Below are 56,728 nucleotides of genomic sequence, written 5' to 3' on the forward strand. Positions count from 1 at the left end.
CGCGCGAGCAGGGGCGCTATGCCGCCGAATTCTACACAACCGTCAAGACGGCATATACATTGACGTGAGGGGAATTCACTTACGCTAGGTCAATTGATTGACGTTTGGTGTGTAGCGGCCTGGCGTCAGCCCAGGAAGTGGACGGCCACCGGGATCGAGCGGTTGGCGCTGGCTCGTCCTAGCCAGGACGTCGAGCTCCTTTCGTACACCGTGCCTACAGGCGCAACCTCCAGCCATTTCGCCGCGCACAAGCCGGGAACCCGCGAGATATTTCATGTCTTTGCTGGTCAGCTGGAGGTCTGCACAGCGCAGGAAACGGTTATCTTGAGCGCCGGCGATACAGCCACGCTGCGCGTGGACATGGAACATTGGTTCACCAGCACCGGAAAGGAATCGGCACGGCTCTTTCTCACGGTTCTCGGACCCTGAGGTCCTTTTGGTGTGGAGGACGGCAGTTTCGACAGGGTGAGCGGCAGCCATCTGCGTTGCGCGGTCTAAGGCGCTCCCCCTCGCCTTCCTGAGCTCAAGGTCACGAATGGACAAGCTGGCGCATTCCGGCACAAGGCCGATGCCAAGGCCGGATGGGGGAGTGATGGCGTGCCTCAATTCGGGGGCAAGCTGAGCGGACAGTCAATCGATAGACGGTGGGTTGCGCAAATGGTGAGTTGACCGTTTTCGATGGCGAGGCGACACTTGCAACCGAAAGCAAGGCAGGAGGAAAAATGATGGCCGAGCCGGACCCCTGGCGCCACATGGCAAGCGCGCCGAAAAACGGCAGTCGGATCCTCGTCACGATCCGCCCGTCCGAACAGGGGGCGGCTGAAGTTGATCTCGCCTATTGGTCGAATGGCGACCAGTTCGGTGCAGAAGGATGGCGCGCCTCTGATTCCTCGCCTGGCCGCATCGTCGAATACGCCGAGCCCGAATTGAAGTGCTGGATGCCGATGCCTTCGGCCAATCTCAATCGCACCTCGATGCCCTCGCCCTGGGAAGGCGACGACGAGCGAGAGCTCGACGGGTCCGGAATTTAAGAACGCGCGCAAAGCCGATCAGCTGAATTGAACGTAGCGAATTCAACCCGTCTGTTGTCCTCCTTGATCGTCTGGCAGCGGCACTCAACATGGATGTTGCAGAATTTTTCGCAGTGCTCCTGCCGTCAGAAACACCGCCAACGCCCATAGAAGACGGCCGCAAACCAAAACAGCAGCTACAGTCGACTCCGCGTTTGCCGACGGACCGAGTGTTGGATGGTCGCGTGCAAGTACGAACCGGCCACCTATGTGCAGCAGAAGGGAACGACGTGACGCCCGATCATGACGCGCAAGAGATCGGCTTGCTGATCATTGCAAGCTTTCGCCAGGTGACAGGTCGCAGCCTGATTGATCCAGCGGCGGACAGCCAATGGCTCTATGCGTCCGCTCCCTTTGCCGTGCTCGCACACGATCGATCCGATGATCCGCGCTTCATCTACGCAAACAAAACCGCCCAAGATTGTTTCGGCTATGGTTGGGACGAGTTTATCGGAATGCCGTCGCACCTTTCTGCACAGGCCCCTGAGCGTGAAGAAAGGCAGCGCTTTCTAGACAGCGTTTCTGCCCAGGGTTTCGTTGACAACTATCGCGGCCTTCGCATCGCGAAATCCGGGCGGCGGTTCTGGATCGAACACGCCACCGTCTGGCAGCTTGCGCGCGCAGACGGCGAGTATCTCGGTCAGGCCGCCGTCTTTCATAGCTGGAAAGATCTCTAATCCGCCATCCACCAATTCTCGGCGACCTGCCAAACGCCTCAGGCGGTTCGCACGATGCTCACCGAATCTCTGTTTGCGCCCCATTGGTGTGCGCGGGGCGGTCAAAAATTATCCTTCACCCGTGTCTGCCTATTATTTTGTGGCCGCCTTTAGCACGCCTTCCTGCAAGTCCGCCGCATCGGCGAGAATGGCGGCGGTCTCGTTCAGCAGGACGTCTTTCGCATTCTTGCGGGCGTTTTCGAGGGCAATATCCGCACTCAGGCTGCGCTCGTTGGCATAGAGACCATCATCTTCACCGGTGTTTTCGCCATCACCGGCCTGCGCTCGAGATTTGAGCCGATTTTCTCTATCAGCCAACTCTCTGCGACGCTCGGCCTCGTTGAGGGAGATGACCCCTTTCTCGCGCTGCGCCTTCAGGTCTGCAATGTCCTTCAGCAGGCGTTGGAAATCCGGATTGCCCTCAATCCGTGCATCGTGGCGGCCTTGTAGTGTCGGCAGCACCGTCGTGACAGTGTCGGCGGGCTGATACTTCGCGGGCTTGATCTGCGCCCACGGCAGGGCATTGTCATAACTGGTCTCGCCAAAGGTCGTCGGATCGGAGAGCCCCGGCAAGCTGATATCCGGTGTCACGCCGCGTAGCTGCGTCGTGCCGCCGTTGATCCGGAAAAACTGCGCAATCGTCACTTTCAGCTCACCGAATTCCGGCTTGTTGTTGCGAGCCATATCGTCGAGATTGACGACAGTTTGAACGGTGCCCTTGCCGAAACTGGGTTCGCCAACGATCACGCCTCGACCGTAATCCTGGATTGCCGCGGCAAAGATCTCCGATGCCGATGCCGACCCGCGATTGATCAGCACGCCCACAGGGCCGGTCCAGACAGGTGCTGGAAAGTCAGCGCTTCTTATCGCGACCTTACCGTCGCTATCGCGTTGCTGAACGACAGGTCCCGTGCCGATGAACAGGCCGGTCAAGTTAATCGCCTCTTCCAGGGAGCCGCCGCCATTGTTGCGCAGGTCAATGAGAACGCTGTCGACTTTCTCCTGCTTCAGTTCGTCGAGGAGCTTTCTGACATCGCGGCTGGCACTTCTATAATCCTTGTCTCCTTTGCGCCGGGCCTCAAAATCCTCATAGAACGCCGGCAGAGTGATCACCCCGACTTTGCGCGTAGCATCGCCCACTTTCACAGACAACACGGCCTTCTGGGCAGCCTGCTTTTCAAGGCTGATCTTGTCGCGCACCAGGCTGACAACCCGATGCGGGGCATCTGTTCCGGCATCCGCCGGCAAGATGTCCAAGCGCACGACGGACCCCTTCTTTCCTCGAATCAGTTGTACGACTTCATCAAGGCGCGTACCGACCACTTCCTTTATCGCCCCATCCTTGCCTTGGCCGACGCCGGTAATGCGGTCTCCGACCGCGAGCTTGCCAGACAACTGGGCAGGCCCGCCAGGCACGAGTTCACGGATCGTCGTGTAATCGTCGCGCTCCTGCAGCACGGCACCGATACCAACCAGCGAGAGTTTCATCGCGATATCGAAAGCGGCAGACGCGTTCGCGCCAAAATAGTCCGTGTGCGGATCAACCGACGTTGTGTAGGCGTTCATGAACGACTGGAAAACGTCGTCGCTCTTAAACTTGTAGGCGCGCTCGAGAGCGTTGGCATATCGCTTGTCGAGCGTTTCGCGAATAGCCGCGTCGCTCTTGCCGCCCAGTTTCAACCGCAACCAGTCGCTTTTGACGCGTTTGCGCCAAAGCTCGTTGCTCTCGGCCTCCGACTGCGGCCAAGGCGCTTTGTCACGCAGCACGGCGTAGTTTTCCTGCTGGCGGAAATCGAAGCCCTGCTTAAGCAATTGGCGTGCATAGTCCATGCGGTCGACAACGCGCTTGCCATAGACGTTGAAGATGTCGAACGGAATCTTCAAGTCTTTCCGCTCGATGGCGTCGTCGATCTCGCTGCGGTCCGCCATGAAACTGTCGACGTCCGCTTGCAGGAAGAGCGCACGGTCGGGATCAAGGGACTCGATGAACCGATCCATGATCCTGGCCGACAAGGAGTCATCGAGTGGAACGGGCTTGTAGCTGAAGCGCGTGAGAAATTTTGCGCTCAACTGAGCGGCTTTTGCCTGCTGCTTGACCGGCTCCAATACAGGCGGTGAAGCGACGTCAGCATATGCGGGCTGCACGACGGCAAGAAAAGCGCCAAGGAAGACGTATGAAATGCGCATTCAGCGTTGATCCAATTCTTAATGCCGAGTGTCGATGTGCAATCTAGGTGGCGCAATTATGGTTTTTTGGCAACCGTGTGGATCATGCGGCACATCTAACCGCCCTTCGACTCCTGGCGATTGAGTGTCGGGCCGCATGTCGGCGAAGCCGTCGTTTCCAAAATCTGACTGCGGAGGTTAGGCCGGATCTCCCGAAGATTCTCTCTCGCGCCTACCTGTTTTGTCCGGCTTGGATAACATAAAATCCCTCCGGGAGTTCACGCATTGAAATGAACGGTCACGTAAAATGACTTCCTATTCCCGGTCAGTGCGGTCATGTGATGATTGAAGTTCGTCTGAGTCATTGCTCGACGACCAACTGACCTAAAGAGCTGACAGCATGGAAAACCCGATCGCATTGAATCGCATCGCCGAAAACAACGTCTTCCGTAAGGGTGATGTTTTTGTCCTGTTCGGCGAACTGTTCGGTCGCGGATATGCGACTGGCCTGCTCGATGAAGCCCGGCGGGCTGGAATGGAGATCGTTGGCATCACGGTTGGACGGCGCGACGAGAATAACGCGTTGCGGCCTCTGGACGCCGAGGAACTCTCGGCCGCCGAGGACCGATTGGGCGGACGGATTATCAACATACCTCTCATGGCTGGCTTCGATCTCGACGCGCCGGCCGGAGGCCCCACTCCCACGGACCTTCTGGCGAGCATGACGCTCGAGAGCTGGGAACAGGATACGCTCGACTGGGATTACATCGCACAGTGCCGGGAGATCGCCACCGCCCGATTTACGAATTCGCTTGCGCAGGTCATGGCCGTTCTCGATGGAATGATTGCCGATGGCCGCAATGTCTTCTTCGCCCATACGATGGCCGGAGGTATCCCGAAGGCGAAGGTGTTCCTGGTCGTCGCCAATCGAATCTACAAGGGGCGTGGTTCCCGCCACATGTCGTCGCAAGCCCTGCTCGACAGCGATATGGGCAAGCTGATCCTGCAGAACTTCGACGAAGTCTCGGCAATCACATTTCGACATCTCATCGACTTCAGCGCGGCGATCCGCGAGCGCGTGGAGGCATCGGGTGCTCAGGTCCGGTATACGGCCTACGGTTATCACGGAACAGCAGTCCTGATCGACGGGAGCTATCGTTGGCAGACCTACACCAACTACACCCAGGGCTATGCCAAGATGCGGCTCGAAGGCATCGCGCAGGACGCCTGGGCAGCGGGTATAAAGGCAACCGTCTATAACTGCCCCGAAATCAGAACCAATTCATCCGACGTCTTCACGGGCATCGAGCTTCCCCTGATCCCGCTGCTGCTAGCCTTGAAGAAAGAGAACGGCGGCCAATGGGCAGAGGACCAGTGGCAGGCATGCCAGCAGCTTCTGGCAGACGGCTTCACGATGAACGATGTGATTCGGAAAATCACTGAGATGCAGGCCAACGAGGTCATGCGACCTTTCTACGACTTCTCGGCATGGCCCATGGCAAACAGCCAGGCGCAGTCCGATCTGACCATCGGCACGTCCAATGAGATCACGCAGATGCATCGGGACGGCAAGGCGATGATCAGCGACCTCCTGAGTGCGCTCGTCGTAGAGGCGACCGGCAAGCTCATTTTTGGCGAATCCTCAAACCCCGCCGGTCCCGTCCAGTGGCTCAACCACGATATCGTGGCGCGGCGACTGAACGCTTCCCACTTGAAAAGTGAGCCTGCCGGACACACCATCGCGCCAGGGACAACAGGCTCTCACCTTGAGGTCGCCTGACGGCTTCCCAATCTGGAGCATCCCGCCTTCAAGCGGGATCACTGAAGGTCCCGTCGATACCATTTACGAGCAGTAAGGGCGTTCCCGTCAATCCCGGAGCCGCTGTGGCGCCAGCGCCATCGTTTGCGCATAGGCGAGCGGCGACCGGTTGCCTGGCAGGTTTTCGTCCAGTACCAACGTTTTCAGATCGTCAGCGCGAATGTCGAGAGATATGGCCCGCTCGAGTTTGTCGATCGACCAGACCGCGTAGCCGAATGCCGGGTCAAATCCACAATCGCAGCCGCAATCGCCTTTGGCGATCTTCGACGGTCTTTCTGATAGGCACATGATCTGCGGTTTTGGTAGCTTGTAGCAATGCCCCTCATACGCATAACCATAAATCACGCCAATGCTATTAATGTAATTCTTCGGAACGTTCATGCTGACAGGAAGGAAGCTATAATACTCCCCATCGAAAACGGCGATTGTTACGCCGTCGCCGACAACTCCTGAGCTCTTCATTATATAGTCAATAATCTCTCCGATTCTTTTGCGGATCTCTTCAGCAATATCATTATTTCCAATGCGTTTTAGTTTTTCCTCGAGGTCAGCTATAGCTTCCCTGATAGCATCATCCTTATTCTTTCTTTCATAGAATTGAGCTGGTCGTCCATATAGTCTAACATCGCCTGGTCGATAATATCGATAGTCAATGATATCTTTTAGATTTTGCACGGTTCCAACAACGGGATTAACATAGCAACCACTCATCTTTCCCTCCTTTGGCTTACTTTGACGCGATGATTTCGCGCCAGGCAAAATTCTCTTCGAGCAGCTCGGCCGCCGCCCCTTGCGCTGCGGCAGTGACGGCATCTGCCGCCTGCTCAAGACGCAGTACGTTCGGATCAAGTGTTTTCAATGCGGTAGCAAGTGCAGCGCCCACCGCATCGCGTGCAGCGGTCAGTGCCAGCTTGAAATACAATGGCTTGGTGCTGAACGCCTCCGCCGTCGCCTGACGGAACGTATCGAATTCGTCCTGCCCCAGTTCCCGCAGGTCGACATCCAGAAGCCGTCTGTCGGCGCAACCATTCGCGACCAGATCGCGATGATAGAGCGCGACGATACTGTCGAAGATGGCACCAACGAACGGCAGCGCGCGGTCGTGCACCTCGCGGGTAACCGCGGACATTTTCCGGAAATTGGTCGCCAGGCGGATCTGCGTCTCGGGGCTCGTCTCCGCAAAGCGGTTCAATTCGTTGTAGAGCAGCAGATTGCCTCTCGTTCGCCGCAAGAGCCGGTCAATTGCGGAATCGAAGTGCAGGAACGAGATCAGTGAAACACAGTCCGAAAAAGCTTCGGAGAACGAAAAGAAGTCGCCGTCAGGCGATATCACGGTTGGTATGCCCGTCTCCGAGAGCATGACCAGATGCCCGACCTCGTGCGCGATCGTATCGAAGTTCAACGCGTAGGGCCTCAGTATGCCATCGACGTCGGAACGGCCCAGTTCCAGAAAGCCGTAGCCCGCTTGAGCATTGTCCCAATCGACAAATGGAACGATTTCAAGCCTTGGAAAGGTCTGATCGAAGAACCAGTGGACCCGCCGCCCCAAATAGCTCTGCCAGATATCGAGAACGAAACGCACGCAGGCGTAGGCGTGAACAGCAAGAAATGGACGCGAGGTTGGATCGATGTTGTCGAAGTGCCGGTCAGGCCCCGGCCTCACCGGCGCGCGCCTTGCTCCGTCGAATGGCGGCAAGTTCGCGAAGCCGTAGGGCTGCTTGTCATAGAGCGGATCCGCGACATACATGGAGAGGTCGCTAGGCCCCTCGCCTATTTCGTCGCGCGGTATCGACAACCACACGCGATCGGGCTGTTCGTATCCGGGAATAAAGGGTGGTTGAGGATAGATCCAGAAGCGTGTGCCAATACGCGCATTTCCGGAGTCGAGGGCATCGTCTCGAATCAGACGCATCGCACAATTGCCCCCAACGATGGAAAATCCGGCAATTAAGATTTCAATTTATAAGTGTTTACTAAATTTGAGTCAATGCCGCTCGCCTCGAGATCCCGGACAAAGGTGTTCGTTGCGACCCACGCATCGCGCACTCGATGCCCTGCATTTCCCTGAAGCAGGAGGGTTCGCGCGCTTCGCAGCGCCAGGAGAGCATCCTGCTTCTTTTGTCCCACGATGTCCTTCCGAAGATCCTTGAGCCCCTCCTCCCGCCACCCGGCATCCCGCAAAATCGCTTCGAACCGGCGCTCTCGAAAGTTCATGTTTCGCGCCATTGTTGTGAGCAAGTCGCGTTCAGCGGCGGTTAGGAAATTCCGGCGTTGCAGGTTTGCGAACATCCGCTGGAGATCGACCAGCGCGTCTGTCAAAGGAAGAAAGCCAAGCTCCGGCGGTCCCGAAAGAACAGCGACAGCATCATCGGGAGCAAGCCGCCAGCGACGATACCATCTGTAAATCACGCCGACGCCGATCATGCCGAATTCATTGAGTTCCGCCGCCCTGAGCGCGCCCATGCTTGCTGCTCCGATCACGACGATTCCTTGTGCCATCGCCCAGAGGATTTCCTTGTGTCGTACAGCCGGTCTGTCCTCGAATTGACCGTCGATCAGGATCATCGCCTGCGGACGGAATGCGTGGGCGGCAAGCAGAATGTCGCCTTGCGCGGCGGGCTGCAGGTAGATGGCGTCGAGAACCGGCGCCGCCTCGGCCAACCGAAGCGTCGGACCAAGAAACACCAGGATCGGACCTTTTTCACTCGCATCGGCCATGTGAACACTCACCGCAGGATCGAAAAGGGACTGGCGCCGGGAAGGATGGTTCTCACGCACTCCACGCCTGTTTCGGCGTCCGTTCCCACCGACACAGCCAATATGGGCCCCATGCCGGCGGAAAGGACTCTGTTCATGAGCGAGCCGAGATCCGAAACGGTGTCCGCCTCAGTTGCCCGCCGAGGCAATCCGGATGTGTCGACAAGAATGAGCTGGCGGGCCTTGGCGACGATCCGGTCGGTGCTGCGCCTGTAGTGCTCCCGAGTTTGATCGTCTCGCGCGCCTGATATCGCCCCGGCCCGCGCGGACAAGGCTTCGAGCATCGCGCTTTCAGCCGCCGCAGCGATGCTTGGTCCCGCCGCATAGCCTTCGGTCGGAAGGGCAAGGATCGGTTCGCCGGGACCCGTCTCGATCGTCTGGCACCAGACCACCGGAACATTTGCCTGCGAAGGGGCAAGCCAAAGACCGAAGGAAATGTGATGCTCGCCCGCAAGGGACAATATGTGATCAACGCCGTCACCCAGCCCGAGCGGGGACATGCGCATTCGATCGAAGAAGCCGTGGGTGGCGAAGGCACGAGCGATGGCGTCGCGCTCGATACATTCGAACAGTCCGTGCAGGAACGCGCCGAAGACGGTCCTGTGACAGGCGAGGCCGGTGGTCGTGCGCAAGAACAGGCCGTCATGAGGGGGGGGGGATCCGTGTAGCAGGTGTGAACCAGCTCCAGGGGGACCGGTTGCGGGACGCCAGCCGCAACATCGATGCCGGTGATCCAGGGTATCGTCCTCTGACGCCAGCTCCCCTGGAGATCGGGTGCCAGCAGATTTTCAAACAGGTCGCCAGCAATCTCGAGTTCATCCGCCGTCGTGGAAAATACCCGCTCCGGCGGAATGGCTTCGGCGTAGAACCGCTCGAGCGATTCCATGAGCGCGCCCACTGCCGCTTCCGCGAGGGTAAGGCCTCGCCCGAGAGACGTGACTTCGGAGAGTGCGGCGGGTCGAACGGCTTGAACCACCGGCAGGCCGATCCGGTCAAGTCCGGTCAGATCACCGAGCCGGGTTATGAGAGCACGATGGCAAAGCGGGAGTATTGCACGCAGGCACTGCTCAGCATCGTGCGGACCTACTGGACGCGAAAGGGGAGTGCACAGCCCGGAAACCACGGAGTGGTGAAAGGTTGCGAGCCTGCCGTCAAGACTTGACGGATCGTTCGATGCCGGGCCCGCTGGTTCAACGCTGAACGGCAACGCCAAGCTCCTGGATTGAATGCCTGGCCCGCTTTAGAAGCGCCTTTGCTCCTTGGCTCTCGGCAATTTCCACGGCTGAGGTCAGGTCGGCGACGATCGAATCCGTGATGGCGTTGCCCCGCGCGTTGAGAACGGCGCGGCGACGGTAAAGCTCGGCGAGCCAGTAGGCATGGCCGGTTTCCCTGGACTTTTCGATCGCGTCGTTCGTAACCTCAACCGCCGATTCATATTTTTCCGCATGCCCGAGCAACGTGGCGTGCATGGAGAGATAGATCGGGAGATCCGCGACAGTGCCGAGGCTCCTCAAGAGAGACAGCCCGTCGAGAAACATCGCATGCCCGCTCGTGAGACTTTCGCCATGCGCGCGAGCCCATCCGGCGAAGAGCAACGACAGGCCGGACAGCGACTGCATCTCATGCAACTTCGCGAAGTCTGCCATTCTGCCGGAAATTTCGGCGAGACGCGCATAATCGTCCCGGTAAAACGCTGACACCGCTTCCGTATCAAGCGAATGCGCCTTGCTCGGCGCGTGTGATATTCGGTCAACGAAGGCGACCATCTTCGAAAGCGCCGCATCCGATGCTTTCGATTGTCCTGTCAGCCATAGCGAAAGGGCCAGTTGCCCTAGACCACACACCTTGGCGTCATGGCCGCCAAATAACGTTCGGTTGGTTTTCGCCGATTGCTCGTCATAAAGCGCAAGTCCCGCCTTGATCGCATCCTGGGTTTCTCGATGGTGGCCGAGGTTAAAATAAATGGCCCAGATGCAATGATTGACCTGGAGCTTGATCTCAGGATCTTCCGCCCCGGCGAGCATCGCACGCACTTGCAGAGCGCGATCATGCATAATGCGAAAATCCGTTCCCGTGAGCCACCACCCCCAATAGATCGGAAACCACCTGGATTGATCTGCCATCGGCTGCCGACGGGCGATGGCCACGCCATCTTCATAGAGCTTGCGTGCCGGAGGTGAGTTCAGTCCGACAAGTCCGGTCAGGATTGGACCAAGTGAAGTCAGGGCAGACAGCTGTAGTGGCTCGATCGCATGTCCCTCGCCCAATTGGTCGCAAATCGCCAAGGCGTGCTCCAGATAGTTGCGCGCCTCTACCATCGCCGATCGGCTCGAACTTTCCTTGCCCGCCGCAGTGTACAGTTCGATCGCGCTTTCGATGTGTCCTGCGCTTTCCGCATGTTCGGCAAGCCTTCCGGTGTCGATCCAGGCGGCCAATTGGCGGTTCTGACTGACAGCCAGGAACAGCCGCCGGTGCAATGCCTGCCGCTGCCTGCGCAAGAGCGCGTTGTAGATCGTTTCCTGAATCAAAGCGTGCCGGAAACCGTAGGTGGTATGTCCCCGCGCCCTGATCCGCACCAGGAACCCCGAATCGCTCAGGGTCTCTGCGGCCTTGGCCAAGGACGTCTTGCTAAGCCCTGGCAGCAGTGCACGAAGCAATGACAGCGTGAACCGAGTGCCCGCAACCGCTCCCGCACGCGCCACGTCTTTGGCTGTGCCCAAATGGTTGAGCCGGGCATCCAATATTTCCTCGAATGCGGACACATGGCTGGGCTTAACGTTGTCGGATAGGTTCGTAGTGTCTGTGGCGACGTCCTCCGAGATCCATTGGCAGATCTGCTCGATGAAAAGCGGAACGCCGCCGGATATCCTCTCCATGACGTCGTAGAGGCCGGGGAGCATTGCGCGCCTCTGCTCCGGCCAACTTGCCTCTATCGCCTGTCGTGTTTCGTAACGATCGAGCGGGGCTAGGGTCAGACGGGTGGCGTTTGCCGCATCCAGCCAGTCCGCCGCAAAGCCGGGACGTGCGGTCGCGACGAGAAGAATCGGGAGCTGCCGCGCAACCCGAGCGGCCTCCGCCAGCAAATCCTGGGAGGTTGGATCGATCCAGTGGATGTCTTCGACTGCCAGTACGATCGGGCCATTCGCGCACAACGCCGCCAGTGCGCGAAACACAGCGCGAAAAGCTCTTTCCCGGATGGCTTTCGGGGCGTTGTCGGCGAGCTGTTGATTTCGCCCCAACGCACCCAGCAAATACGCGAATGTTTCAATCGTTTCTGCGTCGCGAATGCCATTTCGCTCAAAGCGGGTTGCCACAGCGTGTGCTGACAGGCCCAGTTGATCGTCTTGTCCGGACGCTGCGCCCACTATGCTGTTCAACAGGGGATGCAGCGTCGAGCGATGCCCCCCGGGCAAACACTGAAAGAAGAAAAGCCCAGATCGACGGTCACGCGTCATCTTGCGGACTTCCCGCAGGAGCCGCGACTTTCCGATGCCCGCGTCTCCCTCCAGCAAGAGTATCTCGCCACCGGTCGCGGCGACCCTTTCCCAGCAGGCGGCGATCGTCCGCAACTCGCTTTCGCGGCCAATGAAGCGGCCGCCAAGGCTACCGAACGCGTAGAACCTGTCGACCTCGATCTTGTGCCCGAGGGCACGCCACACCTTTTCCGGTACAGTGAAGCCCTTGAGCGTCTTCACGCCTTCGAACACGAAAGCGTGCGACCTGCCGGCCAGGTCGCGGGTGTCGCCTGAAACAAAAACGGTGTCTGGCGCGGCGATCTCTTCCAGACGGGTGGCTATGGCAAGTGCAGCCGCCGCAACCGGTTCCCCTTTCTCATCCTGCGTCTCTTGAATGAGCGCGACGGATGTCGCGATACCGACGCGGACGTGCAGGTCGTCGCGCCCGGCCTCTCGGCCGACGCGCGCGCAGCCTTCGACGATCCCGAGGCCCGCGCGAATGGCGAGCGATGCCGCATCCTTCGCACCGATCTCGACGTTGAAGAGCGCCACGCCACCGTCACCGGCCTCATGCTGTATAACGCCGGAATGGGCAATTATCGACTGTTTCGCGGCATTCTGAAACGCAACGATCAGGTCCTGATAGTCTTCTATGTCGAGCAGATGGAGAAGTCTCGTCGATCCGACGAGATCATAACAAAGGGCGGTGACGATCCGCCGCTCGCCTCCATATTCGGAGAGGCGTCCCTTGCGCCCCGAAGGTTTCGTCGGTTTTCGTGGTTTGTTGCCCCGACTTTCGAGCATCCGTCGCCCCTACCGCTCGCGTGTATGCTGGCTCCAAAATTCCCCTAGAATATATAACATAGGCGATCGACAGTCGCTTGTCGGCGGCGCAATTCAATTTGCAGACCTTGTCGCCAACTGCGCGGCCGCTCGATTTCCGACGCAAGCCGTCTTCAAAGGCGCGCAGGAACACCAATCGGCATTGCGGCAGGTCCCTTGAAGGGGGCACAAAGAAGCGTCTTCCCGCAACCGCAAGATCTTCCGCCGCGAGGATGACGCGACGGTTTGTGATGCAAGCGCCAAGCGTGCCGCGGAACCATATGAGCAGTTCGGACCAGTGCGATCGCAACTCGATACATGAGCCAGCGTGCGCCGCGATGAGATTATTCACCCGAGCATGGGTGCCGACCCCGATTGACTCCCGCAAGCAGCCTAGTTGCCACTTTCAACCTGGTGCGAGACAATCTCCTTAGCCGACAGACTGAGGAGCGGATGATGGACTTCGAGAAGGTCGGGCGAAGCCGAATGATGATGCGGCTGCCACGGCATCGGAAGCAAATTTCCGACGCAAATTTCCTTGCGATCAACGCTTTGCTGGGAGCTTACGGTCAAGCTGCCGTCAAGCGCGATGAGTTGCGCGAGCAACGGACGCCGGACCCCACGATCATGGCGGAATATGAAGATCTCTGTCAGAAACTGGAGGACGATATTATCAGGATACTGGCGAGCGTAAGCCCGCGAATGGTTCGCTGATAGGCGGAGCCTTAGCCCAGATTTCTCGGCCGCCGCGGCCGTTCATACTCCACGCGACCCCGATCAGGACGTCGACGCCCACCTTCCTGATCTCGAAATTGTGCTCGGGCAGGTCCAGTATCTATTCCGGCACAAAGCCTTCGCCAAGACAGGTTGCGACCAGCGAGAAGGTATCGTCGCAGGGTAAGGCGACGCCCTTCGAAAGATCGTGCTCCTCGAACGACGCTACCACCCCGGCCTCCCGCCCTCTGTGCCTTGCCATCGATGGCTGAGGCATGCCATTAAAGCCTGCGAGGCGAAGCGGCCGCGATGAACCTCTTTGCAGCACAAGCAGACATTGCAAGGTGCGCAACGGGTGGCCTGTTGCGGTTGCCTCCCCGTCAGGCACTTCCACACACTTCAGGAGAACTCATGTTCGACCACGTCAAATTCGGCGTTAGCGACTATGCCGCGAGCAAAGCGTTCTTCCTCAAGGCACTCGAACCGCTCGGCGTAGCTGTTGTCGCCGAGGGGCCGCCAACGTACGGTGTCGAGCTTAGCCCAAAAGGTAAGGCTTCGTTGTGCCTGTACCAAACCGCGGAACAGCCGGCGCATCTTCACCTGGCGTTCACGGCCGACAATCGTCAGCAAGTCGAAGCTTTCTATCGCGCGGCTCTGGAGGCGGGGGCCAAAGACAACGGTGCGCCCGGTCTGCGCCCGCACTACCATGCAAACTACTATGCAGCTTTCGTCATTGGTCCGGACGGTCACAACATCGAAGTGGTCTGCCACGAACCCGAGGCCTAACCCTTCCATCGAGGGGACGTCCACAAACGGGCTTTGGCCACTTGCGGCGCCCTTGCCTGGGATTCGACTTGAGCCGCCTACGCTGCCGGTCGGCGATACCGGATCGACTTTGCCTTTTGCAAGGCGTTCACTGTACCTTCGACGTTGAGGAGGGCAGCATTCTCAATAGAATCAACCTCGTCGATCTTCATCGCCCCCTATTCGCGGCGATGCAGACTTCCTCCATATCCCATCAGCTGGCGTGTGTACTCTTCGGCGGGTGCAAACGATATCTGTTCGGTTGAGCCGGCTTCGACAACTCGACCGCTGCGCATAACGACGAGCGTATCGGAAACATGCCGGACGACCTTGAGATTGTGCGTGACGAACAACATCGACAGCCCCAGCTCCCGCTTAAGATCAGCCAGAAGGTTGAGGATCTGGGCCTGAACGGAAATATCGAGTGCCGAAGTGGGCTCGTCGAGAATGAGCAGCTTGGGCTCAAGGATCAACGCTCGCGCGATGGCGACGCGCTGTGCCTGCCCGCCCGAAAGCTCCCGCGCCCGGCGGGTGAGAAAAGTGCCCGGCAGCCCACAACGCTCGAGCATCTCGCCAGCACGCTCACGCAGCTCCTGGGCAGGGATGCGGCCTTGTGCCGTCATGGGTTCTGCCAGAATTTCCGCGATGGTCAGCCGGGGACTGAGGGAGAGGAAGGGGTTTTGCGCAACGACGCCGATCGCGCGGCGTCGGGCGCGCAGGACCTGTTCCGGCAAACCCAACCAGTCGTCGCCGTCGAGACGGATGGTGCCGCTTTCGACTGGAACAAGCCGCAGGATCGCGCGCAACAGACTGCTCTTGCCCGAGCCCGATTCACCGACGAGGCCGAGCGTGCTGCCGGTCGCCAGTTTCAGGCTGATCGAGTTCACCGCCGGAGGCGGTGGCGCGGAGAAAAGACCCGTCCGACGGTAACGAACCACGAGATCGCGGATCTGCAGCAACGGCTCATCCATGGTGCGGCTCCAGGTGACATGTCCAGCCATGGTTCCGATCATCCCGCTCTGGCGGCTTGGCCTCGCGACAGACCGCCAAGGCGCTCGCACAACGCGACGCGAAAGGACAGCCCTCGATCACGGCAAAGGGCGATGGAATGTGGCCTTCGATCGACGCCAGCCTCTCGCCCCTGGGCACAGCATCAGGCAGAGCGGCGAGCAGCGCCTGTGTGTAAGGGTGGCGTGGCGCGGCCAGGAGTTCCTCGGTACGCCCCGCCTCCACCGTGTGGCCGGCATAAAGCACGGTCGCGCTGTCGCAGCATTCGGCCACCACGTCCATGTCGTGCGTGATCATCAGCACCGTCAGGGCACGCTCTTGGACAAGGCGTTTCAGCAATGCCAGCACCTGTGCGCCGACCGTCACGTCGAGCGCCGTCGTCGGCTCGTCGGCAATGATGAAGTCGGCGCCGGTTGCGAGTGCCTGTGCGATGACCACGCGCTGTTGCATGCCGCCCGAAAGCTGATGAGGGTAGCTCTTCAGCACCCGGCGTGGATCCGCAAGACCGGTTGCAGCCAGCAGTTCCTCGGCGGCGGCGCGCCGCTGGAAGCGCGGCAGGCCGCTATGACTTTTGAGCACGTCGTCCATTTGCCGGCCGATCCGCAGCACCGGATTGAGGGCTGCAGCCGGGTCCTGCGATATCATGGCAATGCGCCGGCCGCGCAAGCTTTTTGCCACGTCGAGAAGGTTCAGGCCGTCGAAGCGAAAGGCATCAGCCGAGACACGCGCGCTTTGCGGCAACAGGCCGAGCAGCGCCATGCCGGAAATGGTCTTGCCGCAGCCCGATTCCCCGATCAGACCATGGATCGTTCCGCGTTCGATCGACAGGTCGACGTGACGAACGGCATGGATGGGGTTGTGGAGGCTGCCGAAGCGGATGGACAGCCCCTTGATTTCAACGAGCGACATCGCCCTGCCCTCCATCGTCGCCGCGCAACGCATCTCCCAACACCGAAAAGGCCAGCGCCAGCACAAAAATGGTGACGCCCGGGGCGGCGGCATACCACCAGCGCAGCGGAAAGAAGGCGCGACCGGCATTGACCATCTGTCCCCAGTCGGCCGTCGGCGGCAGGATGCCAAGGCCCAAGAACGACAATGCCGATGCCGTCAGCAGCGCCGGGCCGAAATCGAGCGCAGCCTGGACGGCGAGTGGCCGGCTGGTGCTCGGCAGGATGTGCCTGAGGATGATGGTGCCGTGCGAGACCCCCATAACCCTTGCCGCTTCGACGTAGGGCTGGCCGCGCAGGACAAGGACCTCGGCGCGCGCCAGCCGCGCATACCACGGCCACCAGGTGACGGCGACGGCCACGGTGGCGTTGACCATGCCCGACCCCATTGCCGCCGCCATCAACACCGCCAACAGAAGCGCCGGGAACGCAAGGAAGACATCGGTGACGCGCATCAGCGCATCGTCGACCCATCCACCGAAATAGCCCGCCACCAACCCAACCGGCAGTCCGATCACGAGCGAAAGGGCGACGATCAACAGGCCCGTGGTTAAGGAAACTCGCGCGCCGTAGATAACGCGGCTGACCATGTCGCGGCCGAGATGATCGGTCCCCAGCCAATACTCCGCTGACGGCGGAGCAAGCTTGTCGGCGATGTTGGGAGCACCCAACCCTTGCGCCGGGAAAGGCGCAACCACAGGCGCGAAGATCGCCAGCAGCGCAACGAAGATGATGACCAAGAGGCTGATGGAGCCGGCCCAGCCGAGCCGCTTGAGCATATCGTGCATCACAGGGTCACCCTCGGATCAAAGATCGCCTGCGCAAGGTCGATCAGGAGGTTCATCGCGACATAGCAGAGCGTCACCACCAGCGTCGTCGCTGCAATCACCGGAAAGTCCTTGGACAGGATCGCCTCGGAGACGTAGCGGCCGAGACCAGGCCAGGCGAAAATGATCTCGACCAGCACGGCGCCGGTCAGCGCATAGGCAAAGCTCAGCCCGACCACCGTGAGCGCGGGGCCGATGGCATTCGGCAGTGCATGTCCGAAGAGGATGCGCGAGCCCGAAAGGCCGAGCGCGCGGGCGGCAACGATGTGCCGACGCTGGAGGATCTCGATCATGGCCGATCGCGTGAGCCGCATGGCGACACCCGCGGGATAGCTGGCGAGTGTCAGAGCCGGCAAGACCAGATGCGAGAGGGTATCGAAGAAGGCAGCAGGACGCCCGGCCAGGAGCGAATCCACCAGATTGAAACCAGTGACGGAGGGCAAGGGCGCAAGCACCGCGAATTCCTTGGAGAGCCTGCCCGAAAGCGGCAGGCTGCCGAGCCACTGGGCAAAAAAAGCCTGCAGCAGCATGGCGAGGAAAAAGGTCGGCATCGCCACGGCGGCAATCGAGCCCAGGCCGCCCAACCGATCGAGCAGCCCACCCCGCCCGGCTGCGGTCAGCACCCCGGCAGGCACGCCGATCAGTAATGCCAGCACGGTGGAAAAGACCGCGAGTTCCAGCGTCGCTGGCAGAAAGACAGACAGGTCGTCGGCGATCAAACGCCGCGTCTTGTAGGAAACGCCGAATTCTCCAGTCGCCATTCTGGCAGCGAAGGAGAAGAAGCGTTCATGCAGCGGCGCATCGAGCGCCAGAACCTTGCGCGCTGCCTCGATCTGTTCAGCCGTCGGACGAGGCCCGGCATAAAGTGCGGCCGGATCGGATGGCACCACCTGTGCCACCACGAAGACCAGCAGCGTGACGCCCAGCACGACAAAGACCGAAAGAACCAGGCGTCGTAACAAATAGCGCATCAGGTGCATGACGCTTCGCTCCCTGCCCTAGCGGCTCAGTTCGTGGACGAAGGTCACATGGCCATAGGCGGGGTTGTCGGCGTAGTTCTTGATATCGGCGCGGATAATGTGGACGTTTGGCTTGTCGACGACAAACACCGCCGCCGCCTCGTCGATCAGGATGCGCTGCGCCTTCTTGAACGACACCTCCGCAGCATGCCTGTCGGTTGCCGACAGCGTGTTCGCCTCGTCAATCAGCTTGTCGAAATCCGGATTGGCGTAATAGCCGAGGTTGAAATTCGGCGCGGTTTCGGAATGGAAGAGATTGAACAGGTAATCGTAAGGCGTAACGAAGGTCGGCCACCAGTACATCAGGAAGATATCCTGACCTGCGGCGGGATCGGCCTTGGCCAGTTGCCACTGCGCCTCCCAGGCCATCGGCTGCAGTGTCAGCGTAATGCCCAACTGCTCGAGGTTGGCTTTCCAGAGTTCGCCGGCCAGCGCCTCAAGCGCGTCGCCCGTCGCGTAGGTGAGCGTCAGTTCCAGCCCGCCTTCGGCAATGCCCGCCTCGGCCAGCAGCGCCCGTGCCTTGTCGAGGTCCGTTGCAGGGATCGGGGCCTCCGCATCGTGTCCCCAGATGCCTGGCGGAATGATACCCCTGGCGCGCGCACCAAGGCCGGCCGTTCCGGCAGAGATGACATCGTCATAGGGAAAGGCGATCGAGAGTGCCTGGCGTACCTTGGCGTTGTCGAGCGGCGCACGGCGCGTGTTGTACATGCCGACAAGCGTTTCGAAGGACGGGTTTGATACAACCTTCAGTTCCGGATGTTCTTTCAGGCTTTCGAGATTGTCGTAGGGGATGCCGAAGGTCCAGTCGGCCTCGCCGCTTTCGAGCTTGCTCTGCGCCAGCACCACGTCTTCGATGATCTCGAAGACCACCTTGTCGAAGGCACCCTCGGACCAACCGCCCCAATAGCTCTCGCTCCGGGTGAGGATCGCGCGCTGGCCGGGCTCGTAGGATTCGATCCTGTAGGGGCCGGTGCCGGCGCTGTTACCGGCATTGAACCAGGCATTGTCCTTGTCGGTTGAGGCGGGGCTGTAGATCCACGCGGCAAATCCGGCAGCCGCGGTTATGTCCATCGGCTGCGCCGTCTTGAGGCGCATGATCACGGTGGCTGCATCCGGCGTCTCGATCGTCTCGACGGGCGCCCAGATGAAGGAAGCGCCGCCGCCGATCTTCTTGGTCCGTTCGATCGAGGCTTTTACCGCCTGAGACGTCAGATCCGCACCGTCGTGAAACTTGACGCCTGGACGCAGGCGGAAGGTCCATGTCAGGCCATCCGGCGAGGCCTGCCAGCTTTCGGCCAGCAACGGCTCCACCTTGGCCTCAGCACCGTCGCGCGCCGGAATGTAGCGCGTCAGCGTCTCATAGGTGTTGGCAAGCACAGCACCGTCGTTTGAAAACGAGGTGGCAGGATCGAGATCGGGAAACCCCGCGGGATAGGCGAGCGTGAAGATGGACGTGCCGTCGGCGGCGATCGCCGGGCGTCCGCGCAAGACGGGCATTCCGGCACCCAGGGCAAGGGCAGCAAAACCGGCAGTTTTCAGCAGATCGCGACGCTTCATCACAGTGCTCCCACAGGAGCCGAAAGGATTTCGCGCTCCATCTGTTTGTCGTTGACATAGGCATGCACGGGCTCAGCCGCGTTCGGCTCACCCAACGGCTCGAAATCGAACCCGTAGCCGAAGGCGCGTGGCCCAACGGATGCAAGCGCCCGCTCGGTCCGCAACAGGGCCGGCGACGGGATCGCGATGACGCTGACCCGCAAGCCGTAACGCTGCTCCTCCGTGGCGATCGGCCGCCCCGTTTCGCTGTCGACCATACAGATCAGGTCGGGGACCATTGCCAAGGTGCGGCCGTCTTCGCGCGCAACCAGATATTCGTTCTGGATATCGACTTCGACCGAGCGGCCCGAGAACGCGCCGAGCCCGGCGATCGTCATCCGCCCGCGTACGAAGCCCCCCTCGATCTTGCGACCGATATCGATGACCTTGCCCTGCAGCAGCAGCGTTCCGCCCTCCAGCTTCAGCACCGCAGCCACCGGATCCGTCTTGGCGGCACGTGCGGCAAGCACAGCGTCACCAAGCCGCCAGGCCTGGCTTACCGTGTGGGGAACGCCGAACCGGCGCACGAAATCGCCGCTCATCGGCGCCGTGCACATATGCGCCGTGCACCCCATCGCAATCGTTCCGGCGCGCATCAGCTTTTCCAGCATTTCCGGGCTGGTCGCCTGCGTGACGACAAGCACATTTCCGGACGCATCGGCCAGCGCAGAAGGTGCGGAGGGATGACCGTTGATGAAGAACGTGGTCATCTGCACTTCGGGAAAGGCGCGCCCCATGCCATCGGCATCGACGACCGGAATATCGAGTTTTGCCGCTGTCATCATCGGCGAGATGCCATTGGCGCCGCCGATCTCATCGGCGATGACGGCGTCGATCCGGCGTCCGATCAAGGCTTCGACCGAGCGCAGCACCCGCATGCCTTCGTCGCCCTCGTCCATCTTTTCGATGCCGACGGTCGGCGCACCGATACCGCCGAGCGCCAGGACCATGGAATCCGGCGCCAGATCGACGGGGCGGATCACCCTGATCCGGCGTCCCTGCCGAAGCTGTTCCTTGGCCATCAGCGCGCCGAGATAGGGGCTGCCGCCGCCGCCTGTTCCGAGGATGCCGGCGCCAAGCGCGATCCGGTCGATATCGGTTTCCTGCAAGTTCCAGAACTTCATGGGTTGAGATCCCCCACCACCTTGGCCGCGATCCGCATGGCATTGCCGGGCAGATAGGAGAGCGGCGTTTCGTCGATTTCGGCGAGCGTCACTGTGTGTTCGGCCGCCCCCGCCTCGACCGCGCGTCGGCGCGCCTCGGCGATAACGCCATCGAGCGCCGCCTGTCGCGACTGGCCGTCGAGCGATACGATGTTGTCGACTTCCCCGGAGACCTGGGCGATCGCGGCACCGATGGCGTTGGCCGAACCGAAGTGGTCAGGCCGCAGCGAGACGCTCGTTCCCTCCAGGAGGCCGTCGATCAGCACCGAGCCGCCGCCGACAAGGATTGCCGGGATCGGCTCCGGCCCCGGCTTCATCTGATCGACCACGGCCTCGACATCGCTTTTCATCTTGGCGAGCGCAGCGGTCACCATCGCATCGTCGAGATGCTTCAGCCGCGTCCTGTCGCCGAGGTCGACAAGGCCAGCGGAAACGGCAATATCGGTCGCCGTCAATGTATCGCCGCCGTAACAGAGCGCCTTTTCCGGCAGGCGGAAGCCTACAGATTCCGGCCCGATACGGACCCCGTCGCGAACGATGCTGCCGCCGCCAAGGCCGAACGAAAACACGTCTGGCACCCGGAAATTCGTGGGCACGCCGGCAATCGAAGCGCCTTCGCCGCGGCTGCGCGGGAACCCGCCGATCAGCATGCCGATGTCTGTCGTCGTGCCGCCGATGTCGATGACGACCGCGTCCTTCAAACCGGTGAGAAAGGCCGCACCGCGCATGGAATTGGTCGGCCCGGACGCAATGGTGAAGACCGGAAAGCGTTCGGCATAGTCTGCCGACATCAACGTCCCATCGTTCTGGGTCAGGTAAAGCGGGCAGGAGAGGCCGAGTTCGCCAAAGGCGCTGCGGAATGCCGCAATGGTCTCGTGCCCGATGCGGTGGAGGCTGGCATTGAGGATGGTCGCGCTCTCGCGCTGCAAGAGTCCGGTTCGGCCAATGCGATGCGACAGGCTGATCGATGCCCCCGGAAGTTCCTCCGCAACGATCGCGGCCGCCTGCTGCTCCATGCGGGGATCGACCAGTGCAAACACAGAGCAAATGGCAATTGCGCTGATGCCGCGGTTTCGCCAGTCGCCGCAGGCCTGCCGGATCGCATCCGCGTCGAGCGACGCGATCGCTGAGCCGTCATAGTTTACACCGCCCCCGACAAGTGCTGCGCCGCCGTCGACGACGCGCTTGAGATCTTCAGGCCAGTCGATCATTGGCGGCAGCGCTCGCGTCGAAGATCCACAGAGCCTCAGCACGCCGGTGCGCTGCAGGCGGCGGCGCTCGACCAGGGCGTTGAGAAAATGCGTCGTACCGATCATCACGGCACCAACCTTATCGCCGTCGATGCCGGCGGCATTAAGCACCGAGCGGATCGCGCCCGAGACGCCATCCGTGACGTTCTCGGTCGTTGCCGTCTTGATTGTCGCGAGAACGTCGTTACCTCGCAGCAACGCCGCGTCTGTGTTCGTTCCGCCGACGTCTACGCCGATACGCAACCGCTCGATCATTTCGTCCTCCTGGCGCGGCGCGCCCCGCCATTCGGCTGCGGCTCACGCTGGCTGAGTGCCGTCGTGCGGGTGCCGTAGATCTTGTACATCCGCAGGATCATGTTGGTGACGACCCGGTGCACACCTGGGATCTTGCCGACGGTCCCCTCGGTGAATTCGAAGAGTTCGGCGTTGGTGTCGAAAAAGACCGATGCGGCCAGTGTGTAACGCCCGGTGATCGCCGCGAGATATCCGACTTCATCATATTCGCCGAGTTCGGCGGCAACCTCATCGGCCTTGCCGGGCTCGACCTCGATCAACAATTCCGCCTGGACGTCGCGGCCGATGGCTGTCGGGTCGGGGATGGCACCGATAACGATGTGCCGATTCTGCAGGAGCGCGGCGATGCGGTTACGTACCGTGCGCTCGGAAACATTGCCGATACGTCCGGCAATTTCCGAAGCGGAAAGGCGCCCATCCTCTGTCAACATGGAAATGACCGTTCGGTCGAGCTCGTCCAGATCGTCTCGGTTCGTCACGAGATGCTCCTCAGGTTTATCTGATGGATATCTTATTTGCCGAACCGGAATTGAGTCAACAAAATTATTCCGAATCGGAAGAATTCTCGCCCCTGATGCCGTTTCGGAAGCCCTGTGGTCGCCATGGCGGCAGCCGCTCCCTTCCCGAGCAGGTCGGGGACGACGAAATATAGATAAAGGGACAGGTGGCTCTTCCTTGAGGGGATATGCGAAGAGCGTATCGGCAGCGGCGAGAGCTGCTTCCTGTCGAGTGGTGCTCGTACGGGCACCGCCACCCATGTCTCTGAGATCCAAATAGAGGTGTGCGCAGCATTGCTTGTGCACGCGGACAACTTTGCTCAACTCGGACAATGCCGCTGGCGTGGTTTCGCGCGATCTGCTGCGCGGTCCGCTACACGCGTCACGCTAAGCGGTTCAGCATAGCGGCGGCATCTGTCGGGAACCGGGGGCTCCGACTTCCAGAAAGCCGCTCCGCGTGATTGAGGGCGATCACCGGCCCCGTCCGGCGTCCATCGTGGCGGGTGATCGCGCGATATCGATGATATCGTCGCAGTTGCGGCCGGCACGTCGCGAACGCTGTTTCGGGCCAAGGGATGCGGCGACGGGCGCCGCATCCGTTCTCATGCGATGTCAGGCCTGGATGAAGGTGAGCAGGTCGCTATTGAGGACATCGGCATTGATCGTCAGCATTCCGTGGCCGAAGCCTGGGTAGGTTTTCAGCGTACCGTTTTTCAGCAGCTTGATCGATTTGAGCGCAGCATCGGCGATCGGTACGATCTGGTCGTCGTCACCATGCAGGACCAGCGTCGGCACGCCGATTGCCTTCAGGTCCTCCGTCTGATCGGTTTCCGAAAAAGCCTTGATGCCCTCGTAATGGGCTTTCGCGCTACCCATCATGCCCTGCCGCCACCAATTCTGGATCACGCCTTCCTGCGCGGTCGCACCGTCGCGGTTGAAGCCGTAGAACGGACCGGCGGGCACGTCGCGGAAGAACTGCGCCCTGTTGGCAGCGAGCGCGGCGCGAAAGCCGTCGAAGACCTCGTTCGGCAGCCCTTCAGGGTTCGCTGCAGTCTTCAGCATCAGCGGCGGCACGGCGGAAACCAGCACTGCCTTGGCAACACGGCCCGACGGCTCACCGTGTTTGGCAACATAGCGGGCGACCTCGCCGCCGCCGGTCGAGTGGCCGATATGGACGACATTCTTCAGATCGAGTGCTTCGACGACGGCAAAGGCATCCGCAGCGTAATGATCCATGTCATGTCCGTCGGAGACCTGCGTCGAGCGGCCGTGGCCGCGGCGGTCGTGCGCGACGACCCGGTATCCCTTGGACAGGAAGAACAACATCTGCCCGTCCCAATCGTCGGCGCTGAGCGGCCAACCGTGATGGAACATGATTGGCTGGGCGTCCTTCGGACCCCAATCCTTGTAGAAGATTTCGGTTCCGTCTGCGGTGGTAACAAAGCCCATGTTCATTTCTCCTTTGAGTGCTTGAAGAGAGGTTGGTTTCGCGGCGTTGTGAGTGTCTGTGCAGAGATATTGGACCGAGAAGAGAATGCCGACAATTGCAACAATGGCGTCGATTGAGTTGCAAGATTCGCAATGAAAGGGCGCACGAGAACGCCCCCCATTGATCACGCCGATACCTTACCCGGCCGATTGATCGTCAGGAAGTGCCGGACAACAGGCTTTTCCGTTCCTGAGTGATAGGCAAGCACCCTGCCCTGCAGATCGGCATCGGCCTGCGATACCCGCCTGTGCTGCCTCAGATGTTCCGCCCAGGACTCGACCATGAACCACTCGACCAGCTTTTCCGGATCCGCCGAATCCTCGGTCACGCCCCACCCGTACGCGCCATCGCGGCGGCGCTCCTGCGACAAGTCATCGAGTGCATGCAGGAATGCGGCGCGGTGGTGTTTCTCGACATGGTACTCGATCAGGATCAGCACCGGGCCGCGGTCATGGGGGACGGGCTCTGCGACGAGTGGCTCCGGCCAATGGTTCGACGGGACGAGATCGGCATCGCCAGCCGGCAATTTGATGCGATGCATGACCAGTCCGGCCACCAACAGTCCAGCCGCTCCGATCAGCAAGGTGCCGGAGACACCGGCAACCTCGCCGATGGCGCCCCAGCCGAGGCTTCCTGCCGTCATCGCGCCGTTGAAAACGGTGAGATAGACGGCGAGCCCGCGCCCGCGCACCCAGTTCGGAAGGATTGCCTGAGCAGCGCCGTTGAGCGTTGTCAGAGCGGAGATCCAGGCAGCTCCGAGGAAGAGCAGGATGACGACCGCCAGCCATTGCGGCGGGGCCAGCGACAGCGCCGCCATGACCAGTGCGGTCACCAGGGCGGACCCGAGCAGCAGGCCGTCTGCGCCGAAATGCTGGCGCAGCTTCGGCATGACGAGCGCGCCGGCGATCGCACCGGCACCGACCGAACCGAGCAGGATGCCGTAGAAGCTGGCGTCGCCGCCGAGCAACTGACGCGCAACCAGCGGCAGCAGCGCCCAAACCGCACTGGCGAAAGCAAAGAAGATTGCGGCCCGCAACAGCACGACATGCAACGGCCGGCTGGCGCGGGTGTAGCGCAACCCCGCCCGGAAGGCCCCGAAGAACCCTTCGGAAAGCGCATCATCCGCATTCTTGGCGCGCGGCCACCAGACCAGCGCCGCGATCACGAGGATGTAGCTCGCCACATCGGCGCCGTAGGTAACGGCGGCACCGAAGGCGGCCAGCAACAGGCCGCCTGCCGCCGGACCGATCGAGCGCGCGATATTGATGCCCAGGGAATTCAGAGCAACGGCGCTTTTGACATCTTCGCGCGGCACGAGTTCTGGAACGATCGCCTGCCATGTCGGCCCCATCAGTGCAGCCCCGATACCGCCCATGAACGTGAGGGCGATCAATGCGCTGACCGACAGCAGCCCCATATGCGAAAGCGTCATCAAGGTTATGCTGACGCAGGCAAGCAGAAGCTGGATGGCGATGAGAAACTTTCGCCGGTCGAGAATGTCGGAGAGGACGCCGGCGGGGATGGCCAGCAGGAAGATCGGCAGCGTACCGGCCGCCTGCACCATGGCGACGGCCGCCGGTGCTGCGGAGAGATCCGTCATCAGCCAGGAGCTGGCGACGTCGCGCATGAAGCTGCCGGTGTTGCCGAGAACAGTCGCTGCCCAGAGGACCGCGAAGACAGGTTGGCGCAGCGGAGCGAAGCTTCCGCCTGATGATTTCGAGGCGCTCATTTGCCGGCTCCCTTGGTGATGTCGATCGCTGCGACGAGAACGAAAGCGCCGGCGAGGCCCAGATGCTCGAAGAAGGCATTGGTCGCCATCATCCGCTCCATGCCCGGCGCGAGCTCCCAGAAGCGAAGGGCGATAAATGTCGCGAGAAGTGTGAAGACGGCGAGCGCCAGCGCTCCCAGCCAACGCCGATAGCCTGAGAGAACCATGACCGAGGCGGTGAGTTCGAATGCGATGACGGCAACAGCAAACAGCGCTGCCGGACGAAGACCGAAGTGCTCCATTTCTGCGATTGCGCCGGTGAAATCGAAGATTTTGGTGAGCGGTCCCTGAATATAGGCCGCGCACAAGGCGAGAAGCGCGACGGTCCGCGTGATGCGTGACGCGGCAAGCCTTTCAAGAGGCCCGCCAGGGCGAATGATGGGAAATGAACGATCGGTCATGTCTGCTCCTGCGATCTTCGCTGCTCGGCAGGAGCAGCGGTATGTTCGTCTGATGGAGGCTATGTTGCCGGGGATGGCTGCCCCGAACAATTGCACTAATCATTTCGATTTAATTGCGATTTCCGCAACAGTCACCAACGATGCAAGTGGGTCGAAGGCGATGTGCCAGACAGCGCCCGATAGGCAGGTGAGGACGGGCAGCAGCAATCCGCTGCCCGTTCATCGCTTGGTGACAGCACAGGGCCTCATACGGCCCAGCAGGAACAACCGAGTGCACCGAAGAACCCCTTGAGATCGGCGATCGGCAGTTTCGACGTCCAGGCTCCGGCATGGTCGTGGCCATGCACGCCGCAGTCGCTGGCACAGCCGCATGTCGAGATGGCCGTGCGGCGGAGCGAACGCTTGCCGGCCCCTTCAGGTTCACCCCAGGCGGCGTAGCCGCCGAAGGCCCTGACCGGCGACCAGTCCGGCATGGCCGGCGGCACGTCGTTTTCATCGAGCGCCTTGAAAGCACCGGCACCATAGACGATCTTGCCGCCGACCATCGTGAGTTCGGAGGTCAGGAAGGAAATCTCGTCCTCGGTGCAGGAGAAGAAATCCTTGTCCGGGACGACGAGATCGGCGAACTGGCCCTTCTCGATCCGGCCCTTCTTGCCCTCCTCGTTGGAAAACCAGGTGACCTTTTCCGTCCACATGCGCAATGCCGTCTCGCGGTCGAGGCAATTGGCACGGGGGTAAAGCTGCATGCCGCCGACGGTCTTGCCGGTCACCATCCAGGAAAGCGAGACCCAGGGGTTGTAGGAGGCGACGCGCGTCGCATCCGTGCCGGCCGAAACGTTGACGCCCTTCTCGAGCATGCGCTTGATCGGCGGTGTCGCTTCGGCAACGCCGTGACCATATCGCTCGACGAAATATTCGCCTTGGTAGGCCATGCGGTGCTGGGTGGCGATGCCGCCGCCGAGCGCAGCGATGCGGTCGATCGAGCGATCCGAGATGGTTTCGGCATGGTCGAAGAACCAGTTCAGCCCTTCGAGAGGGATGTCCTTGTTGACCTTTTCGAAGACATCGAGCGCACGGGTGATGGTTTCGTCATAGGTGGCGTGAAGGCGCCAGGGCCAGCGGTTCTCCGCCAGTATCCGAACGACGCCCTCCAATTCACCTTCCATTTCTGGTCCCATCTCCGGGCGGGGCTGGCGGAAGTCCTCGAAATCAGCGGCGGAGAAGACAAGCATCTCGCCTGCGCCGTTGTGACGAAAATAATCGTTGCCCTGCTTGTATTTGACCGACTGGGTCCAGTTGAGGAAATCCTGCTTTTCTTCCTTCGGCTTCTGGGTGAAGAGATTGTAGGCAAGGCGAACGGTCAGTTGGTTTTCGTCGGACAGCTTCTGGATGACGGCATAGTCGTCGGGATAATTCTGGAAACCGCCGCCGGCATCGATGACGCCGGTGATCCCCAGCCGGTTCAGCTCGCGCATGAAATGGCGGGTGGAGTTGACCTGGTAGTCGAAGGGCAGCTTCGGCCCCTTGGCAAGCGTCGAATAGAGTATGCCGGCGTTCGGCTTGGCGAGCAGCATGCCGGTCGGATTGCCGTTGGCGTCGCGGGTGATCTCGCCGCCCGGCGGGTTCGGCGTGTCCTTAGTATAGCCGACAGCGCGCAGCGCTGCGCCATTGAGCAAGGCACGATCGTAGAGGTGCAGGAGGAAGACCGGCGTATCCGGCGCAACTGCGTTGATCTCCTCGATGGTCGGCAGGCGCTTTTCGGCGAACTGGTGCTCGGTGAAGCCGCCGACGACGCGAACCCATTGCGGCGCCGGCGTGATCGCCACCTGTCTTTTCAGCATGTCCATGGCGTCGGCAAGGCTGCGAACGCCATCCCACCGCAGTTCCATGTTGTAGTTCAGCCCTCCCCGCACCACGTGGGTGTGGTTGTCGATCAACCCGGGAAGCACGCGCTTGCCTTTCAGATCGATAATTTTCGTCCCGGGTCCCGCCAGCGCCATGACCTCGGCATCGCTGCCGACCTTCATGAACAGGCCGTCCTTGATGGCGATCGCCGTGGCGTTCGGATTGGCGCGGTCGAGCGTGGTGATCAATCCGCTGTGAAGGATGATATCGGCATGCATGGGAGCGGCTCCGGTCTTGCTGGGGTCGGCGGCATTTGCCGGTGAAAACAGGCTGGGAAAGGCGAGGCTGGTCGCTGCACCCAGAAAGGTTCGGCGCGTCGTCATCAGCTTTTGTCCTCCTGCGAATGCTGGCTGGAAGTGGCGACGTTCACGCCGCCCTTCGGCAGATGGCCGAACATATGCGGCTTAACCTGATGAAGCCAGGACAGAGCGGTCGGCTCTCGCGCCCAGACGTTTCTTGCCAGCGGCACGAGCTGTTCGCCGACCAGAATGCCGAACAGTCCGATGAGCGCGACGACGGGCGGGGCGGGCGAGCGCACGTTCAAGAGGCTGTAGATCACGCCCACCAGCAGGCCGGCACCGAGCGACAGAAGATAGACTTTCATGGGGTAACCTCGCGGAGTGATGGATCAAACGCTCCGGCAGGACGTATCCGGCCGGAGCGACCGGCGACCGTTACTTGGCGGGGTTGGGACCAATCCGCTTGCCGTGGCTGACGCGTTCAGTGCCGCCGTGAACATGCGTGACCGCATAGTCGATGCCCATGCCGTAGGCGCCGGAATGCTCCTTCACCAGCCCGGTGACGGCATCATAGGTTTCCTTGCGCGCCCAGTCGCGCTGCCATTCGAGAAGCACCTGCTGCCAGGTGACGGGAATGACGCCTGCCTGCACCATGCGGTCCATCGCATATTTGTGGGCATCGAGAGAGGTGCCGCCCGACGCATCCGCGACCATGTAGATCTCGTAGTCGGTGTCGTTAAGGCACGAGAGCGCGAAGGTCGTGTTGCAGACCTCGGTCCAGAGGCCCGACACGACGATCTTCTTGCGGCCGTCAGCAGCGTTCTTGGCAAGCGCATCGCGCACGTTCTGGTCGTCCCAGGAATTCATGGAGGTGCGCTCGAGAATGTCGTTTTCGGGGAAGACACCGAGCAGCTCTGGAAAGGTGTTGCCCGAGAAACTGTCGGTCTCCACCGACGTGATCGTCGTTGGAATGTTGAAGATCCTTGCGGCCTTGGCAAGACCGACGACGTTGTTCTTCAGGGTCTGCCGGTCGATCGACTGCACGCCGAAGGCCATCTGCGGCTGCTGGTCGATGAAGATGAGCTGGCTGTTCTGCGGGGTCAGGACTTCTAGTTTGCTGGACATTGGGTCTCTCCTTCGTGCGTGATGTGTGCCGTCTGGCGGCGGGCTTGGAAACAGGACTGGCCAATCGGGGGGTGGTATTGGCGGACGTTGCCCGAGAGGCCTTCAGGATGTCGAAGATGCGGGCTGCGCCGGGCCGCCCGCAGGCATTTGTCGTTTATGCTGCAAGCGGGACGAGGCCTGCCTCGATCCGGTTGCGCAAGGGTTCGTAGCGTTGCGGCAACATCAGCGCCTCGCCAAGATGAGCGGTATCCTCATCGCGATTGAACCCAGGCTCATTGGTCGCGATTTCGAACAGGACGCCGCCGGGGGTGCGGAAATAAATCGCCCAGAAATAGTCGCGGTCAATGACCGGCGTGACCTGATAGCCGGTATCCATCAGCGCCTTGCGAACCTCGAGCTGTGCTGCGCGGTTCTCGACGGCAAAGGCGATGTGATGGACCGAACCCGCCCCCTGGCGAGCGAACGTGGTTTGCGGCAAAGCCTCGAGATCGATCGTGTCGGCGCCGTTGCCGTTGGGGATGACCAACCGCGTGACGTTGCCTTCTTTTTCTGCGCGCTCGTAGCCCATGAAACCGAGAAGCTCCTCCATCGCTGCCGTATCGTGCAGGCTCAATCTGGCGCCGGCAAAGCCACGGATGGCAGCGTCTCCAGGCACACCCGCGGCCGTCCAGGCGGAGCGAGCATCGTCGGCCTTTTCGACCAGAGCCAATCCGTCACCATCAGGGCCGGCAAACCGCAGGCGGTTGGCACCGAAGATCGTGTCGGCCTTGATGCCAGCGACACCCTGCGATGCCAGACGATCCTTCCAGTAGGCCAGCGCGCCCTTTGGAACAGCGAACTGGGTCTCGCCCACTTCTCCGACACCAGGGCGGCCACGCATCATGTTATCGAATGGGAAGTATGTCATCACCGTTCCGGCAGCACCCGTCTCGTCGCCGTAGTACAGGTGGTAGATGCTCGGCTCGTCGAAGTTGACGGTCTTCTTCACTCGTCTCAAGCCGAGGGTGTTGGTGAAGAACGCGTTGTTCCGCCCGGCGTCCGACGCCATGGATGTGACGTGATGAAGTCCCTTGATGCCCTTGATCATGACCGCGTTTCCTTGCGTTTTGTCCGGTGTCTGTTGCTGAAAACAAACCTACGCAGATTGCCGAACCGGCGGAATTGCAATATTAATTTCGAATGAATTGCGATTTTTGAAATAATGAGATGAACGACTACAAAGCGCTCCGCACCTTCCTGATGGCCGCCGAAAAAAGAAACTTCGCGCAGGTCGCCCGCGAGCTCGACATGACGCCGGCTGCGGTCACGCGCGCGATCGCGGCACTTGAAGCCGATCTTGGTGTTCAATTGTTCGTTCGAACCACCAGGCAGGTTTCGCTGACGACGGACGGCGCAATTTTCGCAGCCCAGATCCAGCCCGCCATGGAAACGCTGGAAAGCGCGCGACGCGACGTCATGAACGCGCACAAGGCGGATGAGGGGCGCCTCAGGATCAGTGCCCCGACGTGGCTCGGAAAAACCTTTCTGCCGACGATCCTGTCGGGCTTCAAGGAACTCTACCCGAAGATATCATTCGAGGTCGTGCTCTCGGACGGGCTCGTGAACATCGTCAACGACGACTACGACCTGGCAATTCGCATCTCCTCGCAGCCCTCCGACAAGTTCACCATCTGGCGCAAGATCTGCGCCATACCGCGCATCCTGGTCGTAAGCCCCGGCAGCCGCTGCGCCGGCCTCAGCCATCCTGGAGAGCTCACGCCCGAAGAATGCCTCGCCTATAGTGGCGAGAGCCGCCGGGAAAGCTGGGTTCTCTCCGACGGCGGTTCATCCGTGACGATATCGGCAGGTCGCGCGTTCAGCGCCAACAGCGGCGAGATCCTTGCCGACATGGCGGCAGACGGTGCGGGCGTGGCACTGCTTCCCGGATTTCATATCGCCGAGCATCTGCGGACCGGAAGGCTGGTCCATGCCTTCAAGGGATGGGCGCCGCAGGATCTGTGGTTGACGCTTTATTATCCCCCGTACCAGGCGCTGCCGCCGCGCATCGCGGCCTTTTCGAAATTCTTTGAACAGCAGATCCTGAGCGTGGTGATCCCGGTTCATTGACGAGAGACCACCATGCTTGCAGCGTCAACGGCTCAGGACTGGCGATGAACGTCGGCGCCATCCCCCTGATAGCGGTTGAGACCGATATCGGCCCGGGTGGCACGGCGATGGATTTCCGCCATGACTGGCTCGAAAACGCTGTTGCGGCGCTCGAGGTCGGCATGTTCGGTAAGATAGGCCGGCACCAGCTCGGCGATCTCGTCGAAGACGGCCTGTTCGTCGACTGTGGTCAGACGCCCGTTTTCCATCACGATCCGGCCGGCAACCATCACGGTCTCGATCGAAGAGCCGTTTTCCGAATAGACCAGATGCTTGGCCACGTCATTGAGCGGCATGAAGGGATAGCTGCGAAGGTTGAGGATCAGGAGGTCTGCGACCTTGCCGACCTCCAGCGAACCGGTCGCCTCTTCGAGCATGGCTGTCCGTGCGCCGCCGATGGTGGCCATGGCGAGGATCTCATCCGCTGCCACCCATGCCGAATGGTCGGGCCCGGCAGCGCTGTGCACCAGGCCGGCGACGCGCATGACGTCGAAGATGCGGGACGTGTCATTCGAGGAGACGCCGTCTGTTCCAAGACCGACCGTCACCCCCGCATCGAGCAGGCGGCGGATCGGAGCGATGCCCGCGCCGAGTTTCAGGTTCGACACGGCGTTGTGGGCGACCGAGACACCGGCCTGCCCCATCAACCGCATGTCCTCGTCGCTGACCCAGACCGAATGCGCGATCGTCGTGTTGCGCTTCAGGAGACCGAGATCGTGCATGTAGGCGATCAGGGATTTGCCATGCAGCATGTGGCCGGTCACGGCCTGGGTCTTTGTTTCCAGAATATGCGTGTGGAAGGGCACATGCTTTTCGTCCGCCAGGTCCATGCACGCTGCCATCAGATCCGGAGAGCAGCGCTGTGGCGCCGAAGGCGCAATCATGAAATTCAGCCGGCCGGACTTCCCGTGCAGGCTGGCGAAGGCCGAGCGGCAATAGTCGATGTAGGCGCTCGCGGTCAGCGGCGGGCCGAAGTCGAGAAGGGCCTGCAACTCGGCCGGCATCACCTCGCGAGCGAAGGGCAGCGCATCGAGCGTATGGACGTTCATCACGGCGCTCGAAACATTGGCGCGAATACCGGCATCGTCATAGGCGCGAAAGACCGTCGCAAGACGATCAAGATCATGGCGCGGCGGATCGAAGAAATCGTCGCAGAAGGTGGTGACGCCGTTGCGCAGAGATTCCATCGCGAGCAGCAGGCTGCGCAGATAGAGCAGCCGTTCGCCGATCGGGTCATTCATCAGCAGCGGATAGGCATAAAGCAGCCAGATTTCGAGCGGCATGCGCTCATAGCGGCCGCGAAGGAAGGTCTCGCTGGAATGGGTGTGGGCATTTACAAGCCCAGGCATCACCAGCTTGCCGCGTCCCTCGATGATATGTGCGTCGGGGCCGGCCGAAAGCGCCTCGCCAATCGCCTTTATGGTCTCGCCCTCGATCAGCACGTCGCCCACAAATGGCGCTGCGCCATGGCTGTTGTCCATCGCCACGATCGTCGCGTTGCGGATCAGGATTTCACTCATGGCAGGTTTTCCAGCGATTTCAGGAGAAGATCGTAATAGGCGACCGGGTCGCCGTCCGTGACATAAAACACATTCTTCGGGCGGTCGGTGATCTGCCACCAGTCGGCGACCGTCATGCCTGACGTCAATGCGCCGTTGAGCTCGACGGAGACGTTGATCTGCCGCCCCGAAAACATCTCCGGTGCCAGCATGAAGGCCGGCACGCACGGCCCGTGCAACGGCGCACCATCCCACCCGTATTTTTTAAGGTCGAAGGTTTCGGAGAATTCCAGCATTTCGGCGGTCGCCACACCGCAGCGGTTTCCAAGCGCCCGCATGGCGCCGAGGCGCTCCGGCGTCGAGCGCATCTTATGCGTCACGTCGAGCGGCAGAAGCGTTGTCCTGATGCCGGCGTTCAGCACGATGTCAGCGGCTTCGGGGTCGACATAGCAGTTGAACTCCGCCGTCGGCGTGATGTTGCCGACCTCGAAATAGGCGCCGAGCATGGCGACGACCTCGTGGATCTTGCCGGCAATGTCGGGCGCCTTGCGCAAGGCCAGCGCCAGGTTGGTCACCGGTGACAGCGAACAGATGGTGATCTCCCCAGGGTGGGCGCGCACGGTATCGATAATGAAATCGACGCCGTGCTTTTCCTGTGGCCTGATCGACGGCCGCGGCAGGTTCGGGCCATCAAGGCCGGTCGGGCCATGCACGTGCTCAGCCATGACCAACGGGCGGATGATCGGATGCGGGCAACCGGCAAAGACCGGAATATCGGGCCGACCGGCCAGTTCCATCAGCTTCAGACAGTTGGCAATCGTGTGATCGAGGTTGATGTTGCCGGCCGTGGCGACCAGACCGAGCACCTCGAAGGCCTGTCGCTGGCCGAGGATCATCAGGATTGCGGCCGCCTGGTCCTGGCCGGGATCGGTGAGGATGATCAGCTTACGTGTCATGCTGCCACCTTGCCGGGAGCGCCGCCATCGAGCCAGGCATAAAGCTCCCAGGTTTCGCCATCCGGCCCGTGGAAATAGAGGCATCGGGCATTCCAGGGGTAGTCGGCCGGCGGGTTGACGAAGGTGACGCCTTCTTTTGTCAGGTCGGCATAGAGGGTATCGATCTCGGCGGGACTGTCGAGCCGCACCGCCACGAGAACCGCCGATGCCGATCCCTTGGGCACGCGAACATCGGCATGCGCCTCGATATGCGAGCGCTCCCAGAGCGCAAGGGTCAGCCCGGCGCCGGTGAAATCGGCAAACCCGGGGGCGCGATGCTTGAGCTCGAAGCCGAGCTTCTCCGTGTAGAAGCGGATCGACGCCTCAAGGTCGCTGACCAGGATACAGATATCCTGGATCGGATGGCGCTGGGCAAAGGTCATGGGTGTCTCCTACTGATCCTTGAGCTCGGCAAAGGAACTGGCAGCCTTGGCGCCGCCGCGCAGCTTGCCGGAAAGCCAGACGCCGAAGACGGTGGCGAGATAAGGCAGCGCCTGCAGGAGGTCGTGCGGGATCTTGTCGCCAAACATCAGCTGCGCCCGGATGCCAAGAGCGCCAACGACGGCGAAGAACAGCGCGGCGAAAGTGGCCCCCACCGGATGCGAAGCGCCGAAGATGACCGCGGCAAAAGCCATGAAGCCGCGGCCCGCGGTCATGCCCTGGGCGAAGAACTGCAGGCTGCCGGCGGCAAGTTCGGCGCCGCCGATGGCGCACAGCACGCCGCCGATCGAAAGCGCCACGAGACGCATGCGCGAGGGGTTGGCCCCGACGCTGCGGGCAGCGAAGGGATGTTCGCCGCAGGCAGCAAGCCGGAGACCGAAGCGGGTGCGGCGCAGCAGCACCCAAATGCCGAAGACGACGAACGGCATGGCCGCGACCGAGATCGACAGCACCCCGTAAGCACCAAAGGCCGGCCCGAGCTTCGGAATGCCGAAAGGCGCCGTTACGCTCGCCTGGCTTCCGAAGATCGCCTGGACGGCGAGTGCCGTACCGCCGACGCCAAGACCCGTGAGGCCGAGGCCCGCAATGATCGGATTGGCCGTCAGCCTGTCGATGACGAACCAAAGGAGGACCGAGGCGAGCACGCACATGAGGATGGCGATCAGGATGGCAGCGAGGATGGAATTGGTCAGCATGATGCCGACGATCGTGGCGCAGGCGCCGATGATCATCAGACCCTCGAGGCCGAGGTTCCACACTCCTGCCCGCTGCGCAATGACGCCGGCTAGGGTGACGTAGATCAGCGGTGTGCCGGAACGCAGGATGGCGATGATGATCTCGTTCATGACGGGCGCCCTCCGAGGCGCAGCACCTTGTCGACGAGCTTCGACCTTGCCGTGATGAACAGCGCGATCGCCGCATTGATGATGTCGATGGCAGCAGCCGGCAGGCCTGCCATGATCGGCAGATAGAGTGCTGCCGAGGCAAGGCCGCCGAAGAACACCGCGGCCGCGGCCGTGCCGAGCACCGAGAGATTGGCGACGAGCGCGATCAGGATGGCCGTGAATCCATGGGCCGGCAGGAACCCAGATGCGATGCGGCCGTTCGGTCCCATGAACTCGATGGTTCCGGCAAGACCGGCCAGCGCGCCGGAGATGAGGAAGCTCGACAGGCCGAGCTTCCACAGCCGCGCGCCCTGCCACTCCACCATCGTGCCGTTGCGGCCGGCGAGGCTTGCCAAAACCCCGAAGGCGGTGCGGTTGACCAAGAGCCACATCAGGATGCCGACGGCGACGGCGATGGCGATGATGGTAGACGACAGGCCGAGCGAGTCCGAGATGCGATAGGCGGCATCGAGCGGGCGGCTCGACGCCTGCTGGCCGGACCCGGAAGGATCCTTGAGTGGCCCGGAAGTGACGTAGACCAGCAGCAGTCCGGCCATGAAGTTGCCCATCAGCGTGGTGATCACCTCGTCCGTGCCGGAGCGCAGCCTCAAAAGCCCCGGCCAAAGCGCCCAGAGGGCGCCGCCGAGCATACCGGAAATGAGCAGTGCCGGGATGACGAGGAAAGCCGGCCCGCCCTTGAACGCTTCGGCAGCGAAGGCGGCGCAGATCGCGCCGACATAGAACTGGCCCTGGGCGCCGATATTGAAGAAACCTGCCCGGAATGAAATCCCGACGCCGACGGCCGTGATGAACAGCGGCAGCGCCCATCTGAGGCTCTGTTCGATCGCGCCGCTGCGCAGGAACGCGCCGTCGGCCACCGCCCAGAGCATGGTCAGCGCATTGTAACCGGCGAACTGGAACACCAGCGCGCACAGGACGAGCGCGAAAGCGACGAAGATCAGGCTGCGGACAACCGTTAAGAGACTGTCTTTCATGCGCTTTTCCTCGCAGCCGCATCGGTCATGGCTGCACCCACCGACACGATGTCGAAGGGCGCGCGGAATTCGCCGTTCACCCGCCCCGACAGCATCACCACGACGCGGTCGGAGATGTCGAACAGCTCGTCGAGATCCGACGAGATCAGGAGGATGGCGGCGCCGCGATCGCGTGCCTGCCGGAGCGCCTGCCACACGAAGGCGGTGGCACCGATGTCGAGACCGCGCGTCGGCTGAGCGGCGATGATCAGCCTGGCATCGCTATCGACCTCGCGCGCCAGGATCACCTTCTGGGCATTGCCGCCCGACAGGGATCCGGCCTTCTGCATGGAATTGTGGTAGTGGACGCTCCACTCCCGAAGCGACCGGTCGCAGGCTTCGCGCACCGCCGAGGGGCGGATCACCTTGAGCAGGCTTCCTTGCAGCAGCTCCCTTGCGCTCCAGTTCTGCCAGAGCGAACTCGTGAGGCTGAGACCTTCGACATTGCGCTCGAAGGGAATGATCCTGAGACCGATCGCGCGACGGGCAGCGAGCGGTGCACCGGTCACGTCCTGGCCTGCGAGCCGGATCGACCCGCTTGCCAGATCGGCAAGGGCGGAAATGGCGCGCACCAGCGTCTTCTGTCCGTTGCCCTCCACGCCGGCTATGCCGACGATCTCGCCGGGGCGAATATCGAGATCGATGCCATCGAGCGCGATGCCCTCACTGTCGGGCCACGTCGAGACGGCTGTCATGGACAGGACACTTGGACCTGTCGCATTTTCGGGATGACCTGCGCCCTCGCCCACTGGCGATTTGGTCCCGACCAGCGCGTCGCGCTCATGCCGGTCGAGCGTCTTGGCAATCGCATCGCCGACGATCAGGTTGGCGAGCCTCTCGGCCGAAACCTCGGCGATCGGCAGCGGCCCTTCGACCTTTCTTCCGCCGCGCAACACCGTGACCGTATCGGCGATGCCGAGCACTTCGCGGATCTTGTGCAGGATGAGGATGACGGTCACGCCGCGCTGCTTGAGACGGCGGACGCGGGCAAACAGCATGTCTATGCCGGAGGGCGACAGCACCGCGGTCGGCTCGTCGAGGATGAGCACGCGCGCGTCCATGACCAGCGCCCTTGCTATCTCGATACCCTGCTGGGTCTCGATCGGCAGGTCGCGGATCCGCCGGTTCAGGTCAACCTGGACGTCGAGACCGGCGAGATGCGTCCGCCATTTTTCGGCAAGCCCCCTGCGACTGTAGATGCCACCTTTGCCCGTGGCGCCGAACTCCATCGTTTCGGCAACGGTGAAGGATGGCGGCAGAGCAAAGCTTTGATGAACCAGTTCCACGCCCGCAGCCCGGCTCTGGCTGACGTGTCCGGTGCGGATTTCTTCACCCATCACGTCGACCGCGCCGGCAGTCGGCTGAACGAGCCCCGCAGCGACGCGGGCGAATGTCGTCTTGCCGGCGCCGTTCTGGCCGACGACCGCATGGATCTGACCGGGGGCAAACGAGACGGCAACGTCGGACAATGCCGTCACGTCGCCGAATTTCACGGTGACATCACGGCACTCCAGCGCGGGTTTCGGAGGATTAGACATCAAAAGGTTCCCATCGAGAGCAAAGGTTCGCGGCCATCGACCAATGCGTGATGATCCGCAAACGTCCGGCGATCCTCACCTCAGGGGAAAGACCGGTGCCGGTTTTCTGTCAAGGCTCCGCGCCGACCCGGCGGGCCGGCGCTAGAGCGCCGCGCGTTCGGAAGAACGCGCTAAGGACGCACTAGGACTTTGATTCTGGAGCATCTCATCCGCTTTCAGTGATTCCACTTGAAAGCGGGATGCTCCAGTGGCTCAGAGCGTGGTGTTGAACGGAACCTTGATGGAGCCGTCAAGGATACCGGCACGTGCCTTCTCGACCTCGACAAGCGCCTCCTTCGCCCGGGCGTTCAGATCCGCAGGTCCCTGTTCGGCAAAGATCGGCGAGGCAACGAAGTCGATGACGCCGGTGCCAAGCCCAGTGTGCTCGTGCGCGCCGCCCTTCCAGTCGGAACCGACGGCCTTGCTGGCCTCGTTGTAAAGCGAGACGCCGAAATCGAGACTGACGATGGAGATGAGTGACTTCGGGCCAAGTGCGTATTGTCCCGGCGCAAGGCAGCTCACCATGCGGCCTTCCCTTTCGTTGGCGGCGGCGATGATGCCGCCATCTGTGGCGGCTGCGTCCGTCTGGATATAGTCGATGCCGTCATTGTACATCTGGGTGGCGATTTCCTGGCCCTTTGCGGGGTCCTGGAACGAGCCGGCAAAAGCCGCAACGACGCTGGCATCCGGCTTGATCGAGTGCACGCCGGCCTTGAAGGCGTTGAAATCGGCATTGAGCGGCGGGATCGAAACGCCGCCGATGAAGCCGGTCTTGCCCGTCGTCGTCATCTTGGCCGCAAAGACGCCGGAGAGGTAGCAGCCAAGATAATAGTCGTAGGATACCGTCACCACGTTCGGGATCGCCGGCTCGAAGGGGTCGGCGAACAGCTGGATCCACTTGGTGTTGGGGTAGGACGGCGCCAGTGCCTTGAAGGGTTCAGCCACTTCGTTGAAGGTGGAGATGATGATCTGAGCACCTGCATCACCAAGCGTGCGGTAGATGGTTTCATAGGTCGCCGGGTCCTGCGCGTAGATGGCGCGGTGCTCGAACCCCTTCTCTTCCGACAGCTGCTTGAGCTTGGCGATCATCTGGTCGACCGGGCCGTTGTCGCCGGCAGCCTGCGTATGGACGAGTGCGACCAGCCCGCCGGATGCCCTGGCGAATTCGGGCACGATGCTTGCGGCAAAGCCGAGCGCTGCGGCGCCCGCGCTTGCCTGCAGGAATGTGCGGCGATGTATGTGTTGTGAAGCCTTGTCAGTCATGATCGTTCCCTCTTTTGTTGATTGTCTTGTGTCATGCGCATTGCGGCACGCGCAGGCAATGCGCGGCGCGTGCCGGGTCGTCTCAAAATGGCGGCGAATAGGATGCAGGGTTCATGATCATCACCTCCTGCTTCTGGATCGCGTCGAGCGCCCAAACATCGGAGATGAACTTCTGCCAATCCGGATCGGCATACATGGCCGACCGGCGCGCCTCGCGATCGGCAAGGCTGTCGTAGGCCCACATCAGAACGGTGGTGTGAAGCGTGCCGAGTTCCGAAACATAGAGGCCGACGAATGTGTTGAGATGGCGCTTTTGCACCGGAAGACCGTCAGCCTCGTATTTCTTCATCCACTTGTCGACCGTGCCGGGCTTGAACGAATAGGTTCGGTGTTCGAGGATCATCGGATCACTCCCTTAGCTGTTCAGGATCAGTTCGGCGCATTTCTCGCCGATCATGATGGCGGGCGCGTTGGTGTTGCCGCTGGCGATGATCGGCATGATCGAAGCGTCGGCGACGCGCAGTCCTTCGATGCCGTGCACCTTGAGCTGTGCATCCACCACGGCCATGGGGTCGTTGCCCATCTTGGCGGTGCCGACCGGATGGAACGTCGTCATCGCGGTCGCGCGCAGCCAGCGGGTCAGGCCGGCGTCGTCGAGCGCCTCCGGCCCGGGTGCCAGTTCCTTGCCGCGAAAGCGGTCGAATGCCTTCTGCCCGACGATGTCGCGCGTCAGCCGGATGCCATCGATCATCGTGCGGATATCAAAATCGGACTGCAGGTAGTTCGCCTGGATCTTGGGCTTGTCGGTCGGGTTCGCCGACCGCAGCGTAATCTCGCCGCGGCTCGCCGGATTGACGGGACCTACCCGGATGGTGAAGCCGTGATCCGCCTCGACCGCCCGCTTCTTGGCGAAGGGATTGGGGAAATGCAGGTTGGCGGTCTTTTCGAGCGCCGGCATGAAGTGCAGCTGGATATCGGGCGAGACCAGGCCGTCGTTCGAGCGGACGAAGGCCCCTGCCTCGTAGGGAAACGTCGTCGTGATGCCCTCCCCGAATAGCATGCCTTGGGCAACGGCGGGAATGAGCTTGTCGGCGCGAAGGTCGCCAAACAGCGTGACCGGCTCGCGGCATTCCCAGCTCATGACGCAGTCGACGTGGTCCTGTAGGTTCTTGCCGACGCCGGGAAGGTCGAGCAGCGGCTTGATGCCAACCGCGCTCAGCTCGTCCGCCGGTCCTATACCGGAAAGCAGTAGAGCCTTCGGCGAATTGACGACGCCCGCAGAGAGGATGATTTCTCGCCCAGCGCGCGCGATCCCCGGCCGGCCGTCCTTCAGGTACCCGACACCGCAAGCCCGGCCACCCTCGATGATCAGGCGTGTGGTCTCAGCGCCCGTCAGCACGGTCAGGTTCTTGCGGCCGAGCGCCGGGCGCAGGAACGCCCAGGATGTGGACCACCGCTTGCCCTTGCGGATGGTGAAATCGTAGCGGCCAAACCCTTCCTGGGTGGCACCGTTGAAGTCATCATTCGCAGGATAGCCGGCCTGCAGGCCCGCCTCGCAGAACACGTCCATCAGCGGATTGTGACCACGGGCCCGGCAGACGGTGAGTTCGCCCTCCGTGCTGTGAAACGCGTCTTTGCGCTCAACATGCGTTTCCGAGCGGCGGAACGCCGGCAGGACGTCGTCATAAGACCAACCAGGCAGGCCGAGCTGTGCCCAGCGATCATAGTCGTGGCGATTGCCGCGCACATAGATCATGCCATTGATCGTCGAGGTCCCGCCCAGAACCTTGCCGCGCGGCCAATAGAGCGAACGGCCATTGAGATAGGGCTCGGGTTCGGTGTGATAGTGCCAGTTGTAGATGCCCGAGTGGAAGAGCTTGCCCATCAGCATCGGCAGCCGGAACAAGGGATTGCGGTCCTTTCCACCTGCCTCGATCAAAAGCACGCGGTTGGCCGGGTTCTTCGACAGGCGATTGGCAAGAACACAGCCGGCCGAACCGGCGCCAACGATGATGAAGTCATATTCCGGGCTGGACGCCATGGTTCACCATGCGATGGGACGAGCGCCCATCGCCTCCAGATAGAGATTGCAGAGAAGGAAGGGGTTTTCCCGGCCAAGCACCTTGTCGGCAAAAGCGGGGTGCTCGCGCTCGACGCAGGCGACATTGCCGTGGCGGCCCTCACGAATACCGGCTTCAGCAAAAATATCGGCTGCGGCCGCGCCGAACCCGAGAAGGACAATCGGCTCGCCGCGCGAAAGCAGCATCTCGACCACGCGCAGCATCAAGGGCCGCCAGAACGGAAGATGGCCGCGCGACTGGTGCGGGTCGATATCGACGCGAAAGCGCGACAGCGTCAGGGATGCGTTGAGCAACAGCACGCCCTCGCCGACCCAGCGGTCGGCGATCACATCCGGCGCCTCGAACGACCCTGAAGGATCACACAACAGCTGCCGCACATCGAGCCAGCGACCAAAGTCCTCACTGAGGCTCTCGTCGCCCAGACGCGCTGCCGCAATCAGCTGCATGTAGGCGCGGATGCTCTTCGAGAACATCTTGTCCAGCTCGGCCCAGCTGGCGAGATTGCCGGCCTCGAAGGCGCGGCCCGTGGCGAAACCCGGTTCCGGATAGGGATCCTGACCCAGGATCAGGCAGCGCACGCCGTCGGGCGCAATTCCATCGAATGCCGCAAGCGCATGCGCGCCCTTCGGCTGGCCGGGGAAGATCCTGCCGCGGCGCGCCGGGAAGATCGGCTCCCAGGCTTCGAACGCGAGACCGACATCGACCCGATCGAAATCATCCCCAATCGGTCCGAGCGCATCCTGCCAGACCTGTGGCAGATCGGCCTCCCAGCCGGCCAGCGTTTCCGCCATCGCCTCTCTCAGTCGTGCCGGCATCACACCACCCCTCCAACTCGTTGAAAGGAGACTAGACAAAAGCTGACCAAAGTGTCAACTTTCTTGAGAGAAAAAATGACTGCACCGTCAGGTTTTTTTGACCAGATAGTCAGGTTTTAGGCAAATGGCGATGCGCTTGCATTTCGCCGGAAAACTCGGAAATTGCGCAAACGGCCTCGCCGCCACGCATGATTGTCTGGTAGGGAGCGGCGGCGAGATGGAGGCGAGATCGCATGGCAAAGGCAGCACGAGATCCGGAGGAACGCATCCGCGAGCGCAATATGCGTCTGATCATCAAGGCCGGGATCGAGATCTTCGCGCGCAAGGGCTTCGATGGCACGCGCATCGCCGAAATCGCCGAGGCCTCGGGACTGCCCAAGGCCAACGTCTATTACTACTTTGCCTCCAAGGAAGAGATCTATAAGGCCATCATCTCCCACCTCATCGCCAGCTGGGACGATGCGCTGAAATACATTTCGCCGGATCGCGAGCCGGCCGAGGCCTTCCGCCTCTACATCAAGGCGAAACTCGACTACACCCGCAAGAACACGGCAGAATCCCGGCTCTTCGCCAGCGAGATCATCCAGGGCGCCCGATTCCTGAAGAAGAAGGATCGCGACCATATGCGCCAGGTCACGGACGCGCATGTGGCCGTCGTCGAGGGATGGATCGCAGCGGGAAAGATGCTGCCCGTCGATCCGCGCCACCTGTTCATCATGCTCTGGGCATCGACGCAGTACTACGCGGATTTCGAACCCATCGCCGCCGACGGCCTGAAGAAGCCGCGTCTGAAGGCAGAGGACTACGAGACCGCGGCGATAACGATCACCGAGACGATCCTGAAGGGCATTCTTCCGGCCTCCGCACAACGTTCATAGGTGGATCTAACTGGGGCGTTTGTGGAGCGTCATATGGAGCCGGACTGGACGGATCGGCGTCACGTTTGGCTGGATGCTCTGGCGGCGAATCACGACCCGCGAGACCTGACGATCGGCCGTGAACCGGGGCAGGTTCTATTCAGGAAGATCTGCGCACCTTGCCACACAGTCGGCGTAATCGACCATGCTGGCCCGATCTCCTCGGCGTCACGGACAGGCGTGACGGCCTGTGGTTGTCGGAGATGATCACGAATCCGGCCCGACTGCGCGCAAACAAAGACCCGATCCTCGCCGATCTCGACGCGAAATACAAAGGCGTCCGCATGCCGAACCTCGGCCTGTCGGCGAGCGACGCATCGGACCTCATCTCGTATCTGACCACCAGGACGGCGCAGATCAACGAATTGCGGGCCCAACCCGAGGAGCAGCATCTCCACCAAAGCGCAGATGGAACTGGCCACCAGCACAATTAATTCGGAAGGCCGCTCTGGCTCCAGAGGGCGCGTACGCCCGACTGCCACGTCACCGAGATGCGGCGGATGATGCCCGCGCTAATCGAGCAGGGCCACGGCCTCCACTTCGAACAGCATGCCGTCGACCGCCAGTTTCGGTACCGGGATCAAGGTCTGCGCTGGCAGCGCCTCGCCGAACATTTCCTTGACGCTCTTGGTCAATACCCCAAGCTTGGACATATCATGGTCGACCACGAAGACCGTGAGCTTGGCAACCTGATCCGTCCGGGCGCCAAGCGCATCGAGGGCGGCGCGCAAATTCGCGTAGCCCTGCTTAACCTGAGCGGCGAAGTCGGGCGACAAGGCTCCAGTGCCGTCTTGGCCTCCTTGCCCGGAGATGTAGGCGACCCGGCCTTCGCGCGGCATGATCACCGCCGTGCTGTAGCCGTTCGGCGTCGGATCATAGAGTGTTTGTGGATTGACGATGGTCAGCTTGCGATCTTTCTCATTCGCTGGCGCCACCGTGGGAACTGCCATGGTCATGATGATTACCCCTCCGATAAGCACATGCTTGATTGTGCGTGACATAATCTTCTCTCGGCCTTGAGAACTGCGAGCGATGTACCCTCGCGGTCTGCAGGATTGAATTTTAGCTCGTTACAAGGTTGACTCGTACGCTGTACGATTAGATTGCATCGTACAGCGTACGAGTCAATCGGTGAGTATCGACATTCGTCGCATTGTCGGCTTAGAACGACGTTCTGATCAGCAGGGAAAGCGGATGGCAGCCAAACGCAGCAGCGCGCAGAGCAACCGATCTCAACGGAAGAGTGTATCACTCCAGTCCGTGCAGGAACCACACGGTGACCCGCCTCTCTCTCTGGATCGGATCGTGGCCACCGCGGTAGAGCTGCTGGACGCCGAAGGGGTCGACGGATTGAAGATGCGTCGGCTGGCCGATCGCCTCGGCGCGGGCGCAATGAGCCTGTACTGGCATGTCGACAACAAGGAGGAGGTCTTTGATCTGGCGCTCGATGCGGTGCTTGAATACCGCGGAGCGCCGCAAGTGGATGAGCCAGAGGACTGGCGCGATGAAGCCGTTCACCTGCTCCAAGACTGGCGGGCCAGCATGCTGCGCCATCCGTGGTCGGCGTCGTTGCTGTCGCGCCGGGCGCTCGGCCCGAACATCCTCAATCGCCTGGAACTGCTGAGCAAGACCTTGTCGAGAGCCGGTGTGGCGGACGCAGACCTGAACGTCGCGATATGGTCTTTGTGGAACTATGTGATGGGCGCCACGATCACTCGTGCGAGCTTCGGCCTCTCGGACGATGACCGAGCCGCCGCGCAACAACGCCTTACAGGTCTCAGCGAACACTATCCGACAATCGAACGCGCCCGTCTGCTGTTGGACAGCGATTGGGACGGCACTTTCAGGAAGGGCCTCGACTTCCTGCTCGACGGGCTCTCACCAGGCCAAAACTCCGGTTCGCGGTGATGCCGCAACTGCGCAGGATCGCCGCGTGCTTTCCCGATGGAGGCGAAGCAACCAGAGTTGTTATCCGGCGCCGTCATGACACGGCGCCATTTTGTTCTCTTTCGTTGTCTGCCTCCGGGGCTCATACCCAAAAGGTCAGGACGCCTGATTGACCTTCAGCTTCGCCTGTTCGAGCACCCAGTATTCCATGTCGAACAGATCAGCTTCTCCAATAGGCGTGTAGCGGCCGTAGGATTCGGCAGCATTGATCGTGCGTGTTGCCTGCTCGCACAGGTCCCCTGCGATCCGCGCGGCTCTGGCGTTTCCTCCGATTGCGAATATACCTTCGCCGCGCACGACCACGACGCGTGGATAGGCATCCAGCATGGTCTTCGGAACAGGCGTTCGGCCGGCATTCCGCTGGAAATACGCGCGGTACTCGGCACGATAGCGTTCAACGACCGCCGCGATCTCGTCCGCATCCGCCTCTGGTTCGATTATCATCGGCCACGGCTTGATGCGGATGACGTGATCCGGCGTTACCGTACCTCTTCGGGAAACGCTCTCAAGGTCCCCCCGCGACGCGTAGGTGCGAATGGCTGGCGTCGAGCGAAATTCGACCGACACCGCATGTTCGAAGGGAGAGCCGGGACCAGCCAAGGCCTTGGCCAGTCGCGCCGTCAGGCCGGCGTCAGCCACGCGATCATTTGGCTGGGGTCCCGTCAGCACAACCTCTTTTCGGGCGAGCTCCTGTTCCGCAATGTCTACGAATTCGATCATCAGTTCGTAGGATGCGCGGGCCGTACCGGCGAATGTGAACAGGCCATGGTTTTCGAGCCAGAGGCCTTCGCAATCCGGTTGCGCCTGAAAGATACGATCTGCTTCGATAGACAGGTCAAAGCCCGGCATCACATATGGCACATAGGCGACGCGGCCGTTGTAGATGCGCGCAACGGTATCGCGCATGTCGGGTTGGTCCGCCAGCGCGAGGATCGCGGTCGCATGCGTGTGGTCAACGAAGTCGTGCGGGATGAAGGCGTGCAAAAGCGCCTCCACCGAGGGATTGGGTGCGGCGGCATCCAGCAGATTGGCGCGCAGCAAGGCGACCATATCGGGGTCGGAAAGTCTGGGTCCGTCGCGCGCGGCCAGAAGCTCCGGCAGCCGCACCGCCGGCAGGCCTGGCGCCTCGATGGTATCGAGATCCCAGCCGCTGCCTTTGATATGCATGAGCGCTGAACCATCCTCGCCCGTCACCTTGACCGAGGTATTGCCTCCGCCGTGTAGCACGAGATCCGGATCGCCGCCGATGATGCGCGAGGTATAGATGCGCAGCCCCAACGCTTCGCTATGACCGGCGGACCGGGCGGCCTCCAAATAACGGTCGGCGTCGATGTCGTTCCAGCGGCTCTTCATGATGGATTTCCATTTTTCAGCAGTTGAGAACGGGCGGCCACTCGCTGGCCGCCCGGTATGGTGTTTTCAGGATCAGAAGTCGAAATTGCCGATGTTGTCCTTGGTGAAGACGGTACGCTCGGGCAGCAGTACGATACCGTTGCCTTCGGCCTCGTAATCGTAGCCCTGGACCTTGTTGGCCGAGACTTCGACCGTGCCGACGCCTGGAACTTCCAGCTTGTCACCGACCTTCATCGGCCCGTTCTTCAAGACGTGGTCGGCGACAAAGACCGAGATCTTGCCCTGCTGGGTCACATCCCAGAGGCCGAACCGCTTGATCGTGCCCCGCTCGATGTAAGGACGCATGACATTGGGCGTCGAGAACCCGACGATGGTCACACCGTCGGCCCGCTTCAGGTTTTCGGCGGCCTGGGCAGCGGCCGGCAAAGCGTTGGCATCTGGCGCGATGATCGCGTCGAGATCCGGGTAAGTCTGCAGGATGCTTTCGGCCGTCTGCAACGACTTCTGCGCGTCATTGTAGCCATACTGCGTGGTGACGATCTCCCAGCCGGGATGCTCCTTGGCGATCTTCGCCTTGGCAGCTTCCGCCCATGCGTTCTGGTCGGTGACGGTCGGGCTCGAATAGAAGAAGGCAACCTTCGCCTTTTCCTTCTTCACGCCCTCTCCCGCCATGTCGACGAGCAGGCTGCCAAGCTGTTCGGGCGTGCCCTGGTTGATGTAGTAGCTCCGGCAATCCGGATTGACGTCGCTGTCCCACGTCATCACCAGCACACCGCGCTCCATTGCACGCTTCAGCGCCGGGCACAGTCCATCCGGCGAAACGGACGAAACGATGATGGCGTTGTAGCCCTGGTTGACGTAGTTGTTGATGAACTGCACCTGCCCCGAGACGCTCGGCTCGGTCGGACCATCGTAGGTCACCTTGGCGCCGACTTCTTCGCCGGCTTTCACGGCGCCAGCACCGCCGCTGGTAAAGAAACCGACCCCGACCAGCTTGGGGATGAAGGCGATCTGGGATTCGGCCTGTGCCGTTCCGGACGCGAGCATGGTGCCAGCAAGAAGGCTGGCCGCAAGAACAGCGTTTTTGATCAATGTGTTGGTCATGTTTTTTCTCCTCCTGAAGTAACTGCCGCCCGGCCCTTCTGCTGCCTGGCAACGGCGACGAAATCGGCAAGCAAAGCGCTTCCGTGGCGCAATGCGACCGCTATAACCAGCAACCCTCCCGAAAGTGCGCTGGAAATCTGGCTTGAAACACCGCTTGCCTGCAGGCCCTGCTGCAGATAGCCGATGACGAATGTGGCAATGAGCGTTCCGAGAATGGAACCCTGGCCGCCGTAGATGGACGCCCCTCCGAGGACCGCCGCGGTGACGGCCGGCAGCAATGTCGCGGCGCCGAGATCGACGCGCGCCGAGCCGAAATAGGCGGACATGACGAGCCCCGCTATTGCGGCACACAGCCCGGTGACGACGTAGGTGATCGTCTGGATGGTGGCCACCGGAATGCCGGCGAAACGGGCCGCATTCTCCGATTGTCCAACAAGAAAGACAGCACGGCCGAAGCGCGTGAAATGCAGCAGTACGACCAGAACGAAGGCAAGCCCTAGAAAGACGGCAAGGGTCGCGGGCAGCCCGAACAGCTGTGCGTAGCCGAACCCATTGAAGGCTTCCGGGAAGTTGCCGATCCCCTCGTAACCGCCAGCCCCGACAAGGCCCGAGGCGACGGTCGCAGTCCCCTGAAACAGATAGAGACTGCCGAGGGTAACGACGAGCGGCTGGATCTTCGACAGGTGAATAACTGTGGCATTGAAGAGGCCGCAAACTGCGCCGGTCGCAAGCGACAGCAAGATCGATAGCGGCAGCGGTACGGCGTAGAAGGTCGCAACCCCGAACACGATTGCCGCAAGGCCGATGGCCGATGCGAAGGACACATCGATGCCGCCGGCGATGATCACCAAGGTCAGCGGCAAGGCGACGATGCCGATCTGGACGAAATCCGAGGTGCCGTAGATCAGGTTTGCAGGATTGAGGAAGCGCGGGTTGATGATGCCGAAGATCGCAAGCTCTGCCACCAGCATGGCGAGCAACGCAGTCTCCCAACGGAAGATCAACTTTTTCATCGGCGCGCCTCCGCGATCCTGGTTGTCGAAGACTTGGTGTCGTGGGCGGACGCACGATCATGGATGGCGTAGCGGCGTGCACGAATGCGCCGCTCGATCAGTTGACGGATGCGGCCGTCAAGAAGCAGAACCGACAGCAACAGTGCACCGGCGATGAAGTCGTTCCAGTAGGCGGGGATCTTCAGGAACACGAGTGCACTGTCGATCGATGTGATGAAGGTCACCGCAGCGACAACGCCCGCGACCGAGCCGGTGCCACCGAGAAGGCTGACGCCGCCAAGAACGTTGACGGCGATCGCCTTGAGTTCGATGCCGTTCCCCGCCTGGTTCGGGATGAAGCCGATCTGGGCGGCAAAGACGACGCCGGCCAGCGCGGCGCAAGATCCGGCCGCCACGAAAGCCGCGAATTGCACGCGCCGCACCGGCACGCCGAGGTGGTGTGCAGCCGCCTTGTTGTCGCCGACCGCATAGAAGAAGCGGCCGAAACGCGTCTTGCGCAGGAACAGCCAGAGCGTGACGATCAGGAAAACGACGACGATTGACAGCGCCGAAAAGCCGGAGCCGAGATTGGCGGAAAGCGCCTTCAGGTCCTGCGGCAGGTCCTCGATCCAGCGCCCTCCGGTCATGACCAGCATGATGCCGCGATAAAGACCAAGCGTGCCCAGCGTGGCGACGATCGACGGTATGCCGAGATAGGCGACCATCAGCCCGTTGAACGCACCGGCCAGGGCACCGGTGAAGAGGGAAAACACGATCGCGACCGGCAGGCTGAACCCGGCGTTCAACAGCAGGCCAAGCACAGCGGCACTCAGGCCGAGCACAGAGCCGCTCGACACATCGATGTTGCGCGTCAGGATGACGACCATGGTACCGAGCGAGATCAGCATCAGCACCAGGCTGCTCGACAGCACGGTCGAGAGCGTTGCTCCGGAGAGGTAACCCGGCGCCGCCGCGCCGATTGCGGCGTAGGCAAGCGCCAGGATGAGGACGAGCGTGACCACGCGGTTGCGGGCAAAGAGATCAAGCATGATTGGGCTCCGAGGCGCCGAAGGCCAGTCTGGCGATTGCATCGACGCTGATCGCGTCCGAAAGTTCGCCGCCGTGCCGGCCAAAGGCCATAACCTGCACGCGATCGGCCAATTGCTCGATCTCGTCGAAGTCGGAGGATATGAGGACGATGGCGACGCCTTCGCCGGCGAGCGTGCGGATCAGCGCGTAGATGTCATTTCGCGCAGCAACGTCGACCCCACGCGTCGGCTCGTCGAGGATCAAAACCTTTGGTCCCGCCGACAGGCACTTTGCCATGAGGACCTTCTGCTGGTTGCCCCCGGAGAGACCACGGGCTGCCTGCCCGGCGCCGGTGCATTTGATGCCCATGCTGTCGCGGAAGCCGTCGAAGATCCGGCGCTCTGTCCCCGATCGCAGGAAAAACGGCAGCCGATGGATCAGATAGGACGAGACATTCCAGTAGAGCGGTGCTTCGAGGAAGAGGCCGTTCTGCTGGCGGTCTTCGGGCAGATAGACGAGGCCATGATCGATGCACGACCGTGGCTGCCGGTTCTTCAGCTCCTTGCCTTCCAGATGCACGCTCCCGGCGCTTTCTCTGCGCAGGCCGAAAAGCGTCTCGGCAAACTCCGTGCGCCCGGCACCGACGACACCGGCAAGACCGAGGATCTCTCCTGCCCGGACATCGAGGTCGATATCGCGAAAGCCCTCTCCCGACAGCCCGCGCACCGTGAGCCTCGGTTGACCGATCTGCGCCACCTTGCGCCCGGCCTTGGCGGTACCGCCGTCGGCTACAAGCTGTACACGGCTCATCGCCTCGACGATCTCAGCGTCCGTATGCTCGTCGAGCGGTCCCGAGAGCACGATGACGCCGTCCCGCAGCACACTGATGGTGCTGCAGATTTCCCGGATTTCCCGCAGCTTGTGGGAAATGAAGAAAATGCCGACGCCTTGGCCCTGCAGTTTGCGCACGCGCTCGAAAAGCGCGCTCGTCTCGAAGGGGGTCAGGGCCGAGGTCGGCTCGTCGAGGATAAGGACGCGGGCGTCCCGCACCAGGCCACGCAAGATTTCGACGATCTGCCGCTCGGCGATCTCGAGCGAGGCTGCCTGCGCATCGAGATCGACGGTAACGGCGAGCTCGGCGACAAGCGCCTCGACGCGCGGCCGCAGCGAGCGTGGTGACGGTTTCAGGCCCAGGCAGATATTCTCCAAGACCGTCTGGTTTGGCAGGATATGCGCTTCCTGCGGCACGAGATAGAGACCGAGATCCTGGGCGAGCGCCGGCGAGGCGTGCGTCAACGTCCGGCCGTTGATTTCGATCCGGCCCGAATTGGCCGGAATCACTCCGGACATGATTTTCATCAGGCTGGATTTGCCTGCGCCGTTGCCTCCGAGAAGTGCGTGCACCTCTCCGGCTTCGAGCGCCAGCGAGACGCCCTTCAGGACAGGCACAGCACCATAGGATTTCCAGATGTCCTCCAGAAGGGCGACCCTCCCGGCCGCTTGTTCCTTCATCATTCCCCACCTGTTCAAATGTACTCGACTGCCATCATGTGATCATAACGCCCGATTGCCGTCAATATGGTCAGCAGTACCGAACGGAAACGAATCCGGGTATTTAGGCAGGCAATGTGCAAATAAGTGCGTGAAAACAGCTGGTTGCCGAGCAATAGATTTTTTCGAAGCACAGCACCGTTGACGTATCAAATGTTTTTGCGATACTCAAATGATCACAACAACCCAAAGGAATGAGCCGCATGGCTTCGGACAATGGCGAGTGGAGTTACGCGGATGCGGACGAGGAGACCCTCACCCGCATTGCCTGGTACTACTACAATGACGGCTTGACCCAGAACGAGATCGGCGAACGGCTGAACATGTCGCGCATCAAGGTGTCTCGTCTGCTGGAGAGTGGCCGCCGTTCGGGCATTATCCAGGTGCGCATCAATTCGCGCTATCAGGGATGCCTGACACTCGAACGCGAGATCAAGGAACGCTACGGGCTGCTGGAGGCCTATGTCGTGCCACAGTTGCCCGATCAGGACCCGAGCGACCGTCTGGGCCAGGCGGCCGCCCAATTCCTCATGCAGCGCCTGCAACATGGCGACCTCCTGGCGGTCGGCTGGGGCGCCACCGTCAGCAACACGATCCAACGTCTCGGTCATCTCGCCAACGAACGCGATATCGGCCTCGTCAGCCTGACCGGCGGCGTCGGCACCTATGTGGACGGCATGCGCACCGCCAATTGGGGTAGCAGCGTCCATCTTGTCCCCGCACCTCTTGTCGTCAGAGACCCGCAGGTTGCAAGCAACCTCTCCTCCGAGCCAGCTGTCGCCAACCTGCTCGATATGGCGCTCAACGCATCGTTTCAGCTCGTCGGCATCGGTGAGCTTTCGCCCGCCTCGACGGTCGTGCGCTCCGGTTATGTCACTCCGGATGAAGTGGAGCCGCTGCGCCGCAAGGGTGCGGTCGGCGATATCCTTTGCCAGTTTTACAACGAACAGGGCGAGGTGCTCGATCTGCCGCTGCACGATCGCGTCATCGGGGTGAAGCTTGCGACCCTGTCGCGCGCAGAGAAAGTCGTGGCCGCGGCAGGTGGCCTGCAAAAGGTACAAGCCATCCATTCCGCCTTGCGGGGAAAATTCGTCGGCATCCTCATCACCGATGAAACGACCGCCGCCGGACTGCTCGAGATCAAGGACTGAGCATTACAATGAATGCAAGATATCTCCTCGCCGTCGACGCCGGCACGGGCAGCGGACGCGCCGTCATCTTCGACCACAACGGCAATCAAATCGCCAGCGCCCAGCATGAGTGGTGGCACAAGCCTGACCCGCGCTTTGCCGGCTCGATGGATTTCGATGTCGCGGGCAATTGGGCCCTTCTGGCGCGGGCGGTCCGCCGCGTCATTGCCGATGCGGGCATCCGGGCAGCCGATATTGCGGCCGTCAGCGCCACCAGCATGCGCGAAGCCATTGTCGCCTACGATCGCGATGGCAAGGAAATCTGGGCATGCGCCAATGTCGATAGCCGCGCCAACAACGAGGTGCGCGCCCTGAAGCAGGACTTTCCGCAACTCGAGGCTGAACTCTATGCCCAATCCGGCCAGACGTTTGCGCTTGGCGCCCTGCCCCGCCTGCTCTGGCTGAAACGCAACCTTCCAGATGTCTATGATCGTGTGCATCGCGTCAGCATGCTTTCAGACTGGGTGCTCGCACGGCTTTCAGGCGTGATCGCCAGCGATCCGTCCAATGGCGGCACGACCGGTCTCTACAGCCTGAAGGCGCGCAACTGGCTCCCGGATGCGATGACACGGGCCGGCATGCGAGACGATATTTTCCCGCCGAGCGCCGAGCCAGGGACCGTGATCGGTCACGTGACGTCACAGGCAGCCGATGAGACCGGCCTGGCCGCCGGCACACCGGTGGTGATGGGCGGCGGCGACTGCCAGATCGGCGCGGCCGGTCTCGGCGTCGTCAACGAAGGTGATTGCGCCGTGCTTGGGGGCACTTTCTGGCAGCAGGTGGTCAATGTGGCGCCATCCGTTACGGATCCGTCGATGGATCTGCGCATCAACCCGCACGTCGTGACCGGTCTCAACCAGGCCGAGGCCATCAGCTTCTTCGTCGGCATCGTCATGCGCTGGTTCCGCGACAGCTTCGGCGCCGAGGAAATTGCCGCCGCCGGCAGCGGTGGCGACGCCTATCGCCTGCTCGAGCAGAAGGCGGCGCTGGTTCCTCCAGGCGCCTACGGCATTATCCCGGTGTTCTCGGACGTGATGCATTATGGAAAATGGTATCATGCGGCCCCGTCCCTGCTGAACCTCTCCATCGACCCGGAGAAATCCGGCAAGGCAGCTATCTTTCGCGCCCTGCAGGAAAACGCGGCCATTGTCGCGGCCCGCAACCTCGCCGCCATTTTCAAGCTATCCAGCAAGACGCCTGAAAAGATCGTCTTTGCGGCCGGCGCCTCCAAGTCCGCCCATTGGTCGCAAATCCTTTCGGACGCAACCGGACTGCCGGTGGTAACACCTGTTGTCAAAGAGGCGACGGCTCTCGGCTGTGCGGCTGCAGCGGCAATCGGCGTTGGGTTCCACCGCAATTTCGTCGAGGCCGCCGAAAGCTGGGTTCGTTGGGACCGGCACTTCGAACCCAATGCCGAACACAAGGCGATCTACGACAACGCCGGCGAGCGTTGGGCCCGAGCCTACGCGCTTCAACGTCAATTGGTCGATGAAGGCGTCACCACTGCCATGTGGAAGGCTCCCGGTCTCTAACCCCATTCTTCGCACGCGCCCGCGTGCCGCTCTAACGTTACCAAGGAAAACGACATGCTCATTCAGATGGTCAACATCAAGGTCAAGGAAGGCCATGCGGCCGAATTTCTCGAGGCCTTTCGCATCAACTACGAAGGGACGCGCAGCGAGCCGGGCAACCTGCGTTTCGACGTCCTGCGCGATCCGCAGGACGAAAACACCTTTCTCATCTACGAAGTTTTTCGATCTGCAGAGGCGCTGGAAGACCATCGCAGGACCGAGCATTACAAGGAATGCGTCCGCATTATTGATCCCATTCTGGCTGGACCGCGGACCAAGGTCTACTACAACGCCGAGATGGCAGACTTTCTCTAAAGCGTCCGTGCGTTCGACGCCGCGAACGTTGACCGGATGGCGCCAGCGAGGAAGGCGGCGCGGTATCCGGTATGCAGCGGCGTCGCGCCACAACCTGTGTCGCTGCGCACGACGGCTCCGAGCGATGCGTCGGACTAATTCGGGGCGATCGCCCTCACTCCGGCAGAGCTGAGACCACCGCATCGCCAGACACCATAAGCGGCGTGCGTGTCCCAGTCGTAGTAGAAGGCGGCCGTCAATCGGCCCGACGACATGAGGGTTTGAAACACTGACCGCATCGCTGCAACCGCGTCAGCCCGTTTTCGATCGTCGAGCGGGCATGAGCGGGCGGCGTTTGCCACCCCCCACTCGGTAACCCAGCAGGGCTTGCCCCGATCCCCTGCCGCACAGAAACGAAGAAGATCACGGATATAGCCCGCAAGCTTCGGCCCTGCCTTGCGTCCCGGATAGACGTGAATGCCATAGGCGTCGACATAGCTGTCGATACCAAGCGATTTCAGGCGTGCGATCACTTCTTCCGGGTCAAGACGCTCCATGCCTCTTTGGTCCGCCTCACCGGCATTCATGTCTGAGAGGCCGGCGGAGACGACCACCGCGTTCCTGCTGTGGGCCGTCGCCTTCAACTCTTGCCTCGTAATTCTGGCAATCTCGACATAGGTCGCCAATCCACGCTCGAAGGCTCCCCGGTTGCGGATATCGGATGCGCGACGTGGTGTGACGGCGCCGGGTTCGCGAAATACGACCAGGTCACCATTGTAGGCGCTGTAATTGATTTCGTTACCGGGCTCGACGGCCGCAAGACTGACCCCGGCGTCATCCATTCGGTGAAGCGCCGCCCTGAGGTTTTCACGGTATCTCACGGGGTCCAGGTCGGAAAGGCGGCGAATGTCCCAGATGCGTCCGAAACCCGTTCGCGCGCGCACGCCATCGGCATAGTAATCCGGGTTCGTAAGCTGGATTTCCAGCAGGATCTTCAGCCCGAGGCCGTGAGCGATTTCGACCGCGTCGATGCTCTTGTCGACCGGGGTCGACAGGGACAGCCGCACGTGCGTTGCACCGCTCGCGGCGATATCGCCCAGGATTTTCCTCTGCTCATCCGGTGCCAGCCAGGCGAGATTGACCCTGTTGATACCGACAATATCGGCCAGGTTTCGATCGCGCCCGATCGCCGAACTGGGTTCGAAGGCCAGAAGTGAAAGCAGCGCGCAAAGCAGGCCTCTGCGCGCCACCACGTTCCACATCCCGCGCTCAGATCCCAATCTGTCCGAGCACATTTCTGAAGTTGGCCTCACAGGCCCTGTAGCGGTCGATCGCCGCCTCCGCGTCGATCTTCGACAGGAAGTTCGAGAGATAGGTGCGCTTGTCGCCTTCGCGGTTCCAGGTCCCCGCCTCGATATAGGGGAAGCCGATGAATTCCAGCATTTCACGCATGCGGTCGTCCACGGCGATCATCAGTGCGGGAACACCCGCCTGCATTCCGATGATGCAACCATGGAACCTGCGGCCGAAGCACATGTCCCTGCTCGTGGTCCAGGTGCGCCACTGGTTTGTGTCGAAGAATGCGATCAGTTCGTGCTCGCGCTGCCATTTTTCCTTGTGCTTGTATTGCGTCTCGCCCGTAATCAGTCCCCTGGCGCGATCGTAGACCGGCGTAGCATCGTCACCCGGCAGTTCCAGATTGTAGGCGATGACTTCATCCTGGACCACGTAACTGGCAACGGATTTCGGCCCCAGCAACGCGTGCGCGTCGACGATCGTGTCGGCGACGCTGCCGAGATATCCGCCAAAGGCGATCTTCTGCGCATCAGCCAAAGCAGGATTGGCGAGTGCCGTGAGCGATCTGACCATTTGATCGGGCGCGAAGTAAAGCGAGGGGCAACCTGTCGGCTTGACAAATTTCATCCCCTGCTCTTTCAGAAACTCCGCGGTGAAATAGCCGCGCGTCAGGAAGTAGCTTTCCCGGTTCCTGAGCACATCCAGGAACTTGAGCGTTCCGGCCGGCAGCAGTTCCTTGAGGCCTTCCTTGCGCTGGATGCCAATGCCCATCACCACCACTGGCATCTTCAGCTTGGCGAAGACTTCGGCTTCGAGATCGGCGGAATATCCGGGCCGCAGCAGGTTGGCGGAAGCAAAGACGCAGAGATCGAACTCGCGGTTTGCCTGCTCGTAAACCT

51 protein-coding genes and 1 pseudogene (1 of these 52 running past the window's edge) are annotated in these 56,728 nt (G+C 61.5%); 13 read left to right on the forward strand and 39 right to left on the reverse strand.

Annotated elements, in window-relative coordinates; genetic code table 11:
- Positions 1-162: 162 nt before the first annotated feature.
- The 3 genes from BLJAPNOD_RS32695 to BLJAPNOD_RS32705 all read left to right on the forward strand — a co-directional run bounded on the left by BLJAPNOD_RS32695 (position 163) and on the right by BLJAPNOD_RS32705 (position 1,747).
- Positions 163-429 (forward strand): cupin domain-containing protein, encoded by a 267-nt coding sequence (locus tag BLJAPNOD_RS32695; RefSeq protein ID WP_199566090.1) that lies wholly within the window; start codon positions 163-165, stop codon positions 427-429.
- Positions 430-725: 296 nt separating this feature from the next.
- A complete protein-coding gene (locus BLJAPNOD_RS32700; protein WP_077502458.1) occupies positions 726-1,031 on the forward strand; it encodes a hypothetical protein in 306 nt (101 codons plus the stop codon).
- A 302-nt stretch (positions 1,032-1,333) separates the two neighbouring features.
- Positions 1,334-1,747, forward strand: coding sequence for an MEKHLA domain-containing protein (locus BLJAPNOD_RS32705; protein ID WP_244611210.1), 414 nt, complete (start codon positions 1,334-1,336; stop codon positions 1,745-1,747).
- Positions 1,748-1,879: 132 nt separating this feature from the next.
- Here the strand turns inward: BLJAPNOD_RS32705 and BLJAPNOD_RS32710 are convergent, their stop codons facing one another.
- Positions 1,880-3,973, reverse strand: a complete 2,094-nt coding sequence (locus BLJAPNOD_RS32710; RefSeq protein ID WP_115422897.1) for a carboxy terminal-processing peptidase — start codon at positions 3,971-3,973, stop codon at positions 1,880-1,882.
- A 379-nt stretch (positions 3,974-4,352) separates the two neighbouring features.
- Here BLJAPNOD_RS32710 and BLJAPNOD_RS32715 point away from each other — a divergent pair, with 379 nt between their 5' ends.
- Positions 4,353-5,732 carry a hypothetical protein gene (locus BLJAPNOD_RS32715; protein WP_115422898.1) on the forward strand — a complete coding sequence of 460 codons (1,380 nt, stop codon included), beginning with the start codon at positions 4,353-4,355 and terminating at the stop codon, positions 5,730-5,732.
- An 87-nt stretch (positions 5,733-5,819) separates the two neighbouring features.
- On the opposite strand, the gene BLJAPNOD_RS32720 is transcribed toward BLJAPNOD_RS32715, so the two are convergent.
- The 5 genes and pseudogenes from BLJAPNOD_RS32720 to BLJAPNOD_RS32740 all read right to left on the reverse strand — a co-directional run bounded on the left by BLJAPNOD_RS32720 (position 5,820) and on the right by BLJAPNOD_RS32740 (position 12,787).
- On the reverse strand, positions 5,820-6,482 hold the full coding sequence (locus tag BLJAPNOD_RS32720; protein WP_077502384.1) for a hypothetical protein: 663 nt from the start codon (positions 6,480-6,482) through the stop codon (positions 5,820-5,822).
- A 16-nt stretch (positions 6,483-6,498) separates the two neighbouring features.
- Positions 6,499-7,683, reverse strand: a complete 1,185-nt coding sequence (locus tag BLJAPNOD_RS32725) for a hypothetical protein (protein WP_077502385.1) — start codon at positions 7,681-7,683, stop codon at positions 6,499-6,501.
- Positions 7,684-7,718: 35 nt separating this feature from the next.
- On the reverse strand, positions 7,719-8,489 hold the full coding sequence (locus BLJAPNOD_RS32730; RefSeq protein ID WP_077502386.1) for a TfuA-like protein: 771 nt from the start codon (positions 8,487-8,489) through the stop codon (positions 7,719-7,721).
- 8 nt (positions 8,490-8,497) lie between these two features.
- Positions 8,498-9,651, reverse strand: a pseudogene (locus BLJAPNOD_RS32735) (YcaO-like family protein).
- Between the two features lie 67 nt (positions 9,652-9,718).
- Positions 9,719-12,787, reverse strand: a complete 3,069-nt coding sequence (locus BLJAPNOD_RS32740) for an AAA family ATPase (protein ID WP_115422899.1) — start codon at positions 12,785-12,787, stop codon at positions 9,719-9,721.
- A 474-nt stretch (positions 12,788-13,261) separates the two neighbouring features.
- Between BLJAPNOD_RS32740 and BLJAPNOD_RS32745 the strand changes: the two genes are divergently transcribed.
- Both BLJAPNOD_RS32745 and BLJAPNOD_RS32750 read left to right on the forward strand, forming a co-directional pair.
- Entirely contained in the window at positions 13,262-13,519 is a 258-nt protein-coding gene (locus BLJAPNOD_RS32745) for a nodulation protein (protein WP_147294630.1), read from the forward strand.
- A 411-nt stretch (positions 13,520-13,930) separates the two neighbouring features.
- Positions 13,931-14,305 (forward strand): VOC family protein, encoded by a 375-nt coding sequence (locus BLJAPNOD_RS32750; protein WP_077502390.1) that lies wholly within the window; start codon positions 13,931-13,933, stop codon positions 14,303-14,305.
- Between the two features lie 197 nt (positions 14,306-14,502).
- On the opposite strand, the gene BLJAPNOD_RS32755 is transcribed toward BLJAPNOD_RS32750, so the two are convergent.
- The 15 genes from BLJAPNOD_RS32755 to BLJAPNOD_RS32825 form a co-directional block, all read right to left on the reverse strand.
- On the reverse strand, positions 14,503-15,324 hold the full coding sequence (locus tag BLJAPNOD_RS32755; RefSeq protein ID WP_199566091.1) for a dipeptide/oligopeptide/nickel ABC transporter ATP-binding protein: 822 nt from the start codon (positions 15,322-15,324) through the stop codon (positions 14,503-14,505).
- Entirely contained in the window at positions 15,287-16,240 is a 954-nt protein-coding gene (locus BLJAPNOD_RS32760) for an ABC transporter ATP-binding protein (RefSeq protein WP_158556210.1), read from the reverse strand. The genes BLJAPNOD_RS32755 and BLJAPNOD_RS32760 overlap by 38 nt, the downstream gene beginning before the upstream one ends.
- Complete coding sequence (locus tag BLJAPNOD_RS32765; RefSeq protein WP_115422902.1) at positions 16,227-17,066, reverse strand: ABC transporter permease; 840 nt, start codon at positions 17,064-17,066, stop codon at positions 16,227-16,229. Before BLJAPNOD_RS32765 ends, BLJAPNOD_RS32760 begins: the two co-directional genes overlap by 14 nt.
- Entirely contained in the window at positions 17,066-18,085 is a 1,020-nt protein-coding gene (locus tag BLJAPNOD_RS32770) for an ABC transporter permease (protein WP_115422903.1), read from the reverse strand. Before BLJAPNOD_RS32770 ends, BLJAPNOD_RS32765 begins: the two co-directional genes overlap by 1 nt.
- 18 nt (positions 18,086-18,103) lie before the next feature.
- Entirely contained in the window at positions 18,104-19,681 is a 1,578-nt protein-coding gene (locus BLJAPNOD_RS32775) for an ABC transporter substrate-binding protein (RefSeq protein WP_115422904.1), read from the reverse strand.
- On the reverse strand, positions 19,681-20,844 hold the full coding sequence (locus tag BLJAPNOD_RS32780) for a DUF917 domain-containing protein (RefSeq protein WP_115422905.1): 1,164 nt from the start codon (positions 20,842-20,844) through the stop codon (positions 19,681-19,683). The genes BLJAPNOD_RS32775 and BLJAPNOD_RS32780 overlap by 1 nt, the downstream gene beginning before the upstream one ends.
- Positions 20,841-22,388: a hydantoinase/oxoprolinase family protein gene (locus BLJAPNOD_RS32785; protein ID WP_199566092.1), complete on the reverse strand. Its 1,548-nt coding sequence runs from the start codon at positions 22,386-22,388 to the stop codon at positions 20,841-20,843. The genes BLJAPNOD_RS32780 and BLJAPNOD_RS32785 overlap by 4 nt, the downstream gene beginning before the upstream one ends.
- On the reverse strand, positions 22,385-22,906 hold the full coding sequence (locus BLJAPNOD_RS32790; RefSeq protein ID WP_158556211.1) for an Lrp/AsnC ligand binding domain-containing protein: 522 nt from the start codon (positions 22,904-22,906) through the stop codon (positions 22,385-22,387). The genes BLJAPNOD_RS32785 and BLJAPNOD_RS32790 overlap by 4 nt, the downstream gene beginning before the upstream one ends.
- A gap of 630 nt (positions 22,907-23,536) precedes the next feature.
- Positions 23,537-24,373 (reverse strand): alpha/beta hydrolase, encoded by an 837-nt coding sequence (locus BLJAPNOD_RS32795; protein ID WP_077502399.1) that lies wholly within the window; start codon positions 24,371-24,373, stop codon positions 23,537-23,539.
- A 164-nt stretch (positions 24,374-24,537) separates the two neighbouring features.
- On the reverse strand, positions 24,538-26,142 hold the full coding sequence (locus tag BLJAPNOD_RS32800) for an MFS transporter (RefSeq protein WP_115422907.1): 1,605 nt from the start codon (positions 26,140-26,142) through the stop codon (positions 24,538-24,540).
- Positions 26,139-26,582: a DoxX family protein gene (locus tag BLJAPNOD_RS32805; RefSeq protein WP_077502401.1), complete on the reverse strand. Its 444-nt coding sequence runs from the start codon at positions 26,580-26,582 to the stop codon at positions 26,139-26,141. Before BLJAPNOD_RS32805 ends, BLJAPNOD_RS32800 begins: the two co-directional genes overlap by 4 nt.
- A 245-nt stretch (positions 26,583-26,827) precedes the next feature.
- Positions 26,828-28,810 (reverse strand): amidohydrolase, encoded by a 1,983-nt coding sequence (locus BLJAPNOD_RS32810; protein WP_115422908.1) that lies wholly within the window; start codon positions 28,808-28,810, stop codon positions 26,828-26,830.
- Positions 28,810-29,091 carry a XapX domain-containing protein gene (locus BLJAPNOD_RS32815; protein WP_115422909.1) on the reverse strand — a complete coding sequence of 94 codons (282 nt, stop codon included), beginning with the start codon at positions 29,089-29,091 and terminating at the stop codon, positions 28,810-28,812. The genes BLJAPNOD_RS32810 and BLJAPNOD_RS32815 overlap by 1 nt, the downstream gene beginning before the upstream one ends.
- Positions 29,092-29,161: 70 nt before the next feature.
- On the reverse strand, positions 29,162-29,851 hold the full coding sequence (locus tag BLJAPNOD_RS32820) for a hydrolase (RefSeq protein WP_115422910.1): 690 nt from the start codon (positions 29,849-29,851) through the stop codon (positions 29,162-29,164).
- Between the two features lie 154 nt (positions 29,852-30,005).
- Entirely contained in the window at positions 30,006-30,938 is a 933-nt protein-coding gene (locus BLJAPNOD_RS32825) for a VOC family protein (protein ID WP_115422911.1), read from the reverse strand.
- 119 nt (positions 30,939-31,057) lie between these two features.
- On the opposite strand from BLJAPNOD_RS32825, the gene BLJAPNOD_RS32830 reads away from it, so the two are divergent.
- A complete protein-coding gene (locus tag BLJAPNOD_RS32830; RefSeq protein WP_115422912.1) occupies positions 31,058-31,957 on the forward strand; it encodes a LysR family transcriptional regulator in 900 nt (299 codons plus the stop codon).
- A gap of 32 nt (positions 31,958-31,989) precedes the next feature.
- Here the strand turns inward: BLJAPNOD_RS32830 and BLJAPNOD_RS32835 are convergent, their stop codons facing one another.
- The 10 genes from BLJAPNOD_RS32835 to BLJAPNOD_RS32880 form a co-directional block, all read right to left on the reverse strand.
- Positions 31,990-33,516, reverse strand: coding sequence for an amidohydrolase (locus BLJAPNOD_RS32835; protein ID WP_115422913.1), 1,527 nt, complete (start codon positions 33,514-33,516; stop codon positions 31,990-31,992).
- Positions 33,513-34,451, reverse strand: a complete 939-nt coding sequence (locus tag BLJAPNOD_RS32840; protein WP_115422914.1) for a nucleoside hydrolase — start codon at positions 34,449-34,451, stop codon at positions 33,513-33,515. The genes BLJAPNOD_RS32835 and BLJAPNOD_RS32840 overlap by 4 nt, the downstream gene beginning before the upstream one ends.
- Complete coding sequence (locus BLJAPNOD_RS32845; protein WP_077502409.1) at positions 34,448-34,873, reverse strand: VOC family protein; 426 nt, start codon at positions 34,871-34,873, stop codon at positions 34,448-34,450. Before BLJAPNOD_RS32845 ends, BLJAPNOD_RS32840 begins: the two co-directional genes overlap by 4 nt.
- Before the next feature lie 9 nt (positions 34,874-34,882).
- Positions 34,883-35,776 carry an ABC transporter permease gene (locus BLJAPNOD_RS32850; RefSeq protein WP_115422915.1) on the reverse strand — a complete coding sequence of 298 codons (894 nt, stop codon included), beginning with the start codon at positions 35,774-35,776 and terminating at the stop codon, positions 34,883-34,885.
- Positions 35,773-36,810: an ABC transporter permease gene (locus BLJAPNOD_RS32855; RefSeq protein ID WP_115422916.1), complete on the reverse strand. Its 1,038-nt coding sequence runs from the start codon at positions 36,808-36,810 to the stop codon at positions 35,773-35,775. The genes BLJAPNOD_RS32850 and BLJAPNOD_RS32855 overlap by 4 nt, the downstream gene beginning before the upstream one ends.
- A complete protein-coding gene (locus BLJAPNOD_RS32860; protein ID WP_115422917.1) occupies positions 36,807-38,387 on the reverse strand; it encodes an ATP-binding cassette domain-containing protein in 1,581 nt (526 codons plus the stop codon). Before BLJAPNOD_RS32860 ends, BLJAPNOD_RS32855 begins: the two co-directional genes overlap by 4 nt.
- A gap of 252 nt (positions 38,388-38,639) precedes the next feature.
- Entirely contained in the window at positions 38,640-39,665 is a 1,026-nt protein-coding gene (locus tag BLJAPNOD_RS32865; RefSeq protein ID WP_115423178.1) for a BMP family ABC transporter substrate-binding protein, read from the reverse strand.
- 106 nt (positions 39,666-39,771) lie between these two features.
- A complete protein-coding gene (locus BLJAPNOD_RS32870) occupies positions 39,772-40,092 on the reverse strand; it encodes an NIPSNAP family protein (protein WP_115422918.1) in 321 nt (106 codons plus the stop codon).
- 12 nt (positions 40,093-40,104) lie between these two features.
- Positions 40,105-41,730 carry a choline dehydrogenase gene (locus BLJAPNOD_RS32875; RefSeq protein WP_115422919.1) on the reverse strand — a complete coding sequence of 542 codons (1,626 nt, stop codon included), beginning with the start codon at positions 41,728-41,730 and terminating at the stop codon, positions 40,105-40,107.
- Between the two features lie 3 nt (positions 41,731-41,733).
- Complete coding sequence (locus BLJAPNOD_RS32880) at positions 41,734-42,561, reverse strand: uracil-DNA glycosylase (RefSeq protein WP_115422920.1); 828 nt, start codon at positions 42,559-42,561, stop codon at positions 41,734-41,736.
- Between the two features lie 257 nt (positions 42,562-42,818).
- Between BLJAPNOD_RS32880 and BLJAPNOD_RS32885 the strand changes: the two genes are divergently transcribed.
- Positions 42,819-43,463 carry a TetR family transcriptional regulator C-terminal domain-containing protein gene (locus tag BLJAPNOD_RS32885; protein WP_077502417.1) on the forward strand — a complete coding sequence of 215 codons (645 nt, stop codon included), beginning with the start codon at positions 42,819-42,821 and terminating at the stop codon, positions 43,461-43,463.
- A gap of 242 nt (positions 43,464-43,705) precedes the next feature.
- Positions 43,706-43,936, forward strand: a complete 231-nt coding sequence (locus BLJAPNOD_RS32890) for a hypothetical protein (RefSeq protein WP_115422921.1) — start codon at positions 43,706-43,708, stop codon at positions 43,934-43,936.
- Between the two features lie 78 nt (positions 43,937-44,014).
- Here the strand turns inward: BLJAPNOD_RS32890 and BLJAPNOD_RS32895 are convergent, their stop codons facing one another.
- Positions 44,015-44,503, reverse strand: coding sequence for a RidA family protein (locus tag BLJAPNOD_RS32895; RefSeq protein WP_077502419.1), 489 nt, complete (start codon positions 44,501-44,503; stop codon positions 44,015-44,017).
- A 193-nt stretch (positions 44,504-44,696) separates the two neighbouring features.
- On the opposite strand from BLJAPNOD_RS32895, the gene BLJAPNOD_RS32900 reads away from it, so the two are divergent.
- Positions 44,697-45,410 (forward strand): TetR/AcrR family transcriptional regulator C-terminal domain-containing protein, encoded by a 714-nt coding sequence (locus BLJAPNOD_RS32900; protein ID WP_077502420.1) that lies wholly within the window; start codon positions 44,697-44,699, stop codon positions 45,408-45,410.
- Positions 45,411-45,545: 135 nt separating this feature from the next.
- On the opposite strand, the gene BLJAPNOD_RS32905 is transcribed toward BLJAPNOD_RS32900, so the two are convergent.
- From BLJAPNOD_RS32905 to lsrA, 5 genes are all read right to left on the reverse strand, one after another.
- Positions 45,546-46,802, reverse strand: coding sequence for a class II aldolase (locus BLJAPNOD_RS32905; RefSeq protein WP_115422922.1), 1,257 nt, complete (start codon positions 46,800-46,802; stop codon positions 45,546-45,548).
- A gap of 72 nt (positions 46,803-46,874) precedes the next feature.
- Entirely contained in the window at positions 46,875-47,906 is a 1,032-nt protein-coding gene (lsrB, locus tag BLJAPNOD_RS32910) for an autoinducer 2 ABC transporter substrate-binding protein LsrB (protein WP_077502422.1), read from the reverse strand.
- Positions 47,903-48,919 carry an autoinducer 2 import system permease LsrD gene (locus BLJAPNOD_RS32915; protein ID WP_077502423.1) on the reverse strand — a complete coding sequence of 339 codons (1,017 nt, stop codon included), beginning with the start codon at positions 48,917-48,919 and terminating at the stop codon, positions 47,903-47,905. The genes lsrB and BLJAPNOD_RS32915 overlap by 4 nt, the downstream gene beginning before the upstream one ends.
- Positions 48,916-49,947: an autoinducer 2 ABC transporter permease LsrC gene (gene lsrC, locus BLJAPNOD_RS32920; protein ID WP_077502424.1), complete on the reverse strand. Its 1,032-nt coding sequence runs from the start codon at positions 49,945-49,947 to the stop codon at positions 48,916-48,918. The genes BLJAPNOD_RS32915 and lsrC overlap by 4 nt, the downstream gene beginning before the upstream one ends.
- Complete coding sequence (gene lsrA, locus BLJAPNOD_RS32925; protein WP_115422923.1) at positions 49,940-51,442, reverse strand: autoinducer 2 ABC transporter ATP-binding protein LsrA; 1,503 nt, start codon at positions 51,440-51,442, stop codon at positions 49,940-49,942. Before lsrA ends, lsrC begins: the two co-directional genes overlap by 8 nt.
- A gap of 239 nt (positions 51,443-51,681) precedes the next feature.
- Between lsrA and BLJAPNOD_RS32930 the strand changes: the two genes are divergently transcribed.
- Genes BLJAPNOD_RS32930 through BLJAPNOD_RS32940 form a run of 3 tightly spaced genes read left to right on the forward strand, consistent with a single transcriptional unit; the run spans position 51,682 to position 54,554 of the window.
- Complete coding sequence (locus BLJAPNOD_RS32930) at positions 51,682-52,629, forward strand: sugar-binding transcriptional regulator (RefSeq protein WP_077502426.1); 948 nt, start codon at positions 51,682-51,684, stop codon at positions 52,627-52,629.
- Between the two features lie 8 nt (positions 52,630-52,637).
- Positions 52,638-54,200, forward strand: a complete 1,563-nt coding sequence (lsrK, locus tag BLJAPNOD_RS32935; protein ID WP_199566093.1) for an autoinducer-2 kinase — start codon at positions 52,638-52,640, stop codon at positions 54,198-54,200.
- 54 nt (positions 54,201-54,254) lie between these two features.
- On the forward strand, positions 54,255-54,554 hold the full coding sequence (locus tag BLJAPNOD_RS32940) for an antibiotic biosynthesis monooxygenase (protein WP_077502428.1): 300 nt from the start codon (positions 54,255-54,257) through the stop codon (positions 54,552-54,554).
- 134 nt (positions 54,555-54,688) lie between these two features.
- Here the strand turns inward: BLJAPNOD_RS32940 and BLJAPNOD_RS32945 are convergent, their stop codons facing one another.
- Together BLJAPNOD_RS32945 and BLJAPNOD_RS32950 are read right to left on the reverse strand one after the other, a co-directional pair.
- Entirely contained in the window at positions 54,689-55,786 is a 1,098-nt protein-coding gene (locus tag BLJAPNOD_RS32945; RefSeq protein WP_244611195.1) for a glycosyl hydrolase, read from the reverse strand.
- 16 nt (positions 55,787-55,802) lie between these two features.
- Positions 55,803-56,728 carry the 3' portion of a polysaccharide pyruvyl transferase family protein gene (locus BLJAPNOD_RS32950; protein ID WP_077502430.1) on the reverse strand. The gene runs 247 nt beyond the window's last position, so the window shows 926 of its 1,173 coding nt (coding positions 248-1,173); its start codon lies off the right edge, out of view — the gene reads right to left on this strand; it ends in the stop codon at positions 55,803-55,805.

Origin of the sequence: Ensifer sp. M14, assembly GCF_003355565.1 — a bacterium.
In the GTDB taxonomy this organism is placed as follows: Bacteria; Pseudomonadota; Alphaproteobacteria; order Rhizobiales; family Rhizobiaceae; genus Ensifer.

Bases quoted from the DNA above. Each gene is read 5' to 3' on its own strand.
- BLJAPNOD_RS32815 (WP_115422909.1), bottom strand. From the start codon at position 29,091: ATGAAAGTCTATCTTCTGTCGCTCGGTGCCGGCCTGCTGGTGGGCGTG.
- BLJAPNOD_RS32940 (WP_077502428.1), top strand. From the start codon at position 54,255: ATGCTCATTCAGATGGTCAACATCAAGGTCAAGGAAGGCCATGCGGCC.
- BLJAPNOD_RS32700 (WP_077502458.1), top strand. From the start codon at position 726: ATGGCCGAGCCGGACCCCTGGCGCCACATGGCAAGCGCGCCGAAAAAC.
- BLJAPNOD_RS32805 (WP_077502401.1), bottom strand. From the start codon at position 26,582: ATGACCGATCGTTCATTTCCCATCATTCGCCCTGGCGGGCCTCTTGAA.
- BLJAPNOD_RS32905 (WP_115422922.1), bottom strand. From the start codon at position 46,802: ATGAAGAGCCGCTGGAACGACATCGACGCCGACCGTTATTTGGAGGCC.
- BLJAPNOD_RS32835 (WP_115422913.1), bottom strand. From the start codon at position 33,516: ATGAGTGAAATCCTGATCCGCAACGCGACGATCGTGGCGATGGACAAC.
- lsrA (WP_115422923.1), bottom strand. From the start codon at position 51,442: ATGATGAAGGAACAAGCGGCCGGGAGGGTCGCCCTTCTGGAGGACATC.
- BLJAPNOD_RS32800 (WP_115422907.1), bottom strand. From the start codon at position 26,142: ATGAGCGCCTCGAAATCATCAGGCGGAAGCTTCGCTCCGCTGCGCCAA.
- BLJAPNOD_RS32760 (WP_158556210.1), bottom strand. From the start codon at position 16,240: ATGTCGCTCGTTGAAATCAAGGGGCTGTCCATCCGCTTCGGCAGCCTC.
- BLJAPNOD_RS32895 (WP_077502419.1), bottom strand. From the start codon at position 44,503: ATGTCACGCACAATCAAGCATGTGCTTATCGGAGGGGTAATCATCATG.
- BLJAPNOD_RS32875 (WP_115422919.1), bottom strand. From the start codon at position 41,730: ATGGCGTCCAGCCCGGAATATGACTTCATCATCGTTGGCGCCGGTTCG.
- BLJAPNOD_RS32710 (WP_115422897.1), bottom strand. From the start codon at position 3,973: ATGCGCATTTCATACGTCTTCCTTGGCGCTTTTCTTGCCGTCGTGCAG.
- BLJAPNOD_RS32715 (WP_115422898.1), top strand. From the start codon at position 4,353: ATGGAAAACCCGATCGCATTGAATCGCATCGCCGAAAACAACGTCTTC.
- BLJAPNOD_RS32775 (WP_115422904.1), bottom strand. From the start codon at position 19,681: ATGAAGCGTCGCGATCTGCTGAAAACTGCCGGTTTTGCTGCCCTTGCC.
- BLJAPNOD_RS32745 (WP_147294630.1), top strand. From the start codon at position 13,262: ATGGACTTCGAGAAGGTCGGGCGAAGCCGAATGATGATGCGGCTGCCA.
- BLJAPNOD_RS32830 (WP_115422912.1), top strand. From the start codon at position 31,058: ATGAACGACTACAAAGCGCTCCGCACCTTCCTGATGGCCGCCGAAAAA.
- BLJAPNOD_RS32850 (WP_115422915.1), bottom strand. From the start codon at position 35,776: ATGAACGAGATCATCATCGCCATCCTGCGTTCCGGCACACCGCTGATC.
- BLJAPNOD_RS32825 (WP_115422911.1), bottom strand. From the start codon at position 30,938: ATGATCAAGGGCATCAAGGGACTTCATCACGTCACATCCATGGCGTCG.
- BLJAPNOD_RS32840 (WP_115422914.1), bottom strand. From the start codon at position 34,451: ATGACACGTAAGCTGATCATCCTCACCGATCCCGGCCAGGACCAGGCG.
- BLJAPNOD_RS32880 (WP_115422920.1), bottom strand. From the start codon at position 42,561: ATGGCGGAAACGCTGGCCGGCTGGGAGGCCGATCTGCCACAGGTCTGG.
- BLJAPNOD_RS32860 (WP_115422917.1), bottom strand. From the start codon at position 38,387: ATGTCTAATCCTCCGAAACCCGCGCTGGAGTGCCGTGATGTCACCGTG.
- lsrC (WP_077502424.1), bottom strand. From the start codon at position 49,947: ATGCTTGATCTCTTTGCCCGCAACCGCGTGGTCACGCTCGTCCTCATC.
- lsrB (WP_077502422.1), bottom strand. From the start codon at position 47,906: ATGACCAACACATTGATCAAAAACGCTGTTCTTGCGGCCAGCCTTCTT.
- BLJAPNOD_RS32890 (WP_115422921.1), top strand. From the start codon at position 43,706: ATGATCACGAATCCGGCCCGACTGCGCGCAAACAAAGACCCGATCCTC.
- BLJAPNOD_RS32730 (WP_077502386.1), bottom strand. From the start codon at position 8,489: ATGGCCGATGCGAGTGAAAAAGGTCCGATCCTGGTGTTTCTTGGTCCG.
- BLJAPNOD_RS32795 (WP_077502399.1), bottom strand. From the start codon at position 24,373: ATGGGCTTTGTTACCACCGCAGACGGAACCGAAATCTTCTACAAGGAT.
- BLJAPNOD_RS32900 (WP_077502420.1), top strand. From the start codon at position 44,697: ATGGCAGCCAAACGCAGCAGCGCGCAGAGCAACCGATCTCAACGGAAG.
- BLJAPNOD_RS32720 (WP_077502384.1), bottom strand. From the start codon at position 6,482: ATGAGTGGTTGCTATGTTAATCCCGTTGTTGGAACCGTGCAAAATCTA.
- BLJAPNOD_RS32870 (WP_115422918.1), bottom strand. From the start codon at position 40,092: ATGATCCTCGAACACCGAACCTATTCGTTCAAGCCCGGCACGGTCGAC.
- BLJAPNOD_RS32930 (WP_077502426.1), top strand. From the start codon at position 51,682: ATGGCTTCGGACAATGGCGAGTGGAGTTACGCGGATGCGGACGAGGAG.
- BLJAPNOD_RS32810 (WP_115422908.1), bottom strand. From the start codon at position 28,810: ATGACGACGCGCCGAACCTTTCTGGGTGCAGCGACCAGCCTCGCCTTT.
- BLJAPNOD_RS32770 (WP_115422903.1), bottom strand. From the start codon at position 18,085: ATGCACCTGATGCGCTATTTGTTACGACGCCTGGTTCTTTCGGTCTTT.
- lsrK (WP_199566093.1), top strand. From the start codon at position 52,638: ATGAATGCAAGATATCTCCTCGCCGTCGACGCCGGCACGGGCAGCGGA.
- BLJAPNOD_RS32855 (WP_115422916.1), bottom strand. From the start codon at position 36,810: ATGAAAGACAGTCTCTTAACGGTTGTCCGCAGCCTGATCTTCGTCGCT.
- BLJAPNOD_RS32750 (WP_077502390.1), top strand. From the start codon at position 13,931: ATGTTCGACCACGTCAAATTCGGCGTTAGCGACTATGCCGCGAGCAAA.
- BLJAPNOD_RS32915 (WP_077502423.1), bottom strand. From the start codon at position 48,919: ATGAAAAAGTTGATCTTCCGTTGGGAGACTGCGTTGCTCGCCATGCTG.
- BLJAPNOD_RS32740 (WP_115422899.1), bottom strand. From the start codon at position 12,787: ATGCTCGAAAGTCGGGGCAACAAACCACGAAAACCGACGAAACCTTCG.
- BLJAPNOD_RS32765 (WP_115422902.1), bottom strand. From the start codon at position 17,066: ATGCACGATATGCTCAAGCGGCTCGGCTGGGCCGGCTCCATCAGCCTC.
- BLJAPNOD_RS32785 (WP_199566092.1), bottom strand. From the start codon at position 22,388: ATGATCGAGCGGTTGCGTATCGGCGTAGACGTCGGCGGAACGAACACA.
- BLJAPNOD_RS32780 (WP_115422905.1), bottom strand. From the start codon at position 20,844: ATGAAGTTCTGGAACTTGCAGGAAACCGATATCGACCGGATCGCGCTT.
- BLJAPNOD_RS32820 (WP_115422910.1), bottom strand. From the start codon at position 29,851: ATGTCCAGCAAACTAGAAGTCCTGACCCCGCAGAACAGCCAGCTCATC.
- BLJAPNOD_RS32845 (WP_077502409.1), bottom strand. From the start codon at position 34,873: ATGACCTTTGCCCAGCGCCATCCGATCCAGGATATCTGTATCCTGGTC.
- BLJAPNOD_RS32725 (WP_077502385.1), bottom strand. From the start codon at position 7,683: ATGCGTCTGATTCGAGACGATGCCCTCGACTCCGGAAATGCGCGTATT.
- BLJAPNOD_RS32885 (WP_077502417.1), top strand. From the start codon at position 42,819: ATGGCAAAGGCAGCACGAGATCCGGAGGAACGCATCCGCGAGCGCAAT.
- BLJAPNOD_RS32755 (WP_199566091.1), bottom strand. From the start codon at position 15,324: ATGGCTGGACATGTCACCTGGAGCCGCACCATGGATGAGCCGTTGCTG.